This window comes from Halomonas sp. LMYGS-3 (genome assembly GCF_059509875.1).
The window spans coordinates 114,822-171,218 of sequence record NZ_JCAKFQ010000010.1 but is presented as its reverse complement, the minus strand read 5'-3'; the positions used below and the strand labels follow the sequence as shown (position 1 = coordinate 171,218).

The 56,397-nt window shown below is 66.1% G+C and carries 53 protein-coding genes (2 of these 53 running past the window's edge); 20 read left to right on the top strand and 33 right to left on the bottom strand.

Annotated elements, in window-relative coordinates:
- From miaB to lnt, 5 genes are all read left to right on the top strand, one after another.
- Positions 1-550 carry the 3' portion of a tRNA (N6-isopentenyl adenosine(37)-C2)-methylthiotransferase MiaB gene (gene miaB, locus AC5W54_RS11905; protein WP_495962307.1) on the top strand. It extends 794 nt beyond the left edge of the window, so the window shows 550 of its 1,344 coding nt (coding positions 795-1,344); its start codon lies beyond the left edge, outside the window; it ends in the stop codon at positions 548-550.
- Between the two features lie 86 nt (positions 551-636).
- A complete protein-coding gene (locus AC5W54_RS11900) occupies positions 637-1,728 on the top strand; it encodes a PhoH family protein (protein ID WP_495962306.1) in 1,092 nt (363 codons plus the stop codon).
- Positions 1,725-2,246 carry an rRNA maturation RNase YbeY gene (ybeY, locus tag AC5W54_RS11895; protein ID WP_495962305.1) on the top strand — a complete coding sequence of 174 codons (522 nt, stop codon included), beginning with the start codon at positions 1,725-1,727 and terminating at the stop codon, positions 2,244-2,246. The genes AC5W54_RS11900 and ybeY overlap by 4 nt, the downstream gene beginning before the upstream one ends.
- On the top strand, positions 2,243-3,112 hold the full coding sequence (locus AC5W54_RS11890; protein WP_495962304.1) for a CorC family transporter: 870 nt from the start codon (positions 2,243-2,245) through the stop codon (positions 3,110-3,112). Before ybeY ends, AC5W54_RS11890 begins: the two co-directional genes overlap by 4 nt.
- A gap of 19 nt (positions 3,113-3,131) precedes the next feature.
- Complete coding sequence (lnt, locus tag AC5W54_RS11885; RefSeq protein ID WP_495962303.1) at positions 3,132-4,604, top strand: apolipoprotein N-acyltransferase; 1,473 nt, start codon at positions 3,132-3,134, stop codon at positions 4,602-4,604.
- Positions 4,605-4,733: 129 nt separating this feature from the next.
- Here the strand turns inward: lnt and phaC are convergent, their stop codons facing one another.
- From phaC to prmB, 5 genes are all read right to left on the bottom strand, one after another.
- Positions 4,734-6,575: a class I poly(R)-hydroxyalkanoic acid synthase gene (gene phaC / locus AC5W54_RS11880; protein WP_495962302.1), complete on the bottom strand. Its 1,842-nt coding sequence runs from the start codon at positions 6,573-6,575 to the stop codon at positions 4,734-4,736.
- 135 nt (positions 6,576-6,710) lie between these two features.
- A complete protein-coding gene (locus AC5W54_RS11875; RefSeq protein ID WP_495962301.1) occupies positions 6,711-7,133 on the bottom strand; it encodes a phasin family protein in 423 nt (140 codons plus the stop codon).
- Positions 7,134-7,255: 122 nt separating this feature from the next.
- Positions 7,256-7,660 carry a hypothetical protein gene (locus tag AC5W54_RS11870; protein ID WP_495962300.1) on the bottom strand — a complete coding sequence of 135 codons (405 nt, stop codon included), beginning with the start codon at positions 7,658-7,660 and terminating at the stop codon, positions 7,256-7,258.
- Between the two features lie 56 nt (positions 7,661-7,716).
- Complete coding sequence (aroC, locus tag AC5W54_RS11865) at positions 7,717-8,802, bottom strand: chorismate synthase (protein WP_495962299.1); 1,086 nt, start codon at positions 8,800-8,802, stop codon at positions 7,717-7,719.
- A 31-nt stretch (positions 8,803-8,833) separates the two neighbouring features.
- Positions 8,834-9,787 (bottom strand): 50S ribosomal protein L3 N(5)-glutamine methyltransferase, encoded by a 954-nt coding sequence (prmB, locus tag AC5W54_RS11860; protein ID WP_495962298.1) that lies wholly within the window; start codon positions 9,785-9,787, stop codon positions 8,834-8,836.
- Between the two features lie 119 nt (positions 9,788-9,906).
- Here prmB and AC5W54_RS11855 point away from each other — a divergent pair, with 119 nt between their 5' ends.
- On the top strand, positions 9,907-10,479 hold the full coding sequence (locus tag AC5W54_RS11855; protein ID WP_495962297.1) for a Smr/MutS family protein: 573 nt from the start codon (positions 9,907-9,909) through the stop codon (positions 10,477-10,479).
- On the opposite strand, the gene AC5W54_RS11850 is transcribed toward AC5W54_RS11855, so the two are convergent.
- The 11 genes from AC5W54_RS11850 to kdgD all read right to left on the bottom strand — a co-directional run bounded on the left by AC5W54_RS11850 (position 10,476) and on the right by kdgD (position 22,450).
- Positions 10,476-11,555, bottom strand: a complete 1,080-nt coding sequence (locus tag AC5W54_RS11850) for a patatin-like phospholipase family protein (RefSeq protein WP_495962296.1) — start codon at positions 11,553-11,555, stop codon at positions 10,476-10,478. The genes AC5W54_RS11855 and AC5W54_RS11850 overlap by 4 nt on opposite strands.
- A 28-nt stretch (positions 11,556-11,583) precedes the next feature.
- Positions 11,584-12,447 carry an alpha/beta fold hydrolase gene (locus tag AC5W54_RS11845; protein ID WP_495962295.1) on the bottom strand — a complete coding sequence of 288 codons (864 nt, stop codon included), beginning with the start codon at positions 12,445-12,447 and terminating at the stop codon, positions 11,584-11,586.
- A 2-nt stretch (positions 12,448-12,449) separates the two neighbouring features.
- A complete protein-coding gene (locus tag AC5W54_RS11840) occupies positions 12,450-13,256 on the bottom strand; it encodes an alpha/beta fold hydrolase (RefSeq protein WP_495962294.1) in 807 nt (268 codons plus the stop codon).
- A gap of 300 nt (positions 13,257-13,556) precedes the next feature.
- Positions 13,557-15,131, bottom strand: a complete 1,575-nt coding sequence (locus AC5W54_RS11835) for an aldehyde dehydrogenase (NADP(+)) (RefSeq protein ID WP_495962293.1) — start codon at positions 15,129-15,131, stop codon at positions 13,557-13,559.
- Positions 15,132-15,154: 23 nt separating this feature from the next.
- A complete protein-coding gene (locus AC5W54_RS11830) occupies positions 15,155-15,892 on the bottom strand; it encodes a FadR/GntR family transcriptional regulator (RefSeq protein ID WP_495962292.1) in 738 nt (245 codons plus the stop codon).
- Positions 15,893-16,031: 139 nt separating this feature from the next.
- Positions 16,032-17,045 (bottom strand): 3-dehydro-L-gulonate 2-dehydrogenase, encoded by a 1,014-nt coding sequence (yiaK, locus tag AC5W54_RS11825; RefSeq protein WP_495962321.1) that lies wholly within the window; start codon positions 17,043-17,045, stop codon positions 16,032-16,034.
- A gap of 34 nt (positions 17,046-17,079) precedes the next feature.
- Positions 17,080-18,609, bottom strand: coding sequence for a tripartite tricarboxylate transporter permease (locus AC5W54_RS11820; RefSeq protein WP_495962291.1), 1,530 nt, complete (start codon positions 18,607-18,609; stop codon positions 17,080-17,082).
- 11 nt (positions 18,610-18,620) lie between these two features.
- The gene (locus tag AC5W54_RS11815; protein ID WP_495962290.1) at positions 18,621-19,133 is read right to left on the bottom strand and encodes a tripartite tricarboxylate transporter TctB family protein; all 513 of its coding nucleotides are present in this window, start codon (positions 19,131-19,133) and stop codon (positions 18,621-18,623) included.
- 15 nt (positions 19,134-19,148) lie between these two features.
- Entirely contained in the window at positions 19,149-20,090 is a 942-nt protein-coding gene (locus AC5W54_RS11810) for a tripartite tricarboxylate transporter substrate binding protein (protein WP_495962289.1), read from the bottom strand.
- Between the two features lie 33 nt (positions 20,091-20,123).
- A complete protein-coding gene (locus tag AC5W54_RS11805) occupies positions 20,124-21,398 on the bottom strand; it encodes an enolase C-terminal domain-like protein (RefSeq protein WP_495962288.1) in 1,275 nt (424 codons plus the stop codon).
- A 134-nt stretch (positions 21,399-21,532) separates the two neighbouring features.
- Positions 21,533-22,450 (bottom strand): 5-dehydro-4-deoxyglucarate dehydratase, encoded by a 918-nt coding sequence (kdgD, locus tag AC5W54_RS11800; protein WP_495962287.1) that lies wholly within the window; start codon positions 22,448-22,450, stop codon positions 21,533-21,535.
- Between the two features lie 231 nt (positions 22,451-22,681).
- On the opposite strand from kdgD, the gene AC5W54_RS11795 reads away from it, so the two are divergent.
- Positions 22,682-23,629, top strand: a complete 948-nt coding sequence (locus AC5W54_RS11795) for an AEC family transporter (protein WP_495962286.1) — start codon at positions 22,682-22,684, stop codon at positions 23,627-23,629.
- A gap of 42 nt (positions 23,630-23,671) precedes the next feature.
- Here AC5W54_RS11795 and sixA read toward each other — a convergent pair whose 3' ends face one another.
- The 7 genes from sixA to AC5W54_RS11760 all read right to left on the bottom strand — a co-directional run bounded on the left by sixA (position 23,672) and on the right by AC5W54_RS11760 (position 31,615).
- A complete protein-coding gene (gene sixA / locus AC5W54_RS11790) occupies positions 23,672-24,148 on the bottom strand; it encodes a phosphohistidine phosphatase SixA (protein ID WP_495962285.1) in 477 nt (158 codons plus the stop codon).
- Complete coding sequence (locus AC5W54_RS11785) at positions 24,141-25,208, bottom strand: NAD(P)H-dependent glycerol-3-phosphate dehydrogenase (protein WP_495962284.1); 1,068 nt, start codon at positions 25,206-25,208, stop codon at positions 24,141-24,143. Before AC5W54_RS11785 ends, sixA begins: the two co-directional genes overlap by 8 nt.
- A 114-nt stretch (positions 25,209-25,322) precedes the next feature.
- The gene (locus AC5W54_RS11780) at positions 25,323-26,765 is read right to left on the bottom strand and encodes an NAD(P)(+) transhydrogenase (Re/Si-specific) subunit beta (RefSeq protein WP_495962283.1); all 1,443 of its coding nucleotides are present in this window, start codon (positions 26,763-26,765) and stop codon (positions 25,323-25,325) included.
- Between the two features lie 16 nt (positions 26,766-26,781).
- The gene (locus AC5W54_RS11775; protein WP_495962282.1) at positions 26,782-28,353 is read right to left on the bottom strand and encodes a Re/Si-specific NAD(P)(+) transhydrogenase subunit alpha; all 1,572 of its coding nucleotides are present in this window, start codon (positions 28,351-28,353) and stop codon (positions 26,782-26,784) included.
- A gap of 171 nt (positions 28,354-28,524) precedes the next feature.
- Positions 28,525-29,349, bottom strand: coding sequence for a glucosaminidase domain-containing protein (locus AC5W54_RS11770; protein ID WP_495962281.1), 825 nt, complete (start codon positions 29,347-29,349; stop codon positions 28,525-28,527).
- A gap of 154 nt (positions 29,350-29,503) precedes the next feature.
- A complete protein-coding gene (gene htpG, locus AC5W54_RS11765) occupies positions 29,504-31,408 on the bottom strand; it encodes a molecular chaperone HtpG (RefSeq protein ID WP_495962280.1) in 1,905 nt (634 codons plus the stop codon).
- 93 nt (positions 31,409-31,501) lie between these two features.
- Positions 31,502-31,615: a hypothetical protein gene (locus AC5W54_RS11760; protein WP_495962279.1), complete on the bottom strand. Its 114-nt coding sequence runs from the start codon at positions 31,613-31,615 to the stop codon at positions 31,502-31,504.
- A gap of 212 nt (positions 31,616-31,827) precedes the next feature.
- Here AC5W54_RS11760 and AC5W54_RS11755 point away from each other — a divergent pair, with 212 nt between their 5' ends.
- Entirely contained in the window at positions 31,828-33,783 is a 1,956-nt protein-coding gene (locus AC5W54_RS11755; protein ID WP_495962278.1) for a transglycosylase SLT domain-containing protein, read from the top strand.
- Between the two features lie 75 nt (positions 33,784-33,858).
- Here AC5W54_RS11755 and AC5W54_RS11750 read toward each other — a convergent pair whose 3' ends face one another.
- Positions 33,859-34,503 carry a LysE family translocator gene (locus tag AC5W54_RS11750; RefSeq protein WP_495962277.1) on the bottom strand — a complete coding sequence of 215 codons (645 nt, stop codon included), beginning with the start codon at positions 34,501-34,503 and terminating at the stop codon, positions 33,859-33,861.
- Positions 34,504-34,808: 305 nt separating this feature from the next.
- Between AC5W54_RS11750 and AC5W54_RS11745 the strand changes: the two genes are divergently transcribed.
- On the top strand, positions 34,809-35,015 hold the full coding sequence (locus AC5W54_RS11745; RefSeq protein WP_010627343.1) for a cold-shock protein: 207 nt from the start codon (positions 34,809-34,811) through the stop codon (positions 35,013-35,015).
- A 151-nt stretch (positions 35,016-35,166) separates the two neighbouring features.
- Here AC5W54_RS11745 and AC5W54_RS11740 read toward each other — a convergent pair whose 3' ends face one another.
- The 4 genes from AC5W54_RS11740 to AC5W54_RS11725 form a co-directional block, all read right to left on the bottom strand.
- Positions 35,167-35,811, bottom strand: coding sequence for a hypothetical protein (locus AC5W54_RS11740; protein WP_495962276.1), 645 nt, complete (start codon positions 35,809-35,811; stop codon positions 35,167-35,169).
- A 70-nt stretch (positions 35,812-35,881) separates the two neighbouring features.
- Positions 35,882-36,310 (bottom strand): VOC family protein, encoded by a 429-nt coding sequence (locus AC5W54_RS11735; RefSeq protein WP_495962275.1) that lies wholly within the window; start codon positions 36,308-36,310, stop codon positions 35,882-35,884.
- Positions 36,311-36,328: 18 nt separating this feature from the next.
- Positions 36,329-38,242, bottom strand: a complete 1,914-nt coding sequence (locus AC5W54_RS11730) for a M48 family metallopeptidase (protein ID WP_495962274.1) — start codon at positions 38,240-38,242, stop codon at positions 36,329-36,331.
- Between the two features lie 13 nt (positions 38,243-38,255).
- Positions 38,256-38,843 (bottom strand): LemA family protein, encoded by a 588-nt coding sequence (locus AC5W54_RS11725; protein WP_495962320.1) that lies wholly within the window; start codon positions 38,841-38,843, stop codon positions 38,256-38,258.
- Between the two features lie 222 nt (positions 38,844-39,065).
- Between AC5W54_RS11725 and AC5W54_RS11720 the strand changes: the two genes are divergently transcribed.
- Genes AC5W54_RS11720 through AC5W54_RS11705 form a run of 4 tightly spaced genes read left to right on the top strand, consistent with a single transcriptional unit; the run spans position 39,066 to position 41,643 of the window.
- Positions 39,066-40,562, top strand: a complete 1,497-nt coding sequence (locus tag AC5W54_RS11720; RefSeq protein WP_495962273.1) for a DUF1538 domain-containing protein — start codon at positions 39,066-39,068, stop codon at positions 40,560-40,562.
- Complete coding sequence (locus AC5W54_RS11715) at positions 40,559-40,909, top strand: P-II family nitrogen regulator (protein ID WP_495962272.1); 351 nt, start codon at positions 40,559-40,561, stop codon at positions 40,907-40,909. Before AC5W54_RS11720 ends, AC5W54_RS11715 begins: the two co-directional genes overlap by 4 nt.
- A gap of 41 nt (positions 40,910-40,950) precedes the next feature.
- Entirely contained in the window at positions 40,951-41,337 is a 387-nt protein-coding gene (locus tag AC5W54_RS11710; protein ID WP_102627644.1) for a CBS domain-containing protein, read from the top strand.
- A gap of 18 nt (positions 41,338-41,355) precedes the next feature.
- The gene (locus AC5W54_RS11705; protein ID WP_495962271.1) at positions 41,356-41,643 is read left to right on the top strand and encodes a hypothetical protein; all 288 of its coding nucleotides are present in this window, start codon (positions 41,356-41,358) and stop codon (positions 41,641-41,643) included.
- A 153-nt stretch (positions 41,644-41,796) separates the two neighbouring features.
- Here the strand turns inward: AC5W54_RS11705 and pepN are convergent, their stop codons facing one another.
- From pepN to AC5W54_RS11680, 5 genes are all read right to left on the bottom strand, one after another.
- A complete protein-coding gene (gene pepN, locus AC5W54_RS11700) occupies positions 41,797-44,430 on the bottom strand; it encodes an aminopeptidase N (RefSeq protein ID WP_495962270.1) in 2,634 nt (877 codons plus the stop codon).
- 89 nt (positions 44,431-44,519) lie between these two features.
- Complete coding sequence (locus AC5W54_RS11695) at positions 44,520-44,897, bottom strand: YbaN family protein (protein ID WP_495962269.1); 378 nt, start codon at positions 44,895-44,897, stop codon at positions 44,520-44,522.
- 174 nt (positions 44,898-45,071) lie between these two features.
- Entirely contained in the window at positions 45,072-45,602 is a 531-nt protein-coding gene (locus tag AC5W54_RS11690) for an Hsp20/alpha crystallin family protein (RefSeq protein ID WP_495962268.1), read from the bottom strand.
- 173 nt (positions 45,603-45,775) lie between these two features.
- Positions 45,776-46,261 (bottom strand): YajQ family cyclic di-GMP-binding protein, encoded by a 486-nt coding sequence (locus AC5W54_RS11685; RefSeq protein ID WP_495962267.1) that lies wholly within the window; start codon positions 46,259-46,261, stop codon positions 45,776-45,778.
- A gap of 54 nt (positions 46,262-46,315) precedes the next feature.
- Entirely contained in the window at positions 46,316-46,795 is a 480-nt protein-coding gene (locus AC5W54_RS11680; RefSeq protein WP_495962266.1) for a GNAT family N-acetyltransferase, read from the bottom strand.
- 173 nt (positions 46,796-46,968) lie between these two features.
- Here AC5W54_RS11680 and AC5W54_RS11675 point away from each other — a divergent pair, with 173 nt between their 5' ends.
- The 7 genes from AC5W54_RS11675 to AC5W54_RS11645 all read left to right on the top strand — a co-directional run.
- Positions 46,969-48,465, top strand: coding sequence for a RimK family ATP-grasp domain-containing protein (locus tag AC5W54_RS11675; RefSeq protein ID WP_495962265.1), 1,497 nt, complete (start codon positions 46,969-46,971; stop codon positions 48,463-48,465).
- 392 nt (positions 48,466-48,857) lie between these two features.
- Entirely contained in the window at positions 48,858-50,204 is a 1,347-nt protein-coding gene (locus AC5W54_RS11670) for a UDP-glucose dehydrogenase family protein (protein ID WP_495962264.1), read from the top strand.
- 9 nt (positions 50,205-50,213) lie between these two features.
- Positions 50,214-52,154: a glycosyltransferase gene (locus tag AC5W54_RS11665; protein WP_495962263.1), complete on the top strand. Its 1,941-nt coding sequence runs from the start codon at positions 50,214-50,216 to the stop codon at positions 52,152-52,154.
- 18 nt (positions 52,155-52,172) lie between these two features.
- The gene (locus AC5W54_RS11660) at positions 52,173-53,753 is read left to right on the top strand and encodes a PilZ domain-containing protein (RefSeq protein ID WP_495962262.1); all 1,581 of its coding nucleotides are present in this window, start codon (positions 52,173-52,175) and stop codon (positions 53,751-53,753) included.
- Positions 53,754-53,821: 68 nt separating this feature from the next.
- On the top strand, positions 53,822-54,703 hold the full coding sequence (locus tag AC5W54_RS11655) for a polysaccharide lyase (RefSeq protein WP_495962261.1): 882 nt from the start codon (positions 53,822-53,824) through the stop codon (positions 54,701-54,703).
- Positions 54,704-54,757: 54 nt separating this feature from the next.
- On the top strand, positions 54,758-56,020 hold the full coding sequence (locus AC5W54_RS11650; protein WP_495962260.1) for an alginate lyase family protein: 1,263 nt from the start codon (positions 54,758-54,760) through the stop codon (positions 56,018-56,020).
- Between the two features lie 38 nt (positions 56,021-56,058).
- Positions 56,059-56,397, top strand: the beginning of a protein-coding gene (locus AC5W54_RS11645) for a tetratricopeptide repeat protein (protein WP_495962259.1). 2,349 nt of this gene lie beyond the right edge of the window; 339 of the gene's 2,688 nt are visible here — the first part of the coding sequence; it begins with the start codon at positions 56,059-56,061; its stop codon lies beyond the right edge, outside the window.

The window sequence follows — 56,397 nt, the reverse complement described above, 5'->3', positions numbered from 1 at the left end:
GGTGCAGGCCGGCTCCGACCGCATCCTGGCGGCCATGAAACGCGGCCACACCGTCGAGGAGTACGTCGAGAAGATGGAGCGCATCCGCGCGCTGCGCCCGGAGATCAGCTTCTCGTCCGACTTCATCGTCGGCTTCCCCGGCGAGACCGGAGAGGACTTCGCGGCGACCATGGACCTGATCCACCGCATCGGCTTCGACCACTCGTTCAGTTTCGTCTACTCGGCACGCCCCGGCACCCCGGCGGCCTCGCTGGCCGACGACACCCCCGAGAGCGTCAAGAAGCAGCGCCTGGCGATCCTCCAGGAGCGCATCAACCAGCAGGCGATGCAGATCAGTCGGCGCATGGTCGGTTCGACCCAGCGGATCCTGGTCACCGGCTTCTCGCCCAGAGACCCGGGGCAGCTCTCCGGGCGCACCGAGAACAACCGGGTGGTCAACTTCCGCGCCGCCAACCCCTTCGAGCTGATCGGCTACTTCGTCTACGTGGAGATCAGCGAAGCGCTCCCCAACTCCCTGCGCGGCGAGCTGGCGTCTCCCGAGCGCTTCTGACCCCACACGCCTCAGCCATGCATTGCCCCGGCGACCGCCGGGGCAGTAAGCTGAGACCACATCCACCACGCACGGATCCCCCTGTCTTGAGCCAGCCAGCCACCCAGGCCAATCGCATCATCACCCTGAACCTCGAGCCCAACGATCCCCGGCGCCTGGCCAACCTCTGCGGCCAGCGCGACGAGCATCTCAAGCTGGTCGAGTCCCGGCTCGGTATCACCCTGCGCAACCGCGGCAACATCTTCCAGCTGGCCGGCCCCAACCATCGCGTCAAGGCTGCCGCCAACGTGCTCGAACACCTCTACCGCGAGGCCGAGGCCAGCGACCTGACCCCCGATACCGTGCACCTCTTCCTGCAGGAATCCGGCCTCGAGGCACTGGACGAGGAGGAAGGTCCCGACCAGGAGGGCGAGGTGCTGCTGCGCACCCCGCGGACGGTGATCAAGCCCCGCGGGCTCAACCAGCAGGGCTACGTCCAGAGCATTCGCGCCCACGACATCAACTTCGGCATCGGGCCGGCCGGCACCGGCAAGACCTACCTGGCGGTGGCCGCGGCGGTGGAGGCCCTCAACCAGCAGGAGGTGCGTCGCATCCTGCTGGTGCGCCCGGCGGTCGAGGCCGGCGAGAAGCTGGGCTTCCTGCCCGGTGACCTGGCCCAGAAGATCGATCCCTACCTGCGTCCGCTCTACGACGCCCTCTACGAGATGATCGGCTTCGAGCAGGTCGCCAAGCTGATCGAGCGCCAGGTGATCGAGATCGCTCCGCTGGCCTACATGCGCGGGCGCACCCTGAACAACGCCTTCATCATCCTCGACGAGAGCCAGAACACCACCCGCGAGCAGATGAAGATGTTCCTGACGCGTATCGGCTTCGGCTCCACCGCGGTGATCACCGGCGACGTCACCCAGGTTGACCTGCCCCGTGGCCAGAGTTCGGGGCTGATCCAGGTACTCGACGTGCTCAAGGAGACCCCCGGCATCGGCGTGACCCACTTCGCCGCCAAGGACGTGGTGCGTCACCCGCTGGTGCAACGCATCATCGAGGCCTACGACCATTTCGAGGCCGAGCAGGAAGCCGCCGAGCGCTCGCGCCGGGAGGCCCGGGAGCAGCAGCGTGAGACGCGCCGTCAGGAGCGTATCGAGCACGACCGTGGCAACGGAGTGCGGGGCGACTCATGACGCCTCCCCTCGTCGACCGCCAGGTCGCCGTCGAGGCCGACGGCCTGCCGAGCCAGGCCGCGCTCGAGACCTGGATCGCCGCCGTACTGGCCCGTCATGACGTCGACCCCGCCTCGGAGCTGACGGTGCGCCTGGTCGACGAGGCGGAGAGCCGGGCCCTGAACCGCGACTACCGCGGCCGCGACCGGCCCACCAACGTGCTCTCCTTCCCCTTCGAGTGCCCCCCGGGCATCGAGATGGCGCTCCTCGGCGACCTGGTGATCTGCCACCCCGTGGTGCTCCAGGAAGCCCGGGAGCAGGACAAGTCACCGGGGGCTCACTACGCTCATATGGTGGTGCACGGTACCCTGCACCTGCTCGGGTACGACCATCTCGAGGACGCCGAGGCCGAGGTCATGGAGGGGCTCGAGCGCGAGATCCTCGCCGGCCTGGGCATCGCCGACCCCTATCGTACGGACACCCGCGACGGCCCCGACACCGCGGGCCCCGATACCGAGGACAAGAGAGCCGACGCATGAGCGAAGACCGATCGACCGGCCAGGGCGGCAAGTCCTGGCTCGAGAAGTTGTTCAGCGCCCTTTCCAGCGACAGCGACGAACCCAGCTCCCGGGACGAGCTGCTCGAATTCCTGCGCCAGGCGGCCAGCCGACTCAAGCTCGAGCAGGACGCCATGATGATCATCGAGGGCGCCCTGCAGATCAGCGACCAGCAGGTTCGCGAGGTGCTGATCCCCCGCTCCCAGGTCACCGCCATCGCCCTCGACCAGCCCCTGGAGGAGTACCTGCCGGTGATCCTCGAGACCGGCCACTCCCGCTACCCGGTGATCGGCGAGAACCTCGACGAGGTCAAGGGCATCCTGCTGGCCAAGGACCTGCTGCCGCTGCTGCGCCCCGGCCAGGAGAACGGGCTGCCGTTCCGGCTCGAGGAGGTGGTGCGCCCGGCGATGTTCGTGCCCGAGTCGAAGCGCCTCAACAGCCTGCTCAAGGAGTTCCGCGACACCCACAACCATATGGCGGTGGTGGTCGACGAGTATGGCGGTACCGCGGGTATCGTCACCATCGAGGACATCCTCGAGCAGATCGTCGGCGACATCGAGGACGAACACGATATCGAGGAGGAGGAGGACATCCGCGAGCTCGAGGATGGACGCTACGCCATTCGCGCCCTGACCCCGATCGAGGACTTCAACGAGCGCTTCGCCACCCAGTTCTCCGACGAGGAGTTCGATACCCTGGGGGGGCTGGTCATGCAGCGCTTCGGCCACCTGCCTGGCCGGGGAGAGCACACCGAGATCGGCGGCTGGCGCTTCACGGTACTCAACGCCGACAACCGCCGCATTCGCCTGCTGGAAGCCCAGCCCTGCCATGAGACAGGCTCCGATTGATCAGGGACTCCCTCCAAGGATGGCCAACAAGATGCATGAGCTGCGCTTCTCCCCGGCCCTGGGCTACCTGCTGGCCCTGGCCGCCGGGGTACTCACCACCTTCACCGCCTCGCCCTTCGAGCTCTGGTGGCTGGCCCCGGTGGCCGCCGGACTCGTCTATGCCGGCCTGCCGGCCCTGACGCCGGCCCAGGCCGCCCTGCGTGGCTGGTGCTATGGTATCGGCCTGTTCGGCTCGGGGGCGTCCTGGGTCTATGTGTCGATCCACGACTACGGCTATACCGGTATCCCGCTGGCGCTGTTCCTCACTAGCCTCTTCGTGGTCGGCCTGGCGCTGTTCTTCGCTGCCACCCTGTGGCTCTATCGCCTCCTGTGTGGCCCACGCCTGGCCGCCCTCACCTTCGCCGGCGCCTGGGTGCTCGGCGAGTGGCTGCGAACCTGGCTGTTCACCGGCTTTCCCTGGTTGCTGCTGGGCAGCGGCCATGTGGACTCGCCGCTCGCCCCCTGGGCACCGGTGATCGGAGTCTATGGCCTGTCGCTGATCACCGCCCTCACCGGCAGCCTGGGGGTCGAGCTCCTGCGCCGACGCTGGTGGGCACTGGCGCCTATCGCCGCCCTCTGGCTCGCGCCGCTGGCCCTGCCCACCCAATGGACCACCCCCACCGGCGAGCCGCTCAGGGTGGCGCTGCTGCAGGGCAACCTGGATCAGCTCATCAAGTGGACGCCCGAGGGACAGCGCATCGCCGCCAACACCTACAGCCGGCTGACCCTGGCCCAGCCCGACGACCTCGACCTGATCGTCTGGCCCGAGGCCGCCCTGCCGATGTTCGAGGACCAGGCGCGGCCGATCCTCGAGCGGGTCCAGTCCAATCTGGCCCCGGGGACCGCCCTGCTCACCGGCATCCTGCAGCGCGAGGATCGCGGCCTCTACTACAACAGCGTGATCGGCCTGGGCAACGCCGAGGGCGAGTACCGCAAGGCGCACCTGGTGCCCTTCGGCGAGTACCTGCCCCTCGAGCGCTGGCTCCGCGGCACCATCGCCTTCTTCGACCTGCCGATGCCGGCCATGACCCCGGGACCCGCGGGCCAGGGACCGATCCGCGCCGCCGGCGTCACCATCGGCAACGCCATCTGCTACGAGATCATCTACGCCGACCTGGTGGCCGAGCAGGCCCGCCAGGCGGAGCTGCTGATGACCGTCTCCAACGACACCTGGTTCGGCGCCTCCATCGGCCCCCTGCAGCACCTGCAGATGGCCCGCCTGCGCGCCCTGGAAAACGGCCGCTACCTGATCCGCGCCACCAGCAATGGCGTCACCGTGATCATCGACCCACGCGGCCGGGTCCTCGAGCGCGCCCCCCAGTTCAAGACCACCAGCATCACCGGCGAGGTGATGGCCATGGCCGGGCACACCCCCTTCACCCGCCTCGGCAGCTGGCCAGTCTGGCTGCTGGCCGGGCTGATGACAGTGCCAGGGCTGCGCCTGCGCCGCTGAGCTCGAAGCTCGAAGCTCGAAGCTCGAAGCTCGAAGCTCGAAGCCAGCTTAAACCCGGAAATTGCCGATGAACGAAAACACTCCCCACCGGCATGCCGGTGGGGAGTGTTTTTCTTACGGCTTACAGCTTCACGCTTCCGGCGAAGCCGGGGTCTCGCCCAGCACCTCGGGAATCGTCATCTTGACGTAGCGCCCCGGCGCCGGCTCGAGGATGTCGAGCTCGCCCTCGCCTGGCTGACGCGCCGGGACCATCTTCTGCGGGTCGGCATAGCCGCCCTCGGTGATCCACTGCTGCCAGTGGGGCCACCAGGAGCCCTCGTGCTGCTCGGCTCCCTCGAGCCACTCCTCGTGGGTCTCGGGCAGCTCGTCGTTGGTCCAGTAGCCATACTTGTTGCGATAGGGTGGGTTGACGACCCCGGCGATATGGCCCGAGCCCCCCAGCACGAAGGTCACCGGCCCCTTGGGCAGCAGCGCCCCGTAGTAAGTGCTGTTCCACTTGGCGATATGGTCCTCGCGAGTGGAGAGGAAATAGCTCGGGGTGGAGATCTTGCGCAGGTCGATCTTGACCCCGTCGAGCTCGATGCCGCCCGGCTCCACCAGGCGGTTCTCCAGGTACATGTGGCGCAGGTACCAGCCGTGGGTAGCCGCCGGCAGGCTGGTACCGTCGGTGTTCCAGTAGAGCAGATCGAAGGGCGCCGGCATGTCGCCCTTCAGGTAGTTGCTGATATAGAAGGACCAGAAGAGATCGTTCTCGCGCAGCAGGTTGAACGAGAATGCCATCACCCGTCCGTCCAGGTAGCCGTCGCGTGCCATCTTGGCCTCGAGGCCCTGAAGCACCGGCTCGGTGAGGAAGACGCCGATGTCGCCCGGGTCGCGGAAGTCCTGCAGGGTGGTCATGTAGGTCGCCGACTTCACCTTGCGGCCGCGGCGGGTGCTGGTCAGATAGGCCACGGTGGAAGCGGCCAGGGTGCCGCCGACGCAGTAGCTGAGCAGATTGACCGACTTCTCGCCGGTGGCCTGCTCGATGGCGCCCATCGCGGCGATCGGGCCCATCTGCATGTAGTCGGCCCAGGTCAGGTCACGCTGCTCGGGGCCGGGGTTGCGCCAGGAGATCAGGAACACCGTATGGCCTTGGTCCACCAGCCACTTGACCAGGGAGTTGTCCTGGCGCAGGTCGAGGATGTAGTACTTGTTGATCCAGGGCGGCACCATCAGCAGCGGCGTCTTGAAGACCTGCTCGGTGGAGGGGCTGTACTGGATCAGCTGGATCAACTCATTCTCGTAGACCACCGAGCCCGGGGTCACGGCAATGTTCTGGCCGACCTCGAAGGCGCTGCGGTCGGTCATGGTCACGTTGAGGCCCTCGGCGGAATTGGCCAGGTCCTCGCGCAGTCGGGTCAGACCGTCGATGAGGTTCTGGCCACGGGTCTCCAGGGTCTTGCGCATCACCTCGGGGTTGGTGGCGACGAAATTGGTCGGCGCCATGGCATTGACCACCTGGCGGGCATAGAAAGAGAGGTTGCGCTGCTTCTCGGGATCGAGGCCATCGAGATTCTCCACCAGCTCCTCGACCATCCGCGAGAACAGCAGGTACTGCTGCATGATGGCCAGGTAGTGGGGATCGTTGGTCCAGGCCTCGTCGTTGAAACGCCGATCGCCCTTCGCCGGAGTGACCAGCGGCTCCACCGCTTCGCCGGCCAGTGCCCGCATGCCCTGCTGCCAGAGCTGGAACTGATCCTGAAGCAGCCGTGACTGGGCCTGCCACAGCAGGGGGGGGTTGTGCATCAGTGACTCGGCTCCCGCGCGAAAGCTATCGCGCATGTCTTCATAGACCGAGTCGGCGGCATCGCTGGGCACCAGCCGCTCCATCATGTCTCCCATCAAGGCCTGATACTCCTCGCCGATCACCTTGAGCTGAGCGTTCCATGCCTCGAGCTCGGCCTGCGACGGTGCGTGCACCCCTGCCTGCATTGACCCCTCCTGACTACCTGCCGGCTATTGCCATCTATCAATAGGAAAAGGCGCCTCCCCGAGCCCCTCGATACGGGAATCGGGAAGTCGCCATCGATGTGCCCCGGTTCGGGCACACCACTGTGTGCCGCTCGCTCAGCTCTTGCTGCCGCGTGAGGACTGGCTGGTGGCCTTGGCCGGGGCGGTCTTGTCGCTGGCGCCGGCCTTCTCCGCCTGTTCGGTCATCTGCTGACCAGCCTCGGCGAAGAGTTGCTCGAGCTGGTTCTTGAACTCCAGGCTCATCTCGCTCATGGCACGGGCATCCTCCAGCATCTGCCGGGAGAGTTCGTTCATCATCTCGGCCTGCTGGGTGCCGAAGTCGCGCATGCTCTCGGCGTCGCTGAGTTCACTGGCGCTGCGCATGCGCTCGGTACCCATCTGGCTGTAGCGCTTCATCGACTCCAGCTGGTACTGGGTCATCTTCTCCATGTTGTCGAGCATCAGGGAGTTGATCCTGCGCATCGGCTCGAAGAACTGGCGGGTCTGCTCGTTGAAGGCGTCGGTCATCTTGTCTGACATGGCGGGTACTCCTTGTCGGGGTCTAGATGGGTGGTAGGGCCACCCTCCATGTTGCACTGCACCAAAGAGTAGTCTGCCGGGGGCCGAGTTGCAATACGACCCTGGACGAATCCGGCAGACGATCAGCCGTCCCGCTGGGTGCGGGAGCGGGCACTGGCCGTAGTGGTCTTGCGCCCCCCCCGGGAAGAAGCCGGGTTCTCCTCACCGGCCTCGCCGTCGCCCGGGTCGCCCTTTCCGCTCTGCTGGGCCGCACCGGCACCGGCCTGGCGCAGCATGTCGAGCATCATCTGCTGGTAGGTGCCGAAGCTGGCCAACCCCTGGGACAGCCCCTGGGACAACCCCTGCGGCAGCCCCGGTTGCTGAAGGAAGGGTTGCATCAGGCTCATGGGGTCATAGCCCTCCGCCCCGGACTCCATCTGCTGCTGGATGCGGCTCAACAGGTCCTTCTGGAAGGTCTCGACATCCGGCAGGCCCAGCGCCTGGCGGAACTCCTCGGGGGTCAGGTCGAACTCGACATTGATCTTCATGGCAGCACTCTTGGTCGTCGTGACTCCAGTGTAGCAGCCACGGCCGGGGCCGCGGTTCAACGCAGCCGCGGCGTCTCGACACGGACCTCGGCGTTCTGGCCGCGATGGCGCAGCAGGTGGTCCATCAGGGTCAGCGCCATCATCGCCTCGGCGATGGGTGTGGCCCGAATGCCCACGCAGGGGTCGTGGCGCCCCTTGGTGACCACCTCGACGGCATTGCCGTGGACGTCGATGCTGCGCCCCGGGGTGGTGATGCTCGAGGTGGGCTTGAGCGCCAGGTGGGCGATGATCGCCTGGCCGCTGGAGATCCCGCCCAACACGCCACCGGCATGATTGGAGAGAAAGCCCTCGGGGGTCATCTCGTCGCGGTGCTCGCTGCCGCGGCTTGCCACGGCGGCGAAGCCGTCGCCGATCTCCACGCCCTTGACCGCGTTGATGCTCATCAGGCCGTGGGCCAGCTCGGCGTCCAGCCGATCGAATACCGGCTCGCCGAGGCCCGGCGGTACGCCCTCGGCCACCACGGTGATCTTCGCCCCCACCGAATCGCGATCGCGACGCAGCTGGTCCATGTAGGCCTCGAGCTCGGCCACCCGGTCCGGGTCGGGGCAGAAGAAGGGATTGTCGTCGATCGACGCCCAGCCCTTGAAATCGATGGCGACAGGGCCGAGCTGGCTCATATAGCCGCGCACCGTGATTCCCTGGGAGGCGAGATACTTCTTCGCGATGGCCCCCGCCGCCACGCGCATGGCGGTTTCGCGGGCACTGGAGCGGCCGCCGCCGCGATAGTCGCGGATGCCGTACTTGTGGTGGTAGCTGTAGTCGGCATGGGCCGGACGGAACTGGTCCTTGATCCTCGAGTAGTCCCCGGAGCGCTGGTCGGTGTTCTCGATCAGCAGGCCGATGGGCGTGCCGGTGGTCACCCCCTCGAAGACGCCGGAGAGGATCCGGACCCGGTCGGGCTCACGGCGCTGGGTGGTATGCCGCGAGGTACCCGGGCGGCGGCGATCCAGGTCTCGCTGCAGGTCCTCCTCGGTGAGCGGCAGCCCCGGCGGGCAGCCATCGACGATGGCGCCCAGCGCCGGCCCGTGGCTCTCGCCGAAGGTGGTGAGGGTGAACAGCTTGCCGAAGGTGTTGCCGGACATGGGCGCTCCTCCTGGGGTGAGAGATCGTGAATCAGGCGAAGGACGCCGCATGGGCGTCGAGTTCCGCGGCGGTCAGGGCGAAGACGCCCTGGCCGCCGCGCTCGAATTCGAGCCACAGGAAGGGGACCTCGGGGAAGGCGGCCTCCAGATGGCGGTCGGAGTTGCCGACCTCGACGATCAGCACGCCGTCGTCGGTGAGGTGCTCCCGAGCCTGGCGCAGGAGACGCCGCACGATATCCAGCCCGTCCCGACCGGCCCCCAGCGCCAGTGCCGGCTCGTGACGAAACTCGGCGGGCATGGTGGCAAGATCCCGGGCATCGACGTAGGGCGGGTTAGAGACGATCAGCTCATAACGACGCCCGACGAGGCCGTCGAAGAGGTCGGACTCGACCGCCCGCACCCGCGCGCCGACGTCGTGGCGAGTGATATTGATCCGCGCCACGGCCAGCGCCTCGGGGCTGATATCGGCCAGGTCCACCTCGCAGCCGGGCAGGTGCAACGCCGTGGCGACACCGATGCAGCCCGAGCCGGTGCAGAGGTCGAGCACCCGCACCGGCGGCTCGCCGGGAAACCAGGCGGCGAAGCCGTGCTCGATCAGTTCGGCGATGGGCGAGCGCGGGATCAGCACCCGCTCGTCGACGCTGAAGGGAAAGCCGGCGAAGAAGGCCTCGCCGAGCAGATAGGGCAGCGGGCGACGCGTCTCGACGCGGGCCCGCACCAGCGACACGATGCGCGCACGCTCCATCGGCAGCAGCCGGGCATCGAGCACCGCGGAATCGATGTTCCAGGGCAGATGCAGGGCACCGAGGGTCAGGGCCACCGCCTCGTCCCAGGCGGAATCGGTGCCATGACCGTAGAAGAGCCCGGCCAGGTGGAACTCGCTGGCAGCCCAGCGCAGGCAGTCACGCAGGGTGACGAAGCCATCGCGAAGCTCGCTGTCGGAGAGTTGGAGCGTGGAGGTGGAGGCGTCGTTGGAAGCGGCCACGTGGCATCCTGTGGTTGACGGTTGCTAACGGCATGGGAGGGCCCGATTGTACCCGGCCGGGCGGTTCACAGCCACGCTCGACTCGCTATACTGGCCTCCCGATCCAGCCCGAGTGCCCCATGAGCCGAAACCGCCATCACCCGGACGACGACGATATCGACGCCTTCCGCCAGGCGCTGCGCGAGGCCGGCGTGCGCCCGCTCGAGACCAATCGCGCCGACCCGGGTCGCCGCCGCCCCGCCCCCTCCGCCGCCGAACGACGCGCGGCGGCCACCGCCGCGCGCGACGATCACGGTACGGGACGGACGTCCGACGGCCGGGTGGAACCGGTGCGCCCCTCGGAGCCGCTCGACTTCGCGCTCCCCGACCTGCCCTGGCGCACGCGTAGCCAGCTCAAGCGGGGCAGGATCGCCTGGGAGGTCGGACTCGACCTGCATGGCTACACCCTGGAGGAGGCGCGCCGCGAGCTCGAGGCCTTCCTGCGCGACGCCGCCGCCGAGGGTCGACGCTGCGTGCTGGTGGTACACGGCAAGGCCTGGGGCGCCACCAGCGACTACCCGGTGATCAAGAGCCACGTGAACGCCTGGCTCAGGGAGTGGCCCGGTGTGCTGGCCTTCTGCTCGGCTACCGATACCGACGGCGGCACCGGCGCGGTCTACGTGCTGCTGAAGCGGCGCGGCGGAGACGGCTAAGGCCCGCCCGGCCCCTGCTCGTCGGGCAACTTCGGCGACTCCACCACCAGAGCCTGGCTGCCACCCCAGGCCAGGTGCTTGCGGCCCTCGTAGTTGTCGAGCGCCTCCATGGCCAGCCGCTGTCCCAGGCGGATCAGCGACTCGGCGCGATGGAACTCGTAGGCGCCACACACCGTCTTGGGCACCTCGATCAGCACATCCGGTGGATAGCCGGCCACCTTGTACTTGGCCAGGGCCGCCTGGGTGATGTCGAACGAGGCCAGGATCATGTCCAGCCGCCCCCAGGCGCGACGACCGATGTCCTTGTCGTCCTCTTCCTCGCCGGCACTGCCGCTGCTCAACCCGTCGAGCAATCGCCGGGTGACATCACGCACGTCGTCCATCCAGCCGCTGAACTGCAGGCCCGCGGTATCGCGACTGGAGCCACCGCCCTCCTCGTCTGCCACTGGTTCGTCTTCGTCGTCTGCCAGCAACTCGTCCAGTGTCACGGGACGCGGGCTATGCGCGGTGGCATTCACCGCCAGCACCAGGTCGGCATGGGCCGAGACAAGGGGGATGATCGGCAATGGATTGAGCAGGCCGCCGTCCACCAGCACCTGTTCGCCACGATGCACCGGCGTGATCACCCCCGGCACGGCGATGGAGGCACGAATCGCCTCCAGCAGCGGCCCGCTCTGGAACCAGACCTCGCGCTGGCGTACCAGATCGGTGGCCACGGTGGTCATGGGAATCGGCAGCTCCTCGATGCGGGTGGCGCCGATCAGCGACTCGAGCTTGCCCATCACCTTGCTGGCGCGCATCGCCCCCATGGGACTCCAGGTAACGTCGACCAGCCGGAGCACGTCGAAGTAATCGAGCCGGCAGACCCAGTCGCGGTAGGCCGGCAGCTCCCCCGCCGCGTAGATGCCCCCCACCAGGGCCCCCATCGAGCAGCCGGAGATCGCCACGATCTCGTAGCCGCGGGTCTCGAGCACCTCGATGACGCCGATATGGGCGTAGCCGCGGGCACCGCCGCTGCCCAGCACCAGCGCCACCCGCTTGCCCTCGTTCCCCTGGTCCACACGCCGCTCAGTCATCGGACTGCCCTCCTCGTGGGTCATTCCGTCAAGTGCCGCACCAGTCGGCGATCGCCCAAGCCACCCCTTCCATGGCGACCGGCTCCAGGTGCAGGTGGTGGCCTCCCGGCAGCACCCGGCGCTCGAGCATCGACACCGCGGCTCGCGCCCGCGAGGCCAGCTCCCGACTGCCGAGGATCCCGGTCTCGCCCTCCACCAGCAGCACCGGGCATTCGATGGCGGCCAGCATGGCGAGCGCCTGGTCGGGGCTGAGCCTCACCGGCGAGGGTCGCAGCAGCCGGCCATCGGTACGCAACCGCCAGTGCCCCGCCGCCGGCGACATCAGGTTGCGCACCACCAGCGGCTCGGCCGTTTCGGCGTCGATCGGGGTCGCCCCACCGGCGACCCGCGCCGCCACCGCTGTCCTGATATCAGGATAGCGCGGTGCCGGCGACGCGGGGCGACGATGGGCCAGCAACCCCTTGCGCAATTGCCGCGGTGCCTCGGTGGCCTCCGTGGTCACCGCGCCGAGCCCATCGAGCAACACCAGCCGCTCGATGCGCTCGGGCAAGGCCGCGGCGGTCAGGCAGGCCACCCCGGCCCCCATGGAGTGGGCCAGCAGGGTTGTCCGCTCTAGTGCGAGATCGTCACAGGCATCGAGCAGGTCATGACAGTAATCCCAGAGGGCGTAGTCGCCATTGCCCGGCAGGTGGTGCGAGAGGCCATGGCCGCTGAAGTCGATGGCCACGATGCGGATGCCGAGCCGCTCGACCAGGCGCGGCGCCAGCCGTGAGAAGCTCGCCGCGTTGTCGAGCCAGCCGTGCAGCGCCAGCCAGGTCGGTGCGTCATCATCGCCCCAGCTCAGGGCGGCGAGCCGCCCCTCGGCGAGGCGCAGGGATCGGGAATCGGGCATGGTCAGGCGTCCAGCAGGGTGTCCAGGGTCGTCAGCAGGGTACGACGGGTCTCGTCGGGATGCTCCATGGGAAACATATGGGTCCCCGGCACCAGGGAGACCTTCACGCCGTGGCGGACCAGGCGCCGGCGCCGACGTGGCGTGAGCAGGTCGGAGTCGGCGCCGGCCAGCAGCCCCACCGGCACCGTCAACCGCCGCGGCAGGGTGCCCAGGTGATCGGGCAGATGGCGGAAGATCTCGACCTCGACCTCCGGGTCGTAGACCAGCGCCGCCCGCCCATCGTCGAGCAGTCGGGTGCCCCCCTCGATATAGTCACGCAGGGCCTGCTCGGTGAAGCGCCGGAACAACCCGCGCCGGCGCAGGTACCGGCCCATCGACTCGCGATCGGGCCACACCGTGCGCCGCCCCAGCGTCTTGCCGGCCGGGGTGACCCGGTCGACGAAGCCGAAACGCTTGGCCGCCTTCATGGCCCAGGCATCGAAGCCGAGCATCAGCGGCGGGTCGAGCATCACCACGCAGCGGAAGCGCTCGGGGGCGGCCTCGGCGGCCATCGCCATCAGCACGCCGCCCATCGAGTGCCCCACCCCGATCACCGGCGCCTCGAAGGTAGTCAGGTGCGCGAGCAGCTCGTCGCGCAGCGCCAGCCAGTTATGCCCGACCGGGAAATCCGGGTGATGGCCGAGACGATCCAGCGGGTGCAGGTCGAAGCGCTCGGCCAGCGGCGCCAGGAAGCTGCGGTAGCTGATGCCCGGAAAACCGTTGGCATGGGCGAAGACCAGGGGGGTACGGACGAAAGCGTGGGTCGGCATGGCGGCGTATCCTGACTAGCGGTAGCAGACTAACGTGTTTACCATCGAAGCGACAGGATAACGCAAAAGCAAACATTCGTTTTAACCCATTCCGACAAGCTCCCGCCAGGAGGGATCGTGTCCAAGCCCCGCGACACCCGCCTTCGCAACCGCCTCTTCTTCGCCACCGTGCTCGCCGCCGTCGTCATCGGCCTGTGGTTGGCGCGCTGATGGCCTGATTCCCTCGTGAGATCTCCCCGCTGGCACAAAAAGGCGGCCCGCAGGCCGCCAAGGGTTCCAACTGCTTGCGAATTCGGGGATTTATTCCCGCTGGCCGTCCACCAGCCGCGACACATTGAGCGGATTGTCGTCCTGGAGTGCCTCGGGCAGCAGCCCGGCCGGCAGGTTCTGGTAGCACACCGGGCGCAGGAAGCGCTGGATGGCGGCGCTGCCCACCGAGGTGCTGCGTGAGTCCGAGGTGGCCGGGAAGGGCCCACCATGGACCATGGCGTGGCACACCTCGACGCCGGTGGGCCAGCCGTTGGCCAGCACCCGGCCGGCCTTGCGCTCGAGCACCGGCAGCAGGGTACGGGCCGCCTCGAGGTCACCGTCATCCAGCTGCAGGGTGGCGGTCAGCTGGCCCTCCAGATGCTCGGCCACGGCCTTGACCTGGTCGAGGTCGTCGCACTCGATGACCAACGCGGCGGCGCCGAACACCTCGGCCTGCAGCGCCTCATCCCGCAGGAAGTCGCTGGCGCTGGCGGCGAACAGCGCCGCCTGGCAGGTGTGCGGGCCGTCGCCGGCCGGGCCACGGGCGATCTCCCTGACGTGGGCGTTGGCCGCCAGGGCGCCGACGCCGTCCTGATAGGCGGCGTGGATGCCCGGGGTGAGCATGGTCTGGGCGGCGCTGGCCTGGACCGCCTCGCCGGCGGCTTTGAGGAAGGCGTCCAGCGTCGCGCCCTTGACGCCGATCACCAGGCCCGGGTTGGTGCAGAACTGCCCGGCGCCCAGGGTGAGCGAGGCGACGAAGCCCTCGGCGATCTCACGGCCGCGCGCGGCCAGCGCCTCGGGCAGCAGGAACACCGGGTTGATGGAGCTCATCTCGGCATACACCGGAATCGGCTGGGGCCGCGCCTGCGCCGTCTGCTGCAGCGCCAGGCCGCCCGAGCGCGAGCCGGTGAAGCCCACCGCCTGGATACGCGGGTCGGCGACCAGGGCCTGGCCCACCTCGCGACCGGCGCCGAACAGCACCGAGAAGACGCCCTCGGGCAGGCCGCAGCCGGCCACGGCCTTCTGCACGGCGCGGCCCACCAGCTCGGAGGTGCCGGGGTGGGCGGAGTGGGCCTTGACCACCACCGGGCAGCCGGCGGCCAGCGCCGAGGCGGTGTCGCCGCCGGCCACGGAAAACGCCAGCGGGAAGTTCGAGGCGCCGAACACGGCGACGGGCCCCAGGGCCACATGGCGCTGGCGCAGGTCGACCCGCGGCAGCGGCTGGCGCTCGGGCAGTGCCGGGTCGAGGCGCACGTCGAGCCACTCGCCGGCGCGCACCACGCTGGCGAACAGGCGCAGCTGGCCGCAGGTGCGGCCGCGCTCGCCCTCGAGCCGCGCCCGGGGCAGGCCGGTCTCGGCCATGCCGCGCTCGATCAGGGCATCGCCCAGGGCCTCGATCTCGGCGGCGATGGCCTCGAGGAAGGCCGCGCGGTCTTCCAGCGAGCTCTCGCGATAGGTGGCGTAAGCGGTCTCGGCGAGCTCGCAGGCCCGGGCGACCGCGTCGCGGTCCAGGCCCGGGTAGTCCGGGGCCAGGGCCGTGCCGGTGGCCGGGTCGATGGCGCGAATGACGGCCTGGTCGCCAGTGACGGCGCTTTGGCCGATCAGGGAAGTACCTTGTGGGGTCATGCTGTCTCCCTTGGTTTCCTGGTTCAGTTTTCCTGAAACTGCGCATACATGTTCCGCGCCCGGTTGAGGTGCTGGAACATGGTTTCTCTGGCCGCCTCCGCATCGCGGGAGAGGATCGCCTCGAGAATATAGGCATGCTCCTCCTGGACCCGCGCGAGATAGCGTGCCGAGGCGGACGGGTTGATATCGATGCTGAGCAGCTTGGCCCGAGGGATGCCGCTGGGGCTCAACTGCTCATGGAACTGGTTGAAGAAGGGATTGTGGGTCGCCCTGGCAATGGCCAGATGAAACTCGTAGTCCTCGACTCTAGCCTGGGACTTCTCTGCACACGCCTTGATGAAGGCCGCATGCTTCTCCTCGAGAATCCGGCGATCCTCGTCGTCATGGCGCAGTGCCGCCAACTCGGCCGCCGCCGGCTCCAGGGTCAGGCGCAACTCGAGGACATGCAGGATGTCCTCCACCGTGGTGGGGTTGATGCGCTCCGCCGGGCGCGCCTCGATGGTGGTCGAGCGCAGCACGGTGGTGCCCACCCCGCGCCGCGTCTCCACCAGCCCCAGCGACTTGAGATGGGTGATCGCCTCGCGGATCACCGTGCGGCTGACGCCGAAGGAGTCGCACAGGCTATTTTCCGTCGGCAGCTTCTCGCCCACCTTGACCTTTTCCTGAAGGATCAGCGCCTCGAGCTGGTCGGCGACATGAGCGGAGAGGCTGCCCTGTCTCCCCACCTTGCGTAGATCGAGTTGGGCAACACCACTAACCATATGCGAGTCCCTATTCATAATCCTGAAACCGCCAAACAAAGTATGATGTAATACTATTATAGCAGCAGGAGCAACGAAGGCTGCATCCTCGCAGTGGGCAGGTATCAAAAAATGGAACCACCCGCTAACAAAGCTCCATTCACCCCCCCCCCGCTAATAATGTCACCTCTTGCCAGATATCGCTGCTAACGCTAATAGGACTTTCATCTGCACGATGCTTAAAGGTTGACGCACCCGGCCAACGCACCGAACGCCCCGACTCATCAGGCTGTAAGGTCGAAAGGTGGGAGGTGATGCCATCGACAAGCTCGTCACAGAAATGGCGCCCCCCAAGCTGGGTAGGGTCGAAAAGCATGAAGACCTGGCAACTGCCGGTCCCACTGCCACGATGCAACGCATCAATACGATGACCGGCGCGCCCCTGGGCAAGTAAAGCAGCCAAGGCATCCAGCAGGATAGCGAGCCCAGAGCCCTTCCAGTAACCCATTGGCAGTAGTCGCCGCGTAGCTTGAATTGCGGCAGGATCCCGGCTCAGCTTCCCCTCGGCATCAAAACCGCCATCTACCGGCAATGACTCTCCATGCTCTCTGGCTACCCCTAGACGGCCATAAGAAAACTGCGACATCGCCATATCCAGAACCAGTGGCGTCTTGGAAGCGGGAACCGCCATGACTAAAGGGTTGTTACCGATACCCGGCTCTGCGCCCCCCCACACAGGCATACAGGACTCTGTATTGGTCCACATGATCGCAGCAAACCCCTTCTGCACGGCATGCCATCCATAGCTACCACCCCGCATCCAATGGGTTGTGTCACGCACAGTGACAACGCCTATACCATTTTCTCTGGCCAACTCCATGGCACGATCGGTCGCAGCCATAGCGTTACTCACTCCCAGCCCGAAGCCTCCGTCATAGACCTCGATTGTACCAAGCGAGTTAACTTTGGAAAGTTTCTCACCAGGACAAATCCACCCTCTCCGAATATAGTCTACTAACCTAGGAACTCGGTTTACGCCATGGGAGTTGACCCCATCCCGGGTACTCTCTGCGTAGACTCTCGCGCAGAGACGTGCATCATGTCGAGAGACATCGGCCCGCAATAGCGCTCGCTCAATAGTATCCAAAAGCACTTCAAAAGATACATTTACCATCATGATAGCCGACACTCCTCGCCATGTACAAACTTCAATCCTTACCAATATCCTTTAGCATGGCCTGCAACCCTTTCTCACGCTGCTGAGTGCGGTAATTCTGCCAGAGAGTCAAAGTCAAAAGAATCACAGCCACCGTCAAGAAGGCAATACTGATTGGGCGAGTAAAGAAAGGCGTCCAATCGCCTTGAAAAGTCTGCAGGCCACGGCGCAGATTTGACTCAGCGATAGGCCCAAGAATAAGCCCGAGTATAACTGGCGCAGTGCCAAACCCATAGCGGCTCAGAAAGTAACCCAAGACACCAAAGGCCAGCATAAGATAGAGGTTAAACACATCTCCATCGACACCATAAACACCGATAAAGCAAAACACAATGATCGCAGAAAGCAGTTGTTTCCGAGGCACCATCAGGACCCTGATAAAGAGCTTGATGCCGAGACACATGATCAGAAGCATAAAAAAGTTAGCAACCAAATATGCCAAGAATATTCCATACACAGTCCCACTCTGATCAGCAAAAAGCATGGGGCCCGGCGTTATCCCCTGTATCATCAAACCACCCAACAATACTGCGGTAGCCGCCTCGCCAGGAATGCCAAGCGCCAGGGTCGGGATAAGAGCACCACCGAGCAGAGCGTTATTAGCACTCTCGACCGAGACAATTCCGGCACTATGCCCCGACCCAAACTTTCCAGGCTCTTTAGAGAAGCGACGAGCCTGATCATATGCGACCAGAGAGGCAATGCTACCACCTGCACCAGGCACCGGCCCCACGACAGAGCCAGAAGTAATGCCAACCAACAACGCGCGCCAATTACGAAATGTCTCAAGAAACCTTGGACGAGCAATATCTATTTTATAACCACCATCCTTGAGCCTATTCTTCGGATCATACTCAAATGCATCCTTCAAAACCTGCGAGACTGCAAACAAACCAATCAGAGCTGGCAGAATATTAACACCAGTCAACAAGGACAGCTGTCCAAATGTAAACCTATCCACGCCTGCGATTGGATCCGTGCCTATAGTAGATACAAAAAAACCTATCAAACCAGCAATCAGCCCTTTCAGCAAGGACTTTCCTGACACGGAGGCGATAATAACCAACCCAAAAACACTCAGGGAGAAGTACTCGGCCGCTCCGAACCTCAACGCAAACTCAGCAATTGGAGGTGCCAGCAAGCTCAGTATCACCATACTTGCCACGCCCCCCGCAAAAGAAGCTACGATCGCGATACCAAGGGCTCGCCCCGCTTCACCTTTCTGCGCCATAGGAAACCCATCGAAGGTTGTTGCCACCGACGAGGGTGTACCTGGAATATTCAGAAGAATAGCAGGTATGGAACCACTGGCACCGGCACCACACAGGGCTCCAAGCAGCATCCCGATCCCCATCACGGGGGGCATGCCGAACGTTGCAGGCAGTAGCAGAGCTATGGCCATCGCTGACGTGAGTCCGGGCAGGACTCCCATAATTATGCCCAATAAGGTACCACCAGCGATAGCAAGCAAGGTCCCGAACTGGAACACCATGCCAAGCCCTTCAATATATCCGGAAAGCATATCACCCCCCCTCAGCTTGGCAGTGGAATATTAAAAATCCGAGTAAAAACAAAATAAACAGACACCGAAAGCACAACCGAAAAGGCCATATAAGCCCCCAGCCTCCTCAACTTATCCACTAGCCCTTTATTAGAGAGCTCCACACTAGACACCGCAAGCCCTAATACACAGAACAAGCAGAAAAAAACTGTACTCAAGATATAACCCAATTTCTCAAGAGACATTGCATAAATAATAACAAGCGCGACGACAAGCAGCCACCTCACCCACCCCTTAGACAGAGCTGCATTGCGTTTGTGACCTCCATCCATCTGCTCTTTGGCACCGAACCACTCAAGAGTATCTCGAATGAAACAAGGCACTGCACAGACGAATATCAGCCCCGATATCATCTTTGGGAAAGAGGCGGGAGACAATCCTCCCGCCATGCTGATTTCTGGCAGAGTGGTGGCAAGATAGAACCCAACCGCCGAAGCAACCAAGATAAAGAGATCGAATACTGGCTTACCAACATCTCTAGCCATCAGCAAACCCTCCTTTTACTGAGCCAGATCGCCAGCACTTTCCCGCATAACTTCCGCTGACTGAGAGATGAAGCCATCCAGTTCATCACCATACAAGGGGACTATATCCAATCCCAGATTGGCGGCAGTTTCTTCGAAAGTGCCTTCATCCATGATTTCCTGAATCGCCTCTACCCATTTCTCCTTGACTTCTTCCGGGAGCCCCTGAGAACCGGCAATGCCTCGCCATACTGTCAAAGAAAGATCATACCCCTCCTCCTGAAAGGTAGGCACATTCGGCAGGGATTCACTACGCTCCTGGTAAGACATTCCTAATGCCACGAGGCGACCTGATTGTAACGCTGAGCGTAGTTCGGCGCCGCCAAGAACGACGGCATCAACATGCCCCCCCATCGCCGCAGAGATTGTCTCAGACCCACCTGGATAGGGGATTATATTAAAATCCACTTCAGCGGTGTCGGCGAATGCGACTGCAGCAATGTGCGCAGATGATCCCACACCAGATACACCGACCTGTACTGACACCCCATCTCTTGCAGCGTTAACCATCGAGTCAAGATTTTCATATTCGCTATCACTACCAACAGCAACTACATAGGGTTCTTCCAGGATCTTGGCGATGAAGTCAAAGTCTTGATGAGTAAAGGCAACATTCCCCATTGCTTCCAGAGTCAGCAATGCGTTGCTGGCAGCTGCCAGAGTATAACCGTCTGGCTCTGACGCCACTGCTCGCGACAGGCCAACAGCCCCACCACCACCTGAAATATTTCTAATAACAAGGTTGGTGTCCAGTTTTTCCTCCAGCAAAGGTTGTAGCGCGCGAACGAACGTATCATTCCCGCCTCCAGCCGAAAACGGAACAATTATTTCAATGTTCTTTTCGGGATACTCCGCCAGCACATTGACACTAGCCATCATTGTGGCTGCCGCGGACAAACCAACAAGAAGTTTCTTCATTGTGCTTCCCCTGTATGGAGTTGTGTTTAAAGATCAGCGAACCAACGCTGGCTTCTTGGGATCAAACTTCCAGCCATCTATCAGATACTGCATTGCCATTGCATCGTCTCGACCACTACTCGGCAGTGAGCGATAAAGCCTATTTGCCTCCTCTACAGCCTTCATATCAATATCAACCCCCAGACCTGGCTTATCAGTAACAGTCACCGCCCCATCGACAATCTCAGGGGGATCCAGCGTGAGTCGACAGTCACCTTCCTGCCAAATCCAGTGAGTATCCAGAGCTGTTACTTCTCCAACAGCTGACGCCCCTACCTGAGCGAACATTGCCAGGGAGATATCAAAATGATTATTTGAATGTGACCCCCATTTCATGCCGTGATCAGCACATAACTGAGAGACTCTCACAGCACCTGAAAGCGTCCAGAAATGCGGATCTGCCAGAGGAATGTCAACAGAGCGAAGCATTAACGCATGTGCCATTTCGCGCCAGTTGGTCGCCACCATATTAGTGGCAACCGGCAAGCCGGTCGCATGGCGAAACTCTGCAAGAATCTCCCGGCCCGAAAAGCCCTGCTCGGCACCACAGGGATCCTCGGCATAGGCCAGCACCCCGTCAAGTCCACGGCACAGGTCAATGGCTTCTGTTAGAGACCAGGCGCCATTGGGATCAATGGTCGTGCGAGCTTCAGGAAAAGCTTTCGACAGCTTCGTTACAGCTTCGATCTCTTGTTCTCCCGAGAGTACTCCACCTTTGAGTTTGAAGTCCCGAAACCCATAACGATCTTGTGCTGCCTGGGCAAGCTCGATTATACGAGAGGGCGACAACGCTTCCTCGTCACGTAACCGATACCAGTCATGCTCCCGCCCGGCCGTTCCGCTGCGATAGTCAAGCGGGGTCGTGCCTTTATCACCAACAAAGAACAAGTAACCAAGCACTTCAACACTATCACGCTGTTTCCCGTCGGCCAGCAATTCAGCGACTGGTACTCCAAGAAGTTTTCCCAGCAGATCCAGCAAGGCAGCCTCAAGGGCAGCCACTGCATTCACGCGAAGCTCAAACGTCCAGGCACCCTGTCCGAAATCTTCGAAATCAGCACCTTGTCCGCTACGGCTCAGCGATGCCACCAACTTGCGAAGCTTCCCTAGAGACTGCCCCTCTATCAATGTTCTTGCTTGTTCGAGAGAGCGTTGAATGGTTTCACCACCTGGTGCCTCGCCCACCCCAATGTTTCCAGAGCTATCCTTCAGGATCAAAATATTCCTGGTAAAGTACGGAGAGTGAGCGCCACCAATATTAAGCAGCATACTGTCACGACCTGCAACAGGCACCACCCTATAGTCAGTAACGATTGGCGTAGAGGCCCCTGAAGTCATCATTTATCCACCCGGTAAAATTTCCCACAACCCCTGATCACGACAAGCAGGAGTGCTCAAGAACATCAACTATGAACAATTCTCTCAATGAGCATTTCCAATTTAGCCACTTCCTCCTCACTAGGCATTTCCAGTGGTGCTCTAACATTCCCAGCAGGCTTGCCGATGATCTCGGCCCCCGCCTTGATCAGGCTGACGGCATAGCCCGCCTTCCGGTCCCTGAGATCCACGAAGGGAATGAAGAAGTCGTTGGTGATCCGCTTGACGACCTCACGGTTGCCCTTGCGCAGTTCCTTGTAGAAGGTCACGGCCATGTCGGGCACGAAGTTGAACACGGCCGAGGAGTAGGTGTTGACGCCGATGGACAGATAGGCCTCGGCGAAGATCTCGGCGGTGGGCACGCCACCCACATAGACCAGGCGATCGCCCACGGTCTTGACGATCTTGTTGAGCGCCTGGATGTCGCCCTTGCCATCCTTCAGGCCGATCAGGTTGGGGCACTGGTCCGCCAGCGCCTGGACCGACCCGGCATCGAGGATGCCGTTGCCGCGGTTGTAGTAGATGACGTTCACCGCGGTCGAGTCGCAGATCTGCCGGGCATACTCGACCAGGCCATCCTGGGGGCACTCGGTCAGGTAGGGCGGCATCAGCAGGATGCCGTCGGCACCGACCTCCTCGGCCGCCCTGGCGAAGGCCTTGCCGCTCTCGACGCTCAGCCCGGCGCTGGCGATCACCGGCAGCTTGCCGTCCACTGTCTCCACGGCGACGCGCACGATCTCGCGGAATTCATCGAGCGACAGGTTGAAGAACTCGCCAGTGCCGCCGGCCACGAAGACCGCCGAGATGTCGTGGCTGATGAACCACTCCAGCCGCCGGCGATAGCTCTCGGCGTCGAAGCGGCCCTCCTGATCGAAGTCCGTAATAGGAAACGACAGCAGGCCATCGCCGATGGCCTTTACCACTGCTTCTCTGGAAAACTTCACGCAACCGTCCTCATGCTTTCCGGGGCCAGGGGCTCCCCGACCGCCTTTCGGGTGACCGACAACCGATTTGTTGTCATACATCATACAAGCGACAACCTAATTACCCTCGCAGCATCAAGCAAGCAGAAATCGGCAAATTACGACCAAAGTTGCACGACGGGCCGCCTACGCGGAGACGCTTCGCCGGCTAAGGGGTATCATGGCGCCTGCCCACCTCGACATGGAGTCACCATGAGCCTTGGCGCCCTGCTGATCGCCAGCCTGAACATCACACTGCCGGTCTTCGCCATGGTGTTCCTCGGCTACCTGCTCAGGCGCCTGGCCTGGATCGATCACGCCTTCGTGACGACCGCCTCGCAGCTGGTGTTCCGGGGCACCATGCCGGTGCTGATCTTCCTGAGCATCATTCGCGCCGACCTCGACACGACACTCAACCCGTCACTCCTGGCCTTCTTCGCCCTGGCCACCCTCGGCACCTTCCTGCTGAGCTGGGGCTGGGCGATCCTGAGGGTGCCGCAAGCCGCGCGCGGCAGCTGCATCCAAGGGGCCTTTCGCGGCAACTGCGGCATCGTCGGCCTGGCCCTGGCGGCGGGGATGTATGGCGAGGTGGGGCTCTCGACGGGCGGGCTGCTGCTGGGGGTGGTGATCATCACCTACAACGCCTTCTCGGTGGTAGCGCTGGCCAGCTACCGGGAAGGACGAGGTGCCGACTGGCGCAGCATCTTCGCCCATATCGCGCGCAATCCGCTGATCCTGGCCGTGGTGGCGGCGCTGCCGGTGGCGGCCCTGGAGGTGGAGCTGCCCAGCTGGCTGATGACCTCCGCCAACTATTTCGCCTCCCTCACCCTGCCGCTGGCGCTGATCTGCGTGGGGGCGACGCTGTCGCTGCGCTCGGTGAAGGCCTCGGGCGGGCTGGCACTCGAAACCAGCCTGATGAAGATGGTCGCGCTGCCGGCGCTGGCCACGGGCGCGGCCTGGCTGGTGGGCTTCGAGGGCCGCGAGCTGGGGGTGCTCTTCCTGTTCTTCGCCAGCCCCACGGCGGCGGCGGCCTTCGTGATGGCCAAGGCCATGGGCGGCAATGCGGCCCTCACCGCCAATATCATCGCCCTGAGCACCCTGATGGCCAGCCTGACCATCACCCTGGGCGCCTTCGGCCTGAAGGCTGTTGGGCTGATCTGACGGCCTATCGAGACGACCGGCCTATAACACTCATCTCGATCCTCAGGACAGGTCTGCCGGTGCAGTGAAACGCACCAGCCTCGCGCAGCCGGCGGCCAGCACATCGGCCTCCAGCTCGGCCAGGCCGGCGGTGGGAAAACCGGGCCCCCGGTCGCTGCGCCCTTCCACCAGCAGCCCCGTGAGGGCACCGACCAGTGGCATGTGGCTGACCAGCAGCAACGGCCCGGCACCCTCCTGCTCCAGCAGCCAGTCGACCACCGCCGCGGGTGGGTCGTCGGGCGTGAGGAGCGGCAGGGTCTCGACCTCGCAGCCCAGCGGCTCGCCGACGAGCTGCGCCGTCTGTTGGGCCCGCCGGTAGGGGCTGGCCAGCAGGCGCAGGCCGGCGAGGTCATCGCACCCTGCCAGCCAGGCGGCCAGCCGCGCGACCTCTCTGCGACCCTGGTCGGTCAGCGAGCGCTCGGGATCCGGGCGCCCCGGCCCCGCCTCGCCGTGACGCATGATCAGTAACCGCTCAGCCATCCTGGACTCCGGAGTTTCGGTGGGCCTGCTGCACGTCCTCGCGGGAGAGGATGAACTCCACGTCGCTGCTCTGCTCGCTGAGCATCAGCATGCGCGCCATCTCGCGGGCCGGCACCCCCTCGAACAGCACCTGGTAGAGCCCCTCGGCGAGCGGCATGTAGACGCTGTCCTCGCGCGCCTTGTCGCGCACCAGGCGCACGGTGTTGACCCCCTCGGCCACCTGGCCGAGGGCCTCGACCGCCTCGTCCAGGGTCTTGCCCTCGCCCAGGGCCTGACCCACCCGATAGTTGCGCGACAGGCTCGACGAACAGGTGACGATCAGGTCGCCGACGCCGGCGAGTCCGAGAAAGGTCATGGGGTTGGCCCCCTGGTCCACGGCGAAGCGGCTCATCTCGGCGAGCGCCCGGGTCATCAGCATGCTGCGGGTGTTCTCGCCCATGCCCAGGGCCGCGGCCATGCCGGCGGCGATGGCGTAGATGTTCTTCAGCGCCCCGCCCAGCTCCACGCCATAACGGTCGTTGCTGGCATAGACCCGGAAGTAGTCACAGCCCAGCGCCGTCTGGACCCGGGTGCGGGTCTCGGGGTCGTCGCTGGCGATCACCGTGGCGGTGAGCTGCTTGTCGGCGATCTCCGAGGCCAGGTTGGGCCCCGATATCACGCCGATATGAGGAAAGCCGGTCTCCTCCTCGAGGATCCGGCTCATCAGCTTGAAGCCCTCCTCCTGGATGCCCTTGGTGGTGCTGACCAGGATCTGGCCGGCGTGCAGCCAGGGCCTGGCCTGGCGCACCACGTCACGGAAGGCCTTGGAGGGAATCGCCACCAGCACCAGCTCGGCGCCCTCGAGCACTTCCGCCATCGCCGTGGAGGCGACCACGGCCGGGTTGATGGCGTAGTCGGGGAGATAGCGGCCGTTGCGGTGCTCGCGGTTGATCTGTGCCGCCAGGTCGGGGTCGCGCAGCCACTGGTGCACCTCGGCTCCGTTGTCGGCGGCGATGCTGGCCAGGGCGGTGCCGAAACTGCCGCCGCCGAGCACCGCCACTCGCATGGGTTCGTCTGACATGGTCGCCCCTGAAGGTAGAGGTTGAGGGTGAAGTGTAACGAAAAACGCCCCGTCGAGGGGCGTGCCGTGGTGCAGCGGGAACCCGGGCCGACGATTCGGCCCGGGTGGAACGCCTCAGTCGATCAGGTGCAGCAGCGAGTCGATGCTCGCCCTGGCATCGCCATAGAACATCCGGGTGTTCTCCTTGAAGAATAGCGGGTTCTCGATGCCGGAGTAGCCGGTGCCCTGGCCGCGCTTGGAGACGAAGACGTGCTTGGCCTTCCACACCTCCAGCACCGGCATGCCGGCGATGGGGCTGTTGGGATCCTCCTGGGCGGCCGGGTTGACGATATCGTTGGAGCCGATGACGATCGCCACGTCGGTATTGGGGAAGTCGCCGTTGATCTCGTCCATCTCCAGCACGATGTCGTAGGGCACCCTGGCCTCGGCCAGCAGCACGTTCATGTGGCCCGGCAGGCGGCCGGCCACCGGATGGATGCCGAAGCGCACCTCCTTGCCGGCACTGCGCAGCTTGCGGACCAGCTCGCTGACGGCATTCTGTGCCTGGGCCACGGCCATGCCATAGCCTGGCACGATGATCACGCTGTCGGCGTCGTTCAGTGCCGCCGCCACGCCGCCCGCATCGATGGCTACCTGCTCGCCCTCGATCTCGGCCGCCGGACCGCTGGTGCCGCCGAAGCCCCCGAGGATGACGCTGACGAAGTTGCGATTCATCGCCTTGCACATGATGTAGGAGAGAATCGCACCGGAGGAGCCCACCAGGGCGCCGGTGACGATCAGCAGGTCATTGGAGAGGGTGAAGCCGATGGCCGCCGCCGCCCAGCCCGAATAGCTGTTGAGCATCGACACCACCACCGGCATGTCGGCCCCGCCGATGCCCATGATCAGGTGCCAGCCGATGAAGAACGACAGCGCCGCCAGCACCAGCAGGGTCCAGAAACCGGCCCCCGAGACATAGGCGATGGCCAGCACCAGGCAGAGCACGGCGGCACCGGCGTTGAGCATGTGCCCGCCGGGCAGTTGGCGGGACTTCCCGTCGACCTTGCCGGCCAGCTTGCCGAAGGCGATCACCGAGCCGGTGAAGGTCACCGCGCCGATGAAGATGGCGAACACCACCTCGAGCTGCAGGAACATCAGCTCGTCCGGCGCCTTGGTCGCCACCAGGGCGGCGAAGGCCGAGAACTCCTCGGCGGCCCCCTCGACGGCCTGGACCGCCAGCACCCGGCGCCGTTCCAGGTCGGCGTTCCAGGCCACGAACACCGCGGCCAGACCGACGAAGGAGTGCAACGCCGCCACCAGCTGCGGCATCTCGGTCATGGCGACCCGCTTGGCCACGTGCCAGCCGACCACCGCCCCGACGATCATCATCGGGATCATCCACCAGTAGCCGCCGATCCCCGGCCCGAAGGCGGTGAAGAACACCGCCACGGCCATGCCGATGATGCCGTACCATACGGCGCGCTTGGCCTTTTCCTGATTGCTCAGCCCCCCCAGTGAGAGGATGAACAGCACACTTGCCGCGATCGACGCGGCAGAAACGAATCCTTGCCCCAACATATCTTGTCTCCGCCGCTCAGGATTTCTGGAACATGGCCAGCATCCGGCGTGTCACCAGGAAGCCACCCACGACATTGATGGTCGCGATCAGTACCGAGATCGCCGCCAGTATCACCACGATCCAGCTACCCGAGCCGATCTGCAGGATCGCCCCCAGGATGATGATGCCGGAAATGGCGTTGGTCACCGCCATCAGCGGCGTGTGCAGCGAATGACTCACCCCCCAGATCACCTGGAAACCGACGAAGCAGGCCAGGGCGAAGACGATGAAGTGCTGCATGAAGGAGGCCGGGGCGATCTGGCCCAGCAGCAGCATCAGCGCCCCGCCCACGCCCAGCAGCGTGGCCTGCCGCTTGGTCTGGGCCAGGAAGGTGGCATGCTCGGCGGCTCGCTTCTCCTCCGGCGTCGGCTCCTTCTCCTTGGGCTTGGGCTTGGCCGCGGCGATCGCCTTCACCTTGGGCGGCGGCGGCGGGAAGGTGATCTCGCCCTGGTGCGCCACCGTGGCGCCACGGATCACGTCGTCCTCCATGTCATGCACGATCGTCCCGTCCTTCTCCGGGGTGAGATCGGTGAGCATGTGGCGAACGTTGGTGGCATAGAGCAGCGAGGCCTGGGTGGCCATGCGCGAGGGGAAGTCGGTGTAGCCGACGACGGTCACGCCGTTGTCGGAGACCACCTTCTCGTCGGCGACGGTCAGATCGCAGTTGCCGCCCTTCTCGGCGGCCAGGTCGACGACCACCGAGCCGGGCTTCATGGCCTTGACCATGTCCTCGAGCCACAGCTTGGGGGCGGGCCGGCCCGGAATCAGCGCCGTGGTGATGACGATATCGACGTCCGGCGCCTGTTCGCGGAACAGCGCCAGCTGCTTCTCGCGGAACTCGGGGCTCGAGGGCGCGGCATAGCCGCCCGTCCCGGAACCGTCCTGGGCATCGTCGAAATCGAGAAACAGGAACTCGGCCCCCATGGACTCGATCTGCTCGGCCACCTCGGGGCGCACGTCGAAGGCCCGCACCACAGCCCCCAGGCTGGTGGCGGTACCGATGGCGGAAAGCCCCGCCACCCCCGCGCCGATCACCAGCACCTTGGCCGGCGGCACCTTGCCGGCGGCGGTCACCTGGCCGGTGAAGAAACGCCCGAAGTTGTTGCCCGCCTCGATCACCGCCCGGTAGCCGGCGATGTTGGCCATGCTCGAGAGCGCGTCCATCTTCTGCGCCCGCGAGATCCGCGGCACCATGTCCATGGCAATGACCGTCGCCCCCTGGGCACGGCACTTCTCGAGCAGTGACTCGTTCTGGGCCGGCCAGAAGAAGGCGATCAGCGTCTGCCCCTGGCGCAGGCGACCGGCCTCCTCCTCGGAAGGCTCGCGCACCTTGATGACCACCTCGGCCTCGTTCCAGAGCGCCTCGGCCCCCTCGACGACGGTGACCCCGGCCGCCCGGTAAGCGTCGTCGTCGAAGCCGGCCGCCGCGCCGGCGCCGGCCTCGACGAGACACTCGTGTCCCAGCTTCTGGATCTGCTGCGCGCTCTCGGGGGTCAGCGCGACCCGCGCTTCCCCCCTGGCACTCTCCCTGGGTGCTCCGATCTTCACTCCAACTCCTCCTATTGTCCTTTTGTCGAAAAATCCCGACCGTCACTCATACCCCAGTGAAGGGCGAGGCACAAGGCGAAGCTTGCCCGTCCGGACGAGATGGCGCTGTCCTCGGAACGACGATGCCACCTCTATCGGGGTGGCATCGTCGGCGTCGGTCGTGCAGCAGCGTCAGGCAGTATCGTCGGAGCCGTGACGGCGAATCAAGGGGGCATTGGTACGCAATAGCGCCAGCAGCACGTCACGATAGTCGGCACGCACAGCGTAGTTCTCGAGGGTCGCGATCAGCGCCTCGGGCGTGACGTCTTCGCGGGTTGCCAGTTCGGCGCGGCGGCTGCGCAGCCGCTCGTAGGCCCGATGGGTATTGAGGTTGTGCAGATAGGCCCGCACCGCGTCCTGCACGCTGTCGAAGGCCTGGTAGCGGCGGCCACTGCCCTGCTGACCCAGGCCGCAGCCGTCGCTGAAGCAGCGCATGCCGAACAGGTTGTTGGCCTGGCGGGCGAAACGCGAGGTACCCCAGCCGGACTCTTCCACCGCCTGGATCACCACCATCTCCAGCGGCAGGGTGTCGATGCGGGTCAGCAGGCGCGGGTCGATCCCCTCGCCACGGCAGTCGAGCCGGTAGCTGGCGCACAGTTCTGCCAGACGCTCACGCTCCTGGGCGTCCGGCAGGGCCGGGCGGTCCAGCAGAGCCTGGAGCCACTCCCGCTTGGCCTGGATGCGCGCGTTCTCGGCCTCGACGATGGGCACCAGCATGGAGAGAAAGGCCGCCTTGCGCTTCGGGCCGGCCGGCACGCCGCGCAGGTCCGGCAGCTCCAGCACCGGGTCGTCGAGGGCCGCTGCGGCATCGAAATCGGGCAGCGGCGTGTGCAACTGGGGCTCGGCCAACAGCGGGCTGGTGGCGATGCCGATGGCCAGCAGCAGGATCACGGCCAGGGCGCCGAACCGCCAGCGGGGGTGACTCAAGCGCAGCAGGATACGGGACAAGTGACGCATGGGATCATGCCTCATCGATGAAGATGGGCAATCTTAGCAGCCTTTCGCCGCAGATCCGATATTTTTTTGCACTGCACAAAAACACCCCCGCCGGCATGCAAGGCCGGCGGGGGTTGGTGACCACTCACTGGGGCGGCACGCGAGCGCCGCAGGCTCAGGCCGTCAGCAGGCCATTGAGACGCCGCACGTAGGCGGCCGGATCATCGAGATGCCCCCCTTCGGCGATGATCGCCTGATCGAGCAGCACATGGGCCAGATCGGCGAAGGCATCGCCCTCGGCCGCCTCCAGCCGCTCGACCAGCGGATGCACCGGGTTGAGCTCGAGGATCGGCTTGACCTCGGGAAGCGGCTGGCCGGCGGCCTCCATGATGCGACGCATCTGGTAGCCCATCTCATGTTCCGGCAGTACCACGCAGGCCGGCGAGTCGGTCAGGCGGTGGGTGACCCGGACCTCCTGGGCCTGCTCGCCGAGCGCCTCCTTGACCCGCTTGACCAGCGCCTCCTTGGCCTTGGCGGTCTCCTCCTGGGCCTTCTTCTCCTCCTCGCCCTCGACCTCGCCGAGATCCAGGTCGCCCTTGGCCACGTCGACGAAGCGCTTGCCGTCGAATTCGGTCAGGTGGCTCATCAGCCACTCGTCGATGCGATCGTGCAGCAGCAGGACCTCGATGCCCTTCTTGCGGAAGATCTCGAGATGCGGGCTGCTCTTGGCCGCGTTGAAGCCGTCGGCGACGATATAGTAGATCTTGTCCTGCCCCTCCTTCATGCGCTCGACGTAATCGGCCAGCGACTGGTCCTGGGTGGCACTGTCGGTATGGGTGGTGGAGAAGCGCAGCAGGCCGGCGATCTTGTCGCGGTTGGCGAAGTCCTCCGCCGGGCCCTCCTTGAGCACGCTACCGAAGGTGTTCCAGAACCCCTGGTAGGCTTCCTTGTCCTTGGCCAGCTTGCCGAGCATGTCCAGGGCGCGCTTGGTCAGGGCGCTCTTGATCTTCTCGACCTTGGGATCCTGCTGCAGCAGCTCCCGGGAAACGTTCAGCGACAGGTCGCGGGTATCCAGCACGCCCTTGACGAAGCGCAGGTAGAGCGGCAGGAACTGCTCGGCGTCGTCCATGATGAAGACGCGCTGCACGTAGAGCTTCACGCCCCGAGCCCCGTCGCGCTCATAGAGATCGAAGGGCGCACGGCCCGGCACGTAGAGCAGGCTCACGTACTCGAGCTTGCCCTCGACCTTGTTGTGGCTCCAGGTCAAGGGGTCGGCGAAGTCGTGGGCCACGTGCTTGTAGAAGGCCTTGTACTCGTCGTCGGAGATCTCGCTCTTGGGCCGCACCCAGAGCGCCGTGGCCTCGTTGACCGTCTCCCAGACGGTCTTCTCGCTGCCCTCGACGGGCTTGCCCTCGTCATCCTTGTCGGTCTCGACGCGGGACATGCGCACCGGCACCTCGATGTGGTCGGAGTACTTGCGCACCAGGCTCTTGAGGCGGAAGTCGTCGGCGAACTCCCTGGCATCCGGCTTCAGGTGCAGCACGATCTCGGTGCCGTGCTGCTCGCGTTCGATATCGGCGACGGTGAACTCGCCTTCGCCCTTCGAATGCCACTCCACCCCCTCGGCGACCGGGGTACCGGCCTTGCGCGTGCGCACCGTGACATCGTCGGCGACGATGAAGGAGGAGTAGAAGCCGACGCCGAACTGGCCGATCAGCCTGGCATCCTTCTGCTGCTCGCCGGAGAGCTGCTTGAGGAACTCGGCGGTGCCTGAGCGCGCGATGGTGCCGAGGTTACTGATCACCTCGTCGCGGCTCATGCCGATGCCGTTGTCGCGCACCGTGACGGTCCCCGCCTCCGGGTCGTGCTCGATCTCGATGCGCAGCTCGCTGTCGCCCTCGTACAGGGCGTCGTTGTCCAGCGCCGCATAGCGCAGCTTGTCGCAGGCGTCGGCGCCGTTGGAGATCAGCTCGCGCAGGAAGATCTCCCGGTTGGAGTACAGGGAGTGGATCATCAGATGCAGGAGTTGCTTGACCTCGGTCTGGAAGCCCAGGGTCTCTTCACGAATGGCAGTGGACATGTATCGGGTCCCTCGTCGTGTGCACAGGGCGGCGGTGCCACGGGCACCGCCGGTTACAAGACTGTCGGGAATATGGGGGCCGGGGGACACTTTTCAAGCGTCGGCGTCGCCGGCACTGGACGAGTCGGCCAGCACGAAATGCAGCCTGGCCGTGGCCACCGGCACCGTCTCGTCCTCCTGCCAGGCGGTGACCTGGACATTGGCCATGCGCCGCCCCTCTCGCAGCAGCCGACAGCGGGCATGGGGGGGGCGCTACCCGGGCGGTGCGCAGGTAGTCGATGGAGACGTCGACGATTCGCGGCAGACGCGGGGTGCGGGCGGCAACATTCTTTCACCACACTTTCGCCCCCTCCCCCTACTCAAAATCGCTCCGATGGGCGACGATACGACGAATCGCGTTCCCCTCGGAGGCCCGCCCCATGCGCCACCCTACCCTCGCCCGGCGCGTCGGCTCCCTGCTGACGGCCCTGGCACTGTCGCTCCCCCTGGGAAGCCCCCTGGCCTTTGGCGACGACCGCGCCATGCGCGACGCCCTGGAGGCCGCCCGCAATCAGGAGTGGCAGAAGATCGACCAGACGGCCATCGATGGCCATTTACTCGCCGGCTACGTGGAGTACCACCGTCTGCGCCACCGCCTGCCCCAGGCGGAGCCGGGCCAGGTGCTCGACTTCATCACACGCCACGGTGACTCGCCGCTGGGCGAGTGGATGCGCGGCCAGGCGATCGCCCGCTATGGTCACGCCGGCCGCTTCGGCAGCCTGCTGGCGGTGGCCGACGGCGTGCCCGAGGGCACCGCGCGCCAGTGCTACTACTACACGGCCCTGCTCGGTCGCGACCCCGGCGCCGCGGCCGAGGGTGGCCGCGAGCTGTGGCGGGTCGGCCGCTCGCAGCCGGATGCCTGCGACACCCTGTTCCGGGCCCTGCGCGAACGCGGCGAGATCGGCGAGCGGGAGATCTGGGAGCGCAAGATGCTCGCCTGGGAGGCTGGCGAGACCGGGCTGATGAATTACCTGGGCAGGATGCTGGGCAGCCGCTGGCAGGAGGCGAACGACAGCGTGGAGCGGCTACGGAAGGACTACGCCGCAGTCACCCGGGTGCCCACCTGCATCGGGCCCGGCTGCCAGGGCAGCAGCGCCCTGTTCGCCGCCGCCATGCACGGCTTCACCCGCGCCGATACCGAGGCCGCCTATGAAGCCTGGCGCAAGATCGCCCCCCACCTGGAGCTCGACGAATCCAGTCGTCATGCCATCGAACGCGACCTGGTGTTCTACTCGCTGGTGCGGGACATCCGCCAGAACCGTGGTTGGGTCGACGAGACCCTGGTCGGGATGCCCGACCCCGAGCTGCTCGAGCTGCGGGTGCGTACCGCCCTGGCCGAACGCGACTGGCGAGGCGTCATCGACTGGGTGCACCGCATGCCCGACGAGCCGCGCCAGGACGCCCGCTGGCAATACTGGCTGGGCCGGGCGCTGGAACAGCTCGGCGACACGGCCACCGCAGAGACCGCCTATGCGGCGGCGGCCGGTGGCCGCAGCTTCTTCGGCTTCGCCGCCGCCGACCGCCTGGGCCGCCCCTACGCCCTGAACCTGGAACGCAGCGGCTTCAACGACGCCTTCCGCGAACAGGTCGCCCGCTGGCCGGCCGTGCAGCGCACCGAGGCGCTGATCCGCATCGGCGAACAGGGCCTCGCCAACAGTGAGTGGTATACCGCCGTGGCACGCGCCACGCCCCGGGAGGCCCGCGCCCTGGCCGACTACGCCCAGCGCCGGGGCTGGCACGCCAAGCTGGTGCAGACCACCATCACCGGGCAGATGTGGGATGCCCTGGACTGGCGCTTCCCCGAGGCCTATCGCGAGCACTTCCTGCATTGGGGCCGCCAGACCAGCGTCGATCCCTACCTGCTGATGGGGATCGCCCGCCGCGAGAGTGCCTACAACCCCGATGCGCTCTCGCCGGCCGGCGCTCGTGGCCTGATGCAGATCATGCCGGGCACCGCCACCCAGCTCAGCCGCCAGCTCGGCATCAGCGACCCGGGCCCCTATGGCGTGCTCGACCCGGCACTCAACATCCGCCTCGGCAGCACCTACATTCGCGACATGCTCGACCGCTATCGTGGCAACCGCCTGGCCGCCACCGCCGCCTACAACGCCGGTCCCGGCCGGGTCGACCGCTGGCTGCGCGACGCCCCGGAGGAGTTCGACCTCTTCGTCGAGAGCATTCCCTTCCGCGAGACCCGCAACTACGTCCAGGCGGTGCTCTCCTACCGGGCGATCTTCGAGAGCCTGGCCAACGGCGGCAGCAGCGAGGGCGTGGCGATGCTGAGTCAGGCGGAAAAGTCGGTACGTTACGATCGCTCGCTACTGGCCCGCAACTGAGCTTCGCGCCGCGAGCCTCGGGCTGCGAGCAGCATGATGCAAACAGCAGCCCGTAGCCCGTAGCTCGCGGCAGTATTAGGCCGGAGAGCGCTCCAGCGCCAGCTTGACGCCGAAGGCCACCAGCACCCCGCCGGTCACCGCGTTGAGCCACCTGGCGAAGGTGCGGCTGGCCAGCCAGCGCCCGGCGCTGCCCACCATCGCCACGATCGCGATCTGCCACAGGTTGGCGATCACGAAGTGCACCCCGGCGAGCCACAGCGACTTGATCAGCGCCGGATCCCCCGGGGCGATGAACTGGGGCAGGAAGGCCATGTAGAAGACCACCGTCTTGGGATTGAGCACGTTGGATAGAAAGCCCTCGCGCAGCGGCTGCCATACCGGCACCGCACGGCGCCCGCCGCTGACGCCGGCCACCGGCAGCCCCTGGCCACGCCGGGCGGCGAGCAGGCTGTTCACCCCCAGCCAGACCAGGTAAACGGCACCGGCCAGCTTGAGCAGGCCGAAGGCCCAGGCCGACTGCAACAGGATCAGCGAGATGCCCAGCGCCGAGACGGCGGCATGCACGAAGAGACCGCAGCAGATCGCCAGGCTGGTGAGTACGCCGTCGCGCATCCCCCCACGGGCGGTGTTGCGGATCACCAGCAGGGTGTCGACCCCGGGGCTCATGGTCAGCAGGGTGATCGCCACCAGGAAGGGCCAGAAGTGTGCATCGAGAAACATGAAAGGACTCGCCACAAGAGTTCAAGAAAGGCGACCGGCGGGTGCTGGACGCCTAGAGGGTTTCCATCTACAGTGAGCTTGCGGGCGGTTGCAACGGTTCCCCCGGCGACAGCCCGGTTGACGCAATCGGGGTGCCGGTGCACCATCCGCGGCGTTGGCCAGCAAGTAAAAAGTCGTCAGCTGTACTTCGATTCCTTCGATATACCCAGTGCGCACTTCTTCCTTGTCTTGCCCACGCACTTGGGGCGCTCGATACGACATCGCGTGCCCGGCACGATCATTACAGTATGTTAAGGAAATCGACAATGGCAACTGGCACTGTCAAGTGGTTCAACGATACCAAGGGCTACGGCTTCATCTCTCCCGACGACGGCGGCGATGACCTGTTCGCGCACTTCTCCGAAATCCAGGCTGAAGGCTTCAAGACCCTGCAGGATGGCCAGAAGGTCACCTTCGAGGTCACTCAGGGCAAGAAGGGCCTTCAGGCCTCCAACATCCGGATCGCCAACTAAGGGCATGCTCCCTCAGATCCGGTGTTGAAGCCGGTTGCCGACCCCGTCTGACGACGACATCGGCAGTCGCGCACTGCAAGCCCGGAAACAGGAAGGCCCACCACGCGGTGGGCCTTTTTCTGGCTCTGCGCAGGGGCGACCGCCCGCCGGCTCACTCCTCGACCTCCATGGGTTCGAGCTCGATGCGCTCCTGCTCCATCTCCTCGAACTGCTCCTCCAGGCGGCGCTGGGCCTCCTCGAAGCGGCGCTCCTGCTCCTCGATGATGGCGTCGATGTCGCTGCTGGTCGGCTCACCGACCTGGGCCGCCTCGTCGTCCAGGCGGGTCTCATCGCGCTCCTCGAGGGGGTCGCGGGACGGCTCCAGGTCGACCGGGTCGTCCATGGGCTCGAACTCGGGGGCCTCCTGCTCGACCTCCTCGAACTGCTCGTCGATGCGGCGGCTGGCCTCCTCGAAGCGGCGCTCCTGCTCCTCGATGATGGCGTCGACCTCCTCGCGGGTCGTCTCCCCGGGCAGGGCCGCGTCGTCTCCCAGGCCGCTGTCGGGTGATTCGCCGAGAGTCTCGGCATCGGCATCGACCTCGCCGTTCGGTGCCGGTTCGCCGTCGATCCCCTCCTCGGCGGGAGGCGGTGCCTCGGCCGCCGCGGGCTCATCATCGCTCATCTCGGCGGTCGGCTCCTGTGCCTCCTGTGTCTCGGTCTCGGCGGGGGCGGGCTCGTCGTCGCCGTTGCCGCAACCGGCCAGCCCCAGGGCAAGCGCCAGGACGGCCAGTAGGGGCATCAAGGGTTTCATTGTCATCCGCTTTCTCCTGACGAAAAGAACGACATTGCACCAGAGCGATGCCGCCCCCGCAAGGCGGGCCCGGGTTTCAGGTGGCGAACAGTTGGCCGGCAATGTCACGGAAGGCCTTGAATTCGATAGCATTACCACTGGGGTCGCGGAAGAACATGGTGGCCTGCTCGCCGGGTTCGCCGCGAAAGCGGATATAGGGCTCGATCTCGAAGCGCACCCCGGCCGCGGTGAGGCGGTCGACCAGGGCTTCCCAATCGGCCATTTCCAGTACTACCCCGAAGTGTGGCACCGGTACGCCGTGGCCGTCCACGGGGTTGCGGTGATCGTCGATGCCCCGCTCGCCCAGGGCCGGGTTCAGGTGACAGACGAACTGGTGGCCGTAGAGGTTGAAGTCGATCCAGGTATCACTGGAACGGCCCTCCGGGCATCCCAGCAATTCGCCATAGAAGCGTCTCGCCTCGTTGAGATCTCGTACCTGCACGGCGAGATGAAACGGAGTAAGCATCGTGAAGCCTCCAGAGTGTCATGGCCGATCACGTCCATCATGCCGCGGCCCGGGCCGGCTGGCCAGCCGGTTCGGGTCCGGCAGCGGGCACCCGAGGGTCCAGGCCACGGCTTGCAGCAGCTCCGCCTCCTCGGGCTCGACCCGTCCGTCGTGCACCACGCAGCGGGTCATGGCTTCCAGCAGCGACACCCGCTCGCCCTGGACCAGTCGCACCAGCCGCGCCATGGCCCAGTCCAGCTCCGTCGCCGTGGCCGGTTCGGGCAGGTAGTCCAACGAGACATCCAGGTCGACGGCGACCCGATCGAGGGCCTCCCGGGCCTCGGCCCCGTCGCCCTGCCCCGCCATCGCCAGGGTCGAGAGCAGCAGCGAGAGAGGAGCGCCCAGGTCGACCAGGTGGCGATCGCGCCGGGCGCGGCGCTCGCCCTCGACGCCCTGGACGACCAACCGGTGCAGCACCCACTGCAGTGCACCGGGGCGGGTCTCGATCGCCATCAGCCGATCGAGGCAGGCACGAAAACGGGCGTACTGGGCCACGGACAGCTGGCGCAGCACCGGTAGCGCCAGCTCGATCAGTGACAAGCGATGGCCGGGGGCGAGGCGCGCCAGGGGCTCGGCGAGCCGGTCCAGTTCGACGAGGACCTCGGGCAGCGCCTGGCTGGCCAGGGCGAGGCGCTGGTCCTCGTGGCTCTCCGGGTCGGCGCCCATCAGGATGCCGTAGACCAGCGCCCGGGCGGCAAAAGGCTCATGGGCGGCCTCGAGCAGGCGCGTGTCGAGCTCGGCGAGCTGCTGGCGGGCCCGGGCGATGTCCACGGCATCGGGCCGACCGATGCTGGCCACCACGGCGCTGGCCAGTGCCGTGCCGGTCAGCGTCCGGGAGGCCGGTGCCGGTTCGGCCTCGGGTGGTGTCGCCGGGTGCGGCTTCGGCGAGGGCAGGCTACCGTCCCAGTCGGGCAGCACCCGGCGGATGCGCTGTTCCAGCGGCGGATGGGTCGAGGTGAGCCGGCTCATGGCCCCTACCCCACGACCGAAGTAGAGATGGCTGAACTCCTCGGCATTGGCGGCCCCCAGGCGCGAGCCGGCCGCATGGGCGGCGAGCTTCTTCAGCGCTCCGCCGATGCCGTCGGGATTGCGGGTGTACTGCACGGCGCTGGCATCGGCGAGAAACTCGCGCTGGCGACTCACCGCCGCCTTGATCAGCTTGCCGCACAGGGTACCGGCATAGCCCACCACCATCAGCGCGGCCCCCAGCCCGAGCACCGCGGCATGGCCCCCGCGTCGCCGCGAACGCCCCCGGCCGCCCAATGCCGCCCCACGCAGCAGCATATGGCCGATCAGGCCGATGACCAGGATGCCGTGGAGCAGCGCCACCAGGCGCAGGTTGAGGCGCATGTCGCCGTGCAGGATATGGCTGAACTCGTGGGCGATCACGCCCTGCAGCTCGTCACGGTCGAGGGTCTCGATGGCACCGCGGGTAACCCCGATGGCGGCATCATGGGGGGCATGGCCGGCGGCGAAGGCATTGATGGCTGGATCCTCGAGCAGGTAGACCGCCGGCACCGGCATACCGGAGGCGATGGCCATCTCCTCCACCACGTTGAGCAGCTTGCGCTCGTCGTCGTCGCGGGTTTCCAGGTTGAGCGGTCGCCCACCCAGCGCCTCGGCCACCGCCGGGCCGCCGGCCCGCAGCTGAAGGTGGCGTCCCAGGCTACCGAGGGTCACCACCAGGACCACCGCCACGGCCACGCCGCCCAGCAGGCGGGGGTCCAGGGCGCGGGCCAGGGAGTCGCTGCCGGTCTGACCATCGAACAACACCACCGCCAGGGCCACCACCACGGTCGCGACGACGATCAATGCCACCACGGCCAGCAGCAGCAGTCCGACCAGACGGCCGGTGAGGCGGCGGGCACGATCCTGGGCCTCGAAGAAATCCATGCAACCGCCCGCCTCAGAAGCTCACACGGGGAGCGGCCTGGATCTCGGCACTGTCCTCGAACTCCAGCAGGGCGGCGTCCTGCTGATGGCCGAAGGGTCCGGCCAGCAGCACCGGGGGGAAACTCTGCTTGTAGGTGTTGTACTGCATCACCGCGTCGTTGAACGCCTGACGGGCGAAGGCGACCCGGTTCTCGGTGCTGGTGAGGGTCTCGCTGAGCTGGCGCATGTTCTCCGAGGCCTTGAGGTCGGGATACGCCTCCATCACCACGTTGAGCCGACCCAGTGCGGCCCCCAGCGCCCCCTCGGCCCCGGCCAGTTCAGCCATGGCGCCGGGCTCGCCGGGCCGGGCGGCGGCGGCCTGGAGTCCCGCCAGGGCCCCATTGCGTGCCTCGGTCACCGCCTGCAGGGTCTCTCGCTCATGGCTCATGTAGGCCTTCGCCGTCTCCACCAGGTTGGGAATCAGGTCATAGCGACGCTTGAGCTGTACCTCGATCTGGGCGAAGGCATTGCCGTAGCGGTTCTTCAGCGTCACCAGGCGGTTGTAGATGGCCACGCCATAGGCCAGCAACACGCCCGCTGCCACCAGCAGCACCAGCACCATGATTGTCGAGAGTCCCATTGTCGGCTCCTTGATATACGGGACGGCACCGCCGGTGTCATGACCCAGGTCAAGGTCGTGTCCGCCGCCGACTCATGCCGCGATGCAGAGGTTGATGATATATTGATGCCGCCCCGACCGGGTGCGTCTCGCCTCCTAGGCTAGCAGGATGGCGAGCGAGGGTCGCCATCGGGAGTGTTCGACGGATCATCCAGGGAGCCGAACTTGGCCGAGCAACTCCGGGACTTTGCCCACGCCCTTCTCCACGCCCTGCGCAACCTGATGCCGATCATCATCGTGGTGGTCGCCTTCCAGGCACTGCTCCTGCGCCAGTGGCCCGAGGGCGGCCTGGGCATGGCGGTGGGCCTGTTGATCGTCGCCTTGGGCGTGGCACTCTTCCTCCAGGGCCTCGAGCTCAGCATCTTCCCGGTGGGCAAGCGCCTCGCCAACCAGTTTGCCCGCCGCGGCTCGATGCCGATCCTGATGCTGTTCGGCTTCGCCATCGGCTTCTCGGCGGTGGTCGCCGAGCCGGCGCTGATCGCCGTGGCCGAGCAGGCGGCGATGATCAGCGAGGGGCGCATCGACGCCCTCACCCTGCGCCTGATCGTCGCCACCTCGGTGGGCCTGGTGATGGCCCTCGGGGTGTTCCGGGTGATCCTGGGCCATCCCCTGCACTGGTACATGATCGTCGGCTACGTGCTGGTGGTGCTGGTGACCTTCTTCGCCCCGGAGGAGATCGTGGGGCTCGCCTATGACTCCGGCGGGGTGACCACCAATATCGTCACCGTCCCGCTGATCGCCGCGCTGGGCATCGGCCTGGCGGCTTCCATCCGCGGGCGCAACCCGCTGATCGACGGCTTCGGCCTGGTGGCGCTGGCGGTGATGGTGCCGATGATCAGCGTGCAGCTCTACGGCATCCTGGTCTACGGCGACCCGAGCGACGTGGCGAACGGCGCCGGGCTGGTGCTCGCCCAGGCCGGTACCGAGTCGCCCTCCGGCCTGCTGGCACTGGTGCTCGACCTGTTCGGCATGCTGCGCGACGTGCTGCCGATCCTGCTGGTGGTCCTGTTCTTCCAGTACGCCGTGCTCAGGCGTTCGCTGGCGGAACCGCTCCGGGTGGGCATCGGTTTCGCCCTGGTGATCGTCGGGCTCTACGCCTTCGTGGTGGGCCTCAAGCTCGGCCTCTTCCCCATCGGCCAGCGCATGGCCGAGCAGCTGATCGCCTTCGACGGCTGGCTGTGGGTCTACCTGTTCGCCTTCTGCATCGGCTTCGCCACCACCATGGCCGAACCGGCGCTGATCGCCGTGGGCCAGCAGGCCGAAGAAGCCGCGGCGGGCAAGATCCAGGGCAACGTGATCCGCCTCCTGGTCGCCCTCGGCGTGGCCATCGGCATCACCATCGGCGTGCACCGGATCATCAGTGGCGATTCCATCCATCACTACATCATCGGCGGCTACCTGCTGGTGATCCTGCTGACGGCGCTGGCCCCCCGCTATATCGTGGCGCTCGCCTTCGATCTCGGCGGCGTGACCACCTCCGAGGTGACGGTGCCGCTGGTGACGGCACTGGGCATCGGCCTGGCGAGCCAGATCGAGGGCCGCAACGTGCTGATCGACGGCTTCGGGCTGATCGCCTTCGCCTCGATCTTTCCTATCGTGACCGTGATGAGCTATGCCATTCTGATGGAAAGAGTGGCGAAACTTAGAGGCAAGACGACATGAAGTTTTCCCTGCTGGTCGCCATCGTCCCCGAGGATCTCGAGCAGGAGTGCATCGATGCCGCCACCGAGGCGGGCGCGGTGGGCATGACCCTGATGACGGGACGCGGTATCGGCGGCGAACGCAAGAAGACCTTCTTCGGGCTGACCTTCGAGGGCAGTCAGAGCATCATGCTGCTGACGCTGGAGAAGAGCCTGTCGCTCAAGGTGCTCAAGGCGATCCGGCATGTCATCAACCCCTCCGGCGACGACTCCAAGGGCCTGGTCATGACGCTGCCCGTGGAGCATCTCGGCGGGATCGACATGACACAGGTCAAACGCTTCGAGGAACGGCTCAGGCACGAGGTCTGACCCCCGGTGCTGAAGGTCCCCACCATAGACGGAGAAACACGATGCTGGTCAAGGACATCATGATGCGCGACGTGGTGACGGTATCCCCCTTCGCCACCCTGCGCGACGCCCTGGGGCTGATGAAGCGGCACAATCTCAAGTGCCTGGTGGTGGAGCAGCAGGATCCCCATGACGCCTGGGGGCTGATCACCTACACCAATATCCTCAAGACCATCGTCGCCGAGAACGGTGACATCGACCTGATCAACGTCTATGACGTCTGCGCCAAGCCCGCCATCGGCGTCGGCGAGTCGCTGGACGTGCGCCACGTGGCCAGCCTGATGACCGACAGCGTGGTCAAGCGGGTCCTGGTGCTCGACGACAACCGGCTGGTCGGCCTGGTGACCATGGACGACATCGTCGGCACCGTGCTCGACCTGATCGAATGAGGCGCCCGCTCCTCCGACATGGCTGACTTCTTCACCTGGCTCGGCGGCGCGCTGGGCGACCTCATCCGCTTCGTCGTCGACCTGCTGACCGGCTTCTTCGCCAACCTCGACGACTCGGCCCGCGGCTTCCTGCGCGGCCTCTCCGAGTCGCTCGGCATTGCCCCCTCGCTGATCAGCCTGCTGGTGCTGATCGTCGGCCTGTGGCTGCTGTGGAAGGGGCTGGCCGCCCTGCTGCGCCGCGCCTTCGTCGTCGCCCTAATCTGGCTCGTGCTTGGCGTTACTGTGCTGAGCTGGCTGATCAATTGATTGGGCGGCGCTACGCTTTGTCTGAAAACTGCCTGCGCTCGGTCATACGGCGTTAAAAATCGGCTCAAAGTACTCATTTACACCGCGTAAACTCCGTCTTTTCACCGATTTTTGCCTTGTCTGACCATCGCTCGACGACTTTTCGGACAAAGCTTAGGCGAGGGCCTTTTCGACCACCTCATATACATTCGGCGAGAGTTCCTCGGCGCGGATGCGCTCGAGCTCGCCCTTCATGAGCTCCTGGCGGGTCTCGTCGAAGCGCTGCCAGCGGGTCAGCGGGGTGATGAGGCGTGCGGCGATCTCCGGGTTGAGCCGGTTGAGCTCGATCACCACGTCGGCGAGCAGCCGGTAGCCCTCGCCGTCCAGGCGGTGGAAGTTGACCCGGTTCTGGTTGGCGAAGGCGCCGATCAGGGCGCGCACCTTGTTGGGATTCTTCAGCGAGAAGGCCGGGTGCGCCATCAGGAACTTCACCCGATCGAGCGCGTCCGGCTGGGGGCGGGTGACCTGGATGCTGAACCACTGGTCCATGACCAGGGAGTCGTGGGCCCATTTCTCGCCGAAGGCCTTGAGCGCTGGCTCGGCGATGTCGTCCCGGCTGCTGTGCGTCAGCAGGGTCAGGGCGTGCCGCACATCGGTCATGTTGTGGTCGGCCGCGAACTGCGCGCGGGCCAGCTCGATCCCCTCCTCGTCCTCGATCGCCATCAGGTAGGAGAGCGCCACGTTCTTCAGGCTGCGGTCGGCGATCTGCCCCGGCTGCGGGGCATAGGAGGCGTCGGAGCGGTTCGCCTCGTAGAGACGCAGGAAGTCGTCGCGCAGGGCCAGCGCCAGGGACTGCTGGACGAAGTCGCGGGCGGCATGGATGGCATCCACGTCCACCAGCGGTTGCTGCTCGGCGATATAGGCCTCGGAGGGCAGGGTCAGCATTTCGGCCAGCACCGCCTTGTCGTCGGGATCATGGGTGAGCAGTCCGCGGAAGGCCTCGACCACCCGCGGGTCCATCACCTTCTCCACCCCGTTGCGGTGGGCGGCGATCAGGTCGTCGAGCGCCAGCAGGGCGAGACGCTGGCCGGCGTCCCAGCGATTGAAGCCGTCCGAATCGTGCTGCAGCAGGAAGGCCAGGTCCTCGCGACCATAGGGGAAGCGCAGGTTGACCGGCGCCGAGAAGCCGCGCAGCAGTGAGGGCACCGGCGCCTCGGAGACATCGGTGAACACGAACTCCTGCTCTGCCTCGCGCAGGTGGATGACGGCGTCACTGCCCAGCGCCTCGCCGTCGAGAGTGATGGGCAGGTCGCGACCGGACTTGGTGCCCACCAGCCCCAGGCGGATCGGGATGTGCAGGGCATGCTTCTCCACCTGATCGGGGGTGGCCGGGGTGCGCTGGCGCAGGATCAGCCGGTACTCGCAACTGGCGTAGTCATACTCGCCATGGGCATCGATCTCCGGCGTGCCGGCCTGGGAGTACCAGAGCATGAACCGGGAGAGATCCTGGCCCGAGACCTCGCTCATGCAGCCGACGAAGTCCTCGATGGTCACCGCCTGGCCGTCGAAGCGCTCGAAGTAGAGGTCGGCGCCACGGCGGAAGGTCTCCCAGCCCAGGAGGTTGCAGAGCATGCGCACGATCTCGGCGCCCTTCTCGTAGATGGTCAGGGTGTAGAAGTTGCCGATCTCGATATAGTGATCCGGGCGCACCGGATGGGCGGTGGGGCCGGCGTCCTCGGCGAACTGGGCGGTGCGGAAGAAGGAGACGTCCTCGATGCGCTTGACCGGCGCCGAGTTGGTGTCGGCGCTGAAGCACTGGTCGCGGAAGACCGTGAAGCCCTCCTTGAGGGAGAGCTGGAACCAGTCGCGACAGGTCACCCGGTTGCCCGACCAGTTGTGAAAATACTCGTGGGCGACGATGCCCTCGACCCGCTGGAAGGCGGCGTCGGTGGCGGTATGCGGGTGGGTCAGCACCGCCGCCGAGTTGAAGATGTTGAGCCCCTTGTTCTCCATGGCGCCCATGTTGAAGTCGTTGACCGCGACGATCATGAACAGGTCAAGGTCGTACTCGCGGCCGTAGGTCGCCTCGTCCCAGGCCATGGCGCGCTTCAACGAGGCCATGGCGTGGTCGGTCTTGCCGAGGTTCTCCTCCTCGACCCAGATCTGCAGGGTCACTTCGCGGCCGCTCATGGTAGTGAAGGCGTCCTCGACCTTCTTCAGGTCGCCGGCCACCAGGGCGAACAGGTAGCAGGGCTTGGGGTGCGGGTCTTCCCAGGTGACGAAGTGACGATCGTCGGGCAGCGTGCCGCGCTCCACCGGGTTGCCGTTGGAGAGCAGTACCGGTTCGCGCTGCGCATCGCCGATCACCGTGGTGGAGAAGGTCGCCATCACGTCCGGGCGGTCGGGGTAGAAGGTGATGCGCCGGAATCCCTCGGCCTCGCACTGGGTGCAGTACATGCCGTTCGACTGGTAGAGCCCCTCGAGGGCGGTGTTCTCTTGCGGCGCGATCTCCACCTCGGTGTCGAGCAGGAAGGCCTCCGGCACCTGGTGCACGATCAGGCCGCTCGCGGTGAGGGTGTACTCGTCCTCGCCCAGCGGCTGCCCGTCGATGGCGATGGCCTTGAGCGCGAGCTGCTCGCCGTCGAGTTCGAGCGCCTCGCCGGGTTCACGCTCGGGGTGGCGCTCCAGGTGCAGACGCGCCTTGACCCGCGTGGCGACGGGGTCGAGATCGAACGTCAGCTCGGTGCGGGTCACGCGGTAGGCGGGAGGGCGGTAGTCGCTTAGATAGGTCGGCAGCGGTTCGGACATCGAGGTGGCTCCTGTCTGGAATTGCCGGCCATTGTACGGCCCCCCGCCCCCCCACCTCAAAGCACGATCGAGACGATGGAGCCGGCGCGTCAGGAAGCGACGACGGGTTCCGGCCGGGTAACGATCCACACGCCGAGCAGGAAGAGCCCGGCGATCAGGGCAAACTTCAGCCACGGCAGGCTAACGGTGAAGGCCAGCACCAGCACCGAGACGGCCAGCATGCCGGCGGCCAGCCACTTGGCGTGGCGGGGAATGGCGCGCTCACCCTCCCAGGCCACCACCGCCGGGCCGAAACGCGGATGCCCGCGAATCCAGCCGGCGAAGCGCGGCGAACCACGCGAGGCGGCCCACACCGCCAGCAGCATGAAACAGGTGGTGGGCATGAGCGGCAAGAAGACCCCGATCACGCCGAGCGCGAAGCTGGTCCCGGCGATGACGATGAACATGACACGCTTGAGCGATGACATCTGGCATTCCCTCTCCCCGACACCCTCATTGAAGCCCAACCGGCGCCGCGGAGCCAATCGCGATGCCCTATGGCAGGGGGAGGGACGGCCTATCGACCCCCGCGCAGCGGTACCCCCGTGGCCCGTGAAAGCGTGGGCCCGCTCAGCGGCGGGCCCGTGACGGGAAGCGAACGCTCAGCTCTGGATGGGAATCTCGCGGCGCGCTGTCTTCGCCTCCGGGGAGCGCGGGACGGTGACGTTCAGTACCCCCTTGGCGAAGGTGGCCTTGATCTCCTCGGCCCGGGCGTCACCCGGCAGGTCCAGCACCCGACGGAAACTGCCGTAGGAGCGTTCGATGCGCTGGTAGCGCTCCTCCTTGGTGGTACTCTCCTGGCGCTTCTCGCCCTCGATCACCAGGCGGTGGTCATCCAGGCTCAGCTTGACGTCCTTCTCCTCGACGCCGGGCACCTCGACGCTGATCTCGTAGCGGTCATCGTGCTCGGCGATATCGAGGCGCGGACGCAGCAGCGCCGGCATGTCACCGAAGTGGCTCTCCAGCGATGGCAGGCCGAACTGGCGCATCATGCCGTCCATCCAGCGATCGAGCTCCTGATGCATGCTCGTCAATGGCGCCAGCTCGCCGCGGCGCGGCTCCACGGCCCCTGCCGGAGCATCGTGGCTCTCGCTCTTGAACCAGTTCCAGGGAGAGAATTTCTGCAGGTTCATCTGCCACACCTCCTTTCTCGTTTGTCGAAGATGCTCCACAGCACGAACTCCGCCATTCGGCATCATCAGAATTGGTGGCAGCGGGGCACTTTTCAAGAGCCATCAAGGGGCGTCATGACCTGGATCAAGAGCGGCCCGGGGCCCGCCCGGGCGAGGCGCCTGGACACCCGGCATCAATCGCGGAAGTTGTCGAACTGCAGGGGAAGATCGGGGCCCTCCTCCCCCCTCAGCAGGGCCATCACCGCCTGCAGGTCGTCACGCTTCTTGCCGGTCACGCGGACCTTCTCGCCCTGGATCTGGGCCTGGACCTTGAGCTTGCTCTCCTTGATCCGCTTGACGATCTCCTTGGCCTCCTTCTGGTCGAGCCCCTGCTTGAGCACCGCCTCCTGGCGGGCCCGCACTCCGGAGAGCACGGGATCCTTCACCTCCATGCAGCGGGCATCGATGCCGCGCGCGATCAGCTTGTTGCGCAACACGTCGAGCATCTGCTTGAGCTGGAAATCGACCTCGGCCTCGAGCGAGACGGTCTCGCTGTCGAGCTCGAAGCTCGCGGTGACGCCCTTGAAGTCGAAGCGCGACTGGATCTCCCGGTTGGCCTGGTCCACGGCGTTGCTGGCTTCGTGCTTGTCGAACTCGGAGACGATATCGAAGGAGGGCATGGAACTATCCTGGTAGCCGATGAAGAGGAAAGACTGATTCTATCAGCCCTCGCGCTATACCGCGGCCTCGACGGCCGGCGTCAGGACCTTGACCATCTGCCAACCGGCGCAGCCGTCCTCATAGTAGTCCTCGAGCCAGCTCTCCAGGCGAAAGCCCAGGCGTCGGTAGAGCCCCAGCGCCACCCGGTTGTCGGCACGCACCTCGAGGCCCAGCAGCTCGGCCCCCCGCACCAACGCGGCCTGCTCCAGCGCCTCGACCAGGCGACGGCCCAGTCCCTGGCCACGCGCCTCGGGATGCACGCAGAAGGAGTAGAGTCGCGCGCGCCGACTGCCGCGGCGAAACAGCAGGGTACCATAGGCCAGCAGTCGGCCTTCCTCTCCCCCGCGTTCGCCGACCAGTGTCAGGGCATGAGCACGGTTGAGCAGGTGCCAGAGTTGGCGGCGACTGAAGCGGTCGCCGACGAAGGCCAGCTGCTCCAGTCGATAGAGGTCGTCCAGGTCCTGGGGGCGGGCCTGGCGCAGGGTCATGGTCATCTCATGCCTCCAGAAGTCACGGGCATGATTGTGAGTATGCTCGATACGCCTGTCAGCGCCCGGGACCATGAAATCTTTTCACCCGCCCGGCGCCTTGTCGATGACCGGGCTCAAGGGCATGCTGGCATCGTTCCGACGGCCCCATGCCGTCCCCTGCCTGGCTGGAGCTCCCCATGTGTCCCCTGCGCATCGTCGTCGACCGCCTGGATGACTGGCAACCCTACTATCCCTCCGAGGACCTGATCAGCGCCGACGACTTCCTGGCCCAGGATCGCCGCCACCGTGATGCCGACGACCGGGACCGCACCACCCACGTGATCAATCTGAGCAGCGAGCTGGACTACCTGGGCACCGGCTACTATGTCTCGCTGCTGGCCCAGGCCCGCGGCCAGCGAGTGCTGCCGACGGTGGAGACGCTCAACGAGCTGTCGCGCAAGGCGCTGATCGACCTGCAGCTCGACACCCTCGCCCCGCTGCTCGGCGACCTGGCCAGGCAGGGATCACTGGCCGGCGACGGCCTGACCCTGCGGGTACTGTTCGGCGAATGCCTCGAGCCCCGACTGGCCCGGCTCGCCCGCAAGCTGTTCGAACGCCTGCCCTGCCCGCTGCTCGAGGCTCGCCTGGTGCGCCGCCATGACCTCTGGCGGCTCGCGCGGCTCAGGCCGATTCGGCTGCGCGACCTCGCCACCGAGGAGCAGGACCTCTTCGCCATGGCGCTCAACCGCCACTCGCGCAAGGTGTGGCGAACCCCCAAGGCGCGCCGGCGCTATCGCTTCGACCTGGCGATCCTGGTCGACCCGAACGAGGCCCTGCCGCCCAGCAACCGTAGCGCCCTGAAGGCCTTCATCCGGGCCGGCCGGCGGCTCGGTATCGACGTCTCGCTGATCACCCGCCGCGATGCCGGCCGCCTGGCCGAGTTCGACGGCCTGTTCATCCGCGAGACCACGGCGCTGGACCACCATACCTACCGCCTGGCCCGGCAGGCGGAACACGAGGGTCTGGTGGTGATCGATGCCCCCCGCGACATCCTGCGCTGTACCAACAAGGTCTACCTGCATGCCCTGTTGCGTGCCCGGGGCGTGCCGGCACCGGAGGGGGCCCTGCTCAAGCGTCACGATCGCCGGCCGCTGGCCGAGCGGATCGCCGGCCTGAATTTCCCCCTGGTACTCAAGGTGCCGGACGGCTCCTTCTCCCGGGGCGTGGTCAAGGTCGAGTCGCCGATGCAGCTCGAGCGCGAGGCCGCACGCCTGTTTGACGCCTCGGCCCTGCTGCTGCTTCAGGAATGGCTGCCCACCGACTACGACTGGCGCATCGGCGTGCTCGACGGCCAAGTGCTGTTCGCCAGTCGCTACTACATGGCCCGCGGCCACTGGCAGATCTATGACCACTCCGGCCCGCGAGTGAAGAGCGGCGGCTTCACCACCCACGACCCGGCCGAAGTCCCGGCGGAAGTGCTCAAGGCCGCCCTCAAGGCCACTCGCCTGATCGGCGACGGCTTCTACGGGGTGGACCTCAAGCAGGCCGGCGGGCGGGTAGTGGTGATCGAGGTCAACGACAACCCCAACGTGGATGCCGGCATCGAGGACGCGGTACTCGGCCGCACGCTCTACGAGAGGATCATGGGGGTCTTCCTCGCCCGCATGGAGGCCCGGGTACGCGAGAGTTCCTGAGCAGCGTCACCACGGCGGACGGTCCCGCGCGTCGGGCGTAGCCTCGCCCCCTGGAAAGTCATGCCACATCAGTACCTTGCGTCGCCTTCACCGCCCACCGTTGCCGATTGGCAACATCCAACTACCTGATCTGCAAGGCTCCTTGCATCTCGCGCCTGTCCTGTTGCCTTGTGGCGACGGTTCAGGCGTTTCTTGGTAGCGACGCCGCGCCACCACCCCGCACAACACTTTGATTTAAAGGGACTTTACTGATCTGGCCCGATTGTTGCTGTGGGTTGAGCCGCAGATCCAATGTTTTCGGCCCTTCCGCGTCACCGGTCGCCGGCATCCCCCGACGGCAGGATGACGTGGCGCGCATGGAGCGGCCCCATCAGCAAGGAGCAACGACGACCATGAGGATTACCATCTTCGGTTCGGGTTATGTGGGACTCGTGACGGGTGCCTGTCTGGCCGATGTCGGCCACGACGTCATCTGCGTCGACGTGGACGAGGCCAAGGTGGCCCGACTCGCGGCCGGCGAGGTACCGATCTATGAACCGGGTCTCGAGAGCCTGATTCGCCAGAACCGGGCCGCCGGGCGACTGCGCTTCACCACCGACGCCGCCGAGGGCGTGGCCTTCGGCCTGCTCCAGTTCATTGCCGTGGGCACCCCCTCCGACGAGGACGGCAGCGCCGACCTGCGCCATGTGCTCAAGGTCGCCGAGACCATCGGTCGCCACATGAGCGAGTACCGTATCGTCGTCGACAAGTCGACGGTGCCGGTGGGGACGGCCAGCAAGGTGGAGCGCGTCATCGCCGCCGAGCTGGACGCGCGCGGCCTCTCGTTCGACTTCGATGTCTGCTCCAACCCCGAGTTTCTCAAGGAGGGGGCCGCCATCGAGGACTTCTCCCGTGGCTCGCGCATCGTGGTGGGTACCGAGTCGGAGCGGGTCAGGAGCGCCATGCGCGAGTGCTACGGCCCCTACAACCGTCAGAAGGACAAGCTGATGTTCATGACGGTACGCAGCGCCGAGCTGACCAAGTACGCCGCCAACGCCATGCTTGCCACCAAGATCAGCTTCATCAACGAGATCGCCAACCTGGCCGAGCGCCTGGGCGCCGACATCGAGGAGGTGCGCCACGGCATCGGCAGCGATCCGCGCATCGGCTACAGCTTCATCTATCCCGGCTGCGGCTACGGCGGCTCCTGCTTCCCCAAGGACGTCAAGGCGCTGGCCCATACTGCCGAGGCGGCCGGCTATCCGGCCGAGATGATCGGTGCGGTGGAGCGGGTCAACGCCCGCCAGAAGGGCAAGCTGTTCGAGAAGCTGTGCCAGGCCTTCGACGGCAAGCTCGCCGGCAAGACCATCGCCCTCTGGGGGCTGGCCTTCAAGCCCAACACCGACGACATGCGCGAGGCCCCGAGCCGGGCGCTGATGGAGTCGCTGTGGGCGGCCGGCGCCCGGGTCCAGGCGTTCGATCCCGAGGCCACCGAGGAGTGCCGCCGGCTCTACGGCGAGCGCGATGACCTGGTACTCACCGAGCGCCGTGACGAGGCCCTGGAGGGGGCCCACGCCCTGGTCATCTGCACCGAGTGGAAAGCCTTCCGCACCGTCGACTTCACCCTGCTGCGCGAGACCCTGCTCGAACCGGTGGTGATCGACGGCCGTAACCTCTTTCAGCCTGACAGCGTCAGGGCCGCCGGGCTCGGTTACTACGCCATCGGCCGGGGTGATTCCGTGCGGCCCGTGCTGGCCTGAGGAGTCGAGATGTCGAGCCCCCCCGTCGACCGCTCCGTCGCCAGCCGGGTGACGGAGCTCACCACCCTGGTCCTGGGCCTCGCCCTGCTGGTGGTGGTGATCATCGAGCTACCGCCGGAGGTCTTCGACGCCGAGTCGAAGAGCTTCTTCTTCGCCATCGGCGCCGTGGGCGTCTGGCGCTACTCCTGGTGGCTGGTCCAGGCCCTGCGCTCGGTGTGGTACAACCGCCGCCTCTTCCCGCGACTGCGGGCCGAGGCCGATGCGGCCGCAGAGGTGGCACGGCCGCCGGAACTCTACGTGCTCTGCACCTCCTATCGCATCGACCCGGAGGTCAATTTCCGGGTCTACGACGCCCTGGTGCGCGAGCTCGTCGACTACGGCGTGCCGACCCTCCTGTTCGCCTCGATCTCGGACCGTACCGACGTCGACGTCATCAGTCACGTGCTCGACGACCACGGCTGGCCCGACAACGTGGAGGTGCGCTACATGTTCCAGAAGGGCGACGGCAAGCGCTCGGCCATGGCCGAGGTGCTGCGGGCGATCTCGCGCCGCCTGCCGGCGCCCGGGGCGCTGCTGATCTCCATGGACGGCGACATCCGCCTGGAACCCGGCACCCTCACGCGTTCGCTGTCGTTCTTCCAGGCCGACCCGCACCTGGGCGCCCTGACCACCAATAACAGCGCCATCGTCACCGGGGGCGATGCCACCCGCGAGTGGTACGACCTGCGCTACGCCCAGCGCCACCTGGTGATGAGTTCGCTGTCGGTCTCCAACCGCCTGCTGGTGCTCACCGGCCGCTACAGCGCCTTCCGCGCCGACCTGGCGGTCCAGCCGGACTTCATCGATCTGGTCGAGAACGACCATATCGAGCACTGGCGCTTCGGCCGCTTCAAGTTCCTCTCCGGTGACGACAAGTCGACCTGGTACTGGCTGCTGAAGAACGGCTGGCGGATGCGCTACATCCCCGATGTCTACGTCTCGGGATTCGAGGAACTGCCCGACCGGCGGCGCTTCTTCGCCTCGACCACCGACCTGATGCGCCGCTGGTACGGCAACATGCTGCGTACCAGCGACCGGGCCATCGCCCTGGGCCCCCGCCCCATGGGGCTATTCGCCTGGTGGAGCCTGGTGGACCAGCGGCTCTCCATGTGGACCACGCTGATCGGTCCCACGGTGGCGACCCTGGTCACGCTCTTCGTGCGTCCCTCATTCATCTTCGCCTACCTGCTGTGGATCCTCTTCACCCGTGGCATCGCCACCCTGATCCTGGCCTGGCAGCGCGGGCGCTACAGCCTGCTGTGGATTCCGCTGATCTACTACAACCAGGTGTGGGGCGCCATCCTCAAGACCTACGTCAGCTTCCGCTTCAACCGCCAGAAGTGGTCGCGCCAGGGGATCTCCGCCGGCGAGCCCGGCGATGCCGTGGCCGTTCGCCGCCAGCGCCGCATGGGGCATGTGCTGCACGGTTTCGCCTATGGCGTGCTGCTGTGCCTGCTGATCCTCACCACCGGCGTCCTCGCCCCACCCGACCGCATGTCGCTCTCCATCGCCCGCGACATGGGGATCGAGGGGTCCGATGTGCCCGAGAATGCCAACCGCTGGCTGGCCCAGGTCATCACCACCCTGCCCGATGGCGGCACGGTGCGACTGCCCGCCGGCCACTTCCGGGTGAACGAGGCCCTGCTCGATGCCCTGGCAGACCGCGAAGCACTGCGGGCCGAACGCATCGACGGCGCCAACGGGGCGCGCTCCACCACCCTGGCGCTCAGCCCGGGGGTCGCCGAACACATCGAGGGCCCGGATGGCCGAGCCATCGAGGAGTCGGTGCGCTGCACCCCTGAAGCGCGCTGCGCCCTGACCCTGGACCAACATCACCTGCCCCTCGTCAACGTACGCCTCAGGGTCGAAGCCGACCCCATCATGGAGGCCGTCGCGACGGCCGGCCCTTGAGCAAGGAGAACCCAACGGATGGCTGACCACTTTTCCGATCCCCGCGATCAGGACCGACACGAACCCACCCTGGGGGGCGCCTACCCCGGCGACCACTCCCCGGCGCCGGGCGAAGGTCACCATGACGCCCTTCGCCGGGCTCCCGGCGACCCGGACCATCTCCGTCAGGCGAATGGCGACCGCCTCCAGCACGAGCGCCGCGACGAACGCCGCCATATCCGTGTCTCGCCCCCCTTCCGGGTGAGGCTGGATGACGGCACCACGCTGACCGGCGCCGATGTGTCGCTGGGCGGCTTCGCCCTCTACAGCGACCGCGCCTTCCAGCCCGGCGCGACGATCTCGGCGTCGCTGTTGATGACGGCAGGCTCCACCGAGCTGATCATCCCGTTGCGCGCCGAGTGCCGTCGCGCCGTGCCCGAGCCGAACGGTCGCGGCTACAAGGCCGGGTTCGAGATCGTCGACATGGAGCCGCCGCATCGGGAGCTGCTGCGCCAGGTGATCCGCAGCTGCCTGAGCGGGCGCACCGCCAGCGTCGAGGCGCTGATGGCCGGCGAGGACCCCCAGACACCGCGCAAGCGCCAGGCCGGCGTCACCCAGCCCCTGCCCTCGTCGCGGCCACCGCGCCCCATGCGTCGCTACGTGATGCTGTTCGCCGCCATCGGGGTGCTGGCGCTGGTATCCATCGCGACCGCCTATCGCAACTTCATGATGATCGAGCCGAGTTTCGCCGCCGTGACCGCGCCGCGCATCGATATCCGCGCCCCCGGCCCCGGCATCCTGGCTGCCCATGACCTCCAGGCCGGCGACCGGGTCGAGCGTGACCAGTTGCTGACCAATATCGAGAACAGCGATCTGGAGTCGGACCTGATCCTGGCCAATGCCGCCCAGCGCTACAACAACCGGTTGATCGAGAACCTCCAGGCGCACCTTGATGGCGGCGGTCAGGAGGTCAGCCTGGCCAATTCCGCTCAGCCGGCGAGCGGCGACACCCTCACCTTCGAATCGGTCTCGCCGGAGATCGCCCGGGCGCGCATCGAGCAGTTCGAGACCGCCCGCGACTACGAGAGCTCGCGCATCACCGCGCTGGAAGCACGCAAGGCCAACAACGACATCTACAGTCCCTGCGACTGCCTGGTGGCCTGGGCACTGAGCAGCGCCGACGGCACCTACATCAACGAGAGCGAGCGGATCATGACGCTGATTCGCACCGACCAGGACGACGTCCTGGTCGAGGCGCTGGTGCACATGAACGACATCGACCGCATCGAACCCAACCAGCTGGCCTATATCGCCCTGCCCACTGCCTCGGAGCCGATCCGTGCCCGGGTACGCAACGTCGCCCTCGACGTGGAACGCCAGCCCCGCGCCGGCTTCCCGAGCTGGGTTCGCCAGCAGCAGAACGTGGCCAGCGTACTGCTGGTACCCGAGCGCGACCTGCCGGCGGAGAGCGTCGGCCAGCCAGTGGACGTGCGCTTCACCGAGGCCCCACTGCTGGGCGCCACCGCCGAGTGGGTCTGGCAGGGTGCCCGGGCGGTGATCCAGTTGGGTGACCGCATCTACCGCGCCGCCATGGAGGAAGACGACGGCGACACCGGCTGAGGCGTCGCCATACGATCCAGGACCCACGGCGCCAGGCGCCGTGGGCGACTATCCAGCCAGGAGGCACCATGTCCTTGGACACCCATTGCTTCGCCCGCCCCGCCACCGGCCTTTCCCTGGCGGTGCTGCTGGCGACATCCACGCCCTGGGCCGTGCAGGCCGACGACATCGACGAGGCCTCGCTGGGCCTGCCCCGGGTCGAGGCGTGCTCGGCACGCTACCCCGAAGTCGATGCGCCCCGCCCCAGCGCGGCCGGCAACGGCCATGACGCCGTCCGCGAGGGGTTCGACACGCGCCGCCACTGGGGCACCGAGCGGAACGTGGAGCGGCTGGGCGCCGGGCAGACCGGCCTCGGCGAGCCCGGCCTGCGGGTCCACTACCCCGCCGGCACCTCCTCGCCGGGCGACGACGAGCAGGGCGGTGCCGGTTTCTATACCGAACCGGCGGCCCTGGCCGGCGCCGAGCGGGCCTGCCTGAGTTACCGGGTACGCTTCGAGAATGGCTTCGACTTCGTCAAGGGAGGCAAGCTACCCGGGCTCTATGGCGGCGAGGCGCCCAGTGGCGGCGAGACCGCCGACGGGGAGAACGGCTTCTCCATGCGGCTGATGTGGCGCGAACAGGGCCAGGGCGAGCTCTACGAGTATGTGGTCGACCACGAAGGGACCTCGGTGGGCCGCGGGGCCTGGACCTTCCCCAGCGGCCAGTGGGTGACCATCGAGCAGGAGCTGGTGCTCAACGACCCGGGGCAGGCCAACGGGCTGGCGCGACTGTGGATCGACGGCCAGCCGGTGCTCGAGCAGCGCGACATCGTCTATCGCACCACCCCCGAGCTGACCATCGACGGCCTGATGTTCTCGACCTTCTTCGGTGGCAGCGGGAGCGAGTGGCGCACGCCCCGGGACCAGTACGTGGACTTCGCCGACTTCCGCCTCTATGCGCCGGGGCCCTGACGCACGCCGCCCGGATGTCCTGACCGACTCTACACACCAACCAGGAGCGCCCCGATGCCCCATGCCCGACGCCGAGACCGCCTGCCGCCTTGCTCACGCCCCGTGCTCCTGGCCCTGCTGCTCGCCGGGTTCGGGAGCGGGGCCGGCGCCGATGAAGGTGAGCTCCTCAGCCGGGAGGAGCGGGAAGCCCTCGACCTCTCGGAGTATCGGGTCACCGATCCCGATGCCGGCTATTTCGACGTGGCTTCGCGCATGGCCGAGCTCGACACCACCGACAACTCCATCCTGCTGCAGGAGCTCGACGAGCTCTCCCAGGGGCCGAGCTGCCAGCAGTTGCTGGAGTACGAGCCCATCACCACCCGGGTGCGGATCCCGGGCTACTACCCCAATCCCGAGGAGTGGGAGCTCGCCTCGGAGCCGCTGTTCCGCTTCGAGGACAACGTCTCGATGCTCGCGGGGTCCTTCGTCGCCAGCGGCGATCCCTACTACGCCGAGTGCCTGGTCCGCTACCTGGATCACTGGGCCGAGGCCGAGGCGCTGACCGACTTCCACTACGACTCCATGCAGCCCCAGGCCTGGTTCGCCACCGAGTCGATGCTGTTCGCCGCCGGCATGGCCTACGCCACGGTACGCCCCTACGTCGAGGGCCTGGAGGAGGAGCGCGAGCGCCTGGAGGCCTGGCTCAATGAGCTCGCCCACCAGCACGCCGACATTCCCGGCGAGCCCGGGAACAGCTGCTGCAACAACCACTTCTACCGGCGTGCCCTCTACGGCAGCATGATCGGCGTGCTCACCGAGGACGACGAGCTGTTCCGCTTCGGGGTCAGCGCCATCTACTCCGCGCTGCACGACATGACCGCAGAAGGCGCCTTCCCCCTGGAGGTGAACCGCGGCCGGCGCGCCACCCACTACCAGAACTATGCCCTGCTCTACCTGGTGACCAACATGCAGGTCATCGCCCGCCAGGGCTACGAGGAGATCTTCGACCTGGAGATCGAGGGCCACACCATCCACGACGGCGTCGACTTCCTGTTCGCGATCCTCGAGGACCCGGCGGCGCTCGGCGACTACGCCCCCCTCGAGCAGTACACCGGTTTCCTCAAGGATCCCCAGTACTTCACCTGGATGGAAATCTACCAGACCCGCTACGACGACCCGCGCGTCGACGACTTCGTGACCCGGGTACGGCCGCTCTACAACCGGAGCGCCGGCGGATACGCGACCCTCTACTTCATGTCGCCCGAGGCCCAGACCCATGTCTTCCAGGACGAGGAGCAGCGCCAGACCGAGGCCTTCCGCGGCCTCGGCCAGCAGTGACATTCGAGGTCGTCCACCCGTTCAACGAGGAATTCTCCATGAAGAAGACCGTTCCTACCTTGCGCCCCCTTTCCTCCTGGCGACTCACGGCCTCGGCCGCCCTGTTGGCCCTGCTCGCCGGGTGTGTCGCCCCGGGACAGTCGACCGGCGGTGGCGACACCCGTGGCGTGCCGGCCGGGTACACCGACTGGTTCGACGGCGGGCCCCAGGCCGCTATCGGGGGCGATGACTGGAACAGCATCAACCGCGCCCAGGAGCTGATCGAGGCCGGACAGCACGACGAGGCCATCGAGCGTCTCGAGCCCCTGATGGCTCGGCACATTCCCCCCGCCTACTACGAGATGGCCAAGTTGTATGACGCCGGCGAAGGGGTCGAG

What these genes read in the sequence shown, in the direction of transcription:
- ybeY (WP_495962305.1), top strand. Translation starts at nt 1,725, where the DNA reads ATGACGCCTCCCCTCGTCGACCGCCAGGTCGCCGTCGAGGCCGACGGC.
- AC5W54_RS11890 (WP_495962304.1), top strand. Translation starts at nt 2,243, where the DNA reads ATGAGCGAAGACCGATCGACCGGCCAGGGCGGCAAGTCCTGGCTCGAG.
- lnt (WP_495962303.1), top strand. Translation starts at nt 3,132, where the DNA reads ATGGCCAACAAGATGCATGAGCTGCGCTTCTCCCCGGCCCTGGGCTAC.
- phaC (WP_495962302.1), bottom strand. Translation starts at nt 6,575, where the DNA reads ATGCAGGCAGGGGTGCACGCACCGTCGCAGGCCGAGCTCGAGGCATGG.
- AC5W54_RS11875 (WP_495962301.1), bottom strand. Translation starts at nt 7,133, where the DNA reads ATGTCAGACAAGATGACCGACGCCTTCAACGAGCAGACCCGCCAGTTC.
- AC5W54_RS11870 (WP_495962300.1), bottom strand. Translation starts at nt 7,660, where the DNA reads ATGAAGATCAATGTCGAGTTCGACCTGACCCCCGAGGAGTTCCGCCAG.
- aroC (WP_495962299.1), bottom strand. Translation starts at nt 8,802, where the DNA reads ATGTCCGGCAACACCTTCGGCAAGCTGTTCACCCTCACCACCTTCGGC.
- AC5W54_RS11855 (WP_495962297.1), top strand. Translation starts at nt 9,907, where the DNA reads ATGAGCCGAAACCGCCATCACCCGGACGACGACGATATCGACGCCTTC.
- AC5W54_RS11850 (WP_495962296.1), bottom strand. Translation starts at nt 11,555, where the DNA reads ATGACTGAGCGGCGTGTGGACCAGGGGAACGAGGGCAAGCGGGTGGCG.
- AC5W54_RS11845 (WP_495962295.1), bottom strand. Translation starts at nt 12,447, where the DNA reads ATGCCCGATTCCCGATCCCTGCGCCTCGCCGAGGGGCGGCTCGCCGCC.
- AC5W54_RS11840 (WP_495962294.1), bottom strand. Translation starts at nt 13,256, where the DNA reads ATGCCGACCCACGCTTTCGTCCGTACCCCCCTGGTCTTCGCCCATGCC.
- AC5W54_RS11835 (WP_495962293.1), bottom strand. Translation starts at nt 15,131, where the DNA reads ATGACCCCACAAGGTACTTCCCTGATCGGCCAAAGCGCCGTCACTGGC.
- AC5W54_RS11830 (WP_495962292.1), bottom strand. Translation starts at nt 15,892, where the DNA reads ATGGTTAGTGGTGTTGCCCAACTCGATCTACGCAAGGTGGGGAGACAG.
- yiaK (WP_495962321.1), bottom strand. Translation starts at nt 17,045, where the DNA reads ATGGTAAATGTATCTTTTGAAGTGCTTTTGGATACTATTGAGCGAGCG.
- AC5W54_RS11820 (WP_495962291.1), bottom strand. Translation starts at nt 18,609, where the DNA reads ATGCTTTCCGGATATATTGAAGGGCTTGGCATGGTGTTCCAGTTCGGG.
- AC5W54_RS11815 (WP_495962290.1), bottom strand. Translation starts at nt 19,133, where the DNA reads ATGGCTAGAGATGTTGGTAAGCCAGTATTCGATCTCTTTATCTTGGTT.
- AC5W54_RS11810 (WP_495962289.1), bottom strand. Translation starts at nt 20,090, where the DNA reads ATGAAGAAACTTCTTGTTGGTTTGTCCGCGGCAGCCACAATGATGGCT.
- AC5W54_RS11805 (WP_495962288.1), bottom strand. Translation starts at nt 21,398, where the DNA reads ATGCTGCTTAATATTGGTGGCGCTCACTCTCCGTACTTTACCAGGAAT.
- AC5W54_RS11795 (WP_495962286.1), top strand. Translation starts at nt 22,682, where the DNA reads ATGAGCCTTGGCGCCCTGCTGATCGCCAGCCTGAACATCACACTGCCG.
- sixA (WP_495962285.1), bottom strand. Translation starts at nt 24,148, where the DNA reads ATGGCTGAGCGGTTACTGATCATGCGTCACGGCGAGGCGGGGCCGGGG.
- AC5W54_RS11785 (WP_495962284.1), bottom strand. Translation starts at nt 25,208, where the DNA reads ATGTCAGACGAACCCATGCGAGTGGCGGTGCTCGGCGGCGGCAGTTTC.
- AC5W54_RS11780 (WP_495962283.1), bottom strand. Translation starts at nt 26,765, where the DNA reads ATGTTGGGGCAAGGATTCGTTTCTGCCGCGTCGATCGCGGCAAGTGTG.
- AC5W54_RS11770 (WP_495962281.1), bottom strand. Translation starts at nt 29,349, where the DNA reads ATGCGTCACTTGTCCCGTATCCTGCTGCGCTTGAGTCACCCCCGCTGG.
- htpG (WP_495962280.1), bottom strand. Translation starts at nt 31,408, where the DNA reads ATGTCCACTGCCATTCGTGAAGAGACCCTGGGCTTCCAGACCGAGGTC.
- AC5W54_RS11760 (WP_495962279.1), bottom strand. Translation starts at nt 31,615, where the DNA reads ATGGCCAATGTCCAGGTCACCGCCTGGCAGGAGGACGAGACGGTGCCG.
- AC5W54_RS11755 (WP_495962278.1), top strand. Translation starts at nt 31,828, where the DNA reads ATGCGCCACCCTACCCTCGCCCGGCGCGTCGGCTCCCTGCTGACGGCC.
- AC5W54_RS11750 (WP_495962277.1), bottom strand. Translation starts at nt 34,503, where the DNA reads ATGTTTCTCGATGCACACTTCTGGCCCTTCCTGGTGGCGATCACCCTG.
- AC5W54_RS11745 (WP_010627343.1), top strand. Translation starts at nt 34,809, where the DNA reads ATGGCAACTGGCACTGTCAAGTGGTTCAACGATACCAAGGGCTACGGC.
- AC5W54_RS11740 (WP_495962276.1), bottom strand. Translation starts at nt 35,811, where the DNA reads ATGACAATGAAACCCTTGATGCCCCTACTGGCCGTCCTGGCGCTTGCC.
- AC5W54_RS11735 (WP_495962275.1), bottom strand. Translation starts at nt 36,310, where the DNA reads ATGCTTACTCCGTTTCATCTCGCCGTGCAGGTACGAGATCTCAACGAG.
- AC5W54_RS11730 (WP_495962274.1), bottom strand. Translation starts at nt 38,242, where the DNA reads ATGGATTTCTTCGAGGCCCAGGATCGTGCCCGCCGCCTCACCGGCCGT.
- AC5W54_RS11725 (WP_495962320.1), bottom strand. Translation starts at nt 38,843, where the DNA reads ATGGTGCTGGTGCTGCTGGTGGCAGCGGGCGTGTTGCTGGCCTATGGC.
- AC5W54_RS11715 (WP_495962272.1), top strand. Translation starts at nt 40,559, where the DNA reads ATGAAGTTTTCCCTGCTGGTCGCCATCGTCCCCGAGGATCTCGAGCAG.
- AC5W54_RS11710 (WP_102627644.1), top strand. Translation starts at nt 40,951, where the DNA reads ATGCTGGTCAAGGACATCATGATGCGCGACGTGGTGACGGTATCCCCC.
- AC5W54_RS11705 (WP_495962271.1), top strand. Translation starts at nt 41,356, where the DNA reads ATGGCTGACTTCTTCACCTGGCTCGGCGGCGCGCTGGGCGACCTCATC.
- pepN (WP_495962270.1), bottom strand. Translation starts at nt 44,430, where the DNA reads ATGTCCGAACCGCTGCCGACCTATCTAAGCGACTACCGCCCTCCCGCC.
- AC5W54_RS11695 (WP_495962269.1), bottom strand. Translation starts at nt 44,897, where the DNA reads ATGTCATCGCTCAAGCGTGTCATGTTCATCGTCATCGCCGGGACCAGC.
- AC5W54_RS11690 (WP_495962268.1), bottom strand. Translation starts at nt 45,602, where the DNA reads ATGAACCTGCAGAAATTCTCTCCCTGGAACTGGTTCAAGAGCGAGAGC.
- AC5W54_RS11685 (WP_495962267.1), bottom strand. Translation starts at nt 46,261, where the DNA reads ATGCCCTCCTTCGATATCGTCTCCGAGTTCGACAAGCACGAAGCCAGC.
- AC5W54_RS11680 (WP_495962266.1), bottom strand. Translation starts at nt 46,795, where the DNA reads ATGACCATGACCCTGCGCCAGGCCCGCCCCCAGGACCTGGACGACCTC.
- AC5W54_RS11675 (WP_495962265.1), top strand. Translation starts at nt 46,969, where the DNA reads ATGTGTCCCCTGCGCATCGTCGTCGACCGCCTGGATGACTGGCAACCC.
- AC5W54_RS11670 (WP_495962264.1), top strand. Translation starts at nt 48,858, where the DNA reads ATGAGGATTACCATCTTCGGTTCGGGTTATGTGGGACTCGTGACGGGT.
- AC5W54_RS11665 (WP_495962263.1), top strand. Translation starts at nt 50,214, where the DNA reads ATGTCGAGCCCCCCCGTCGACCGCTCCGTCGCCAGCCGGGTGACGGAG.
- AC5W54_RS11660 (WP_495962262.1), top strand. Translation starts at nt 52,173, where the DNA reads ATGGCTGACCACTTTTCCGATCCCCGCGATCAGGACCGACACGAACCC.
- AC5W54_RS11655 (WP_495962261.1), top strand. Translation starts at nt 53,822, where the DNA reads ATGTCCTTGGACACCCATTGCTTCGCCCGCCCCGCCACCGGCCTTTCC.
- AC5W54_RS11650 (WP_495962260.1), top strand. Translation starts at nt 54,758, where the DNA reads ATGCCCCATGCCCGACGCCGAGACCGCCTGCCGCCTTGCTCACGCCCC.